The following is a 57,671-nucleotide window of genomic DNA, read 5'->3' on the forward strand; positions in this document are numbered from 1 at the left end:
TTCATGCTGAACCTTATCCCTGATGCCAAGTGGGGCTCATGATCTCACATCAGGGACTTGTTCGCACCTTCCCTAGCAAAAATGCCAGCATGACATATGGCAAATAAATATGGATTGTGTGGGCAATATCCCGAACGGATTCACTGAATGGAATCACATTGGCAGGATCACGGATATCTGGATTCATCGGAATAATAGACCAGCCAAATATCGCAACACCTCGGCCAGCCGCTGCGGAATAACAGAGACCGGACACCGGAATAAGCAGCGTTGAAATCAGCAAACCCCAGTGGATCGCCCTGGCTGCCAATGCCTCGTAAACAGGATATTGACGCACAGGCTCAGGCCACCCTCTAACAAGGCGGAAAATGGCGCGGGGCAGGATCAAGATCAGTGCAATCACCCCCAGAGATTTATGCAGGGCATAGAGATCCCATATTTCAAATTTAACCATCAGATAGCCCACAAGGGTCAGGCCAATCATCAGCAAGGCAACCGACCAGTGCAGCAAACGGGTCGTCAAACTTAAGCGGATTGAGGGATTCATAAGCTACTCCAAACAGGGGGCGAGTAAACGTTGGTCAAGATGGTGGCGCCGTGAACATCAGCAACACCTGAGAGATCAACGGCATCTAGGCAAGCCGCGACTTGGCTAGATGCAGGCAAGCACGAGGGCTTTTATAGGGAGCCATACTGCCTGCCCGAATAAACGGCAGCGTTTCCAATCTTGCTTTTCTGCTGCTGGCGCCTCCTGCTTCACGCCCTCCCCCTGTTTCGGGTTAAGATAGCGGCCATTGTTTTATCCCGGCCCCGCCGGTGCAGACCACAGGTACGCCATTGAACCGATTTACTCCATCCAGTACGGCGAACGGCCGCGAGCAGCAGGTCTTTACCGTCACCCGCCTCAACAGCGCCGTGCGCATGATCCTGGAGCAGGATCTGGGGCTGGTGTGGCTGACCGGCGAGCTCTCCAATCTGGCGATGCCAAGCTCCGGCCACTGGTACTTCTCCCTCAAGGACATGTCGGCGCAGGTGCGCTGCGCCATGTTCAAGGGCAACAACCGGCGGGTGGCGTTTCGCCCGCAGGATGGCATGCAGGTACTGGTGCAGGCGCGGGTCTCCCTCTATGAGCCGCGCGGCGACTACCAGCTGATCATCGAGTCGATGCAGCCCGCAGGCGATGGCGTGCTGGCGCTGCGTTTTGAAGAGCTCAAGCGCCGCCTCGGCGCCGAGGGGCTGTTTGACGAAAGCCGCAAGCGGCCGCTGCCCCGCGAACCGCGGGCGGTGGGTCTTATCACCTCCGCCACCGGCGCCGCCCTGCACGATATGCTGACGGTGCTTAAACGGCGTGCGCCGGATCTGCCGATCTTTATCTACCCGACCCAGGTACAAGGCAGCGCCGCCATCAGCCAGATCGTCGCGGCGATCGCCAAAGCGAACCAGCGCGCCGAGGTGGATGTGCTGATCGTCGGCCGTGGTGGCGGGTCGCTTGAAGATCTCTGGTGCTTTAACGAAGAGGCGGTGGCGCGCGCCATTGCCCACTCCGCCATACCTGTGGTGAGCGCAGTGGGTCACGAGGTGGATGTCACCATCAGCGACTTTGCCGCCGACTTGCGCGCTCCTACCCCGTCGGCCGCCGCCGAGCTGGTGGCGCCGGATCAGAGCGCCCGTGCCCAGCGTCTCGTTCACCTCAAGCAGCGACTGCTGCAGGCGATGAGCCGCCAGCAAACCGCCGCCCGCCACGATTTCATCCTGCTGCAAAAGCGGCTCGACCATCAGGATCCGAAACGGCGACTGGAGCAGCAATCACAGCGCCTCGACGAGCTCTCCACCCGTTTGCAGCAACTGCTGCGCCAGCGGTTGCATCAGGGGGAGCGGCGCCTTACCAACCTTGAGCTGCGCCTGCAGAGCAAGAGCCCGGAACGTTTGCTGGCCGTGGGCAAGCGCCGCCACCAGCTGGCCGAGGAGCGGCTCTATGCCCTGATTGCCAAACGCCAGGATCTGGCGAGCCACCGCCTCGCCATGCTCACCGCCCGCCTCGACGGGGTGAGCCCGCTTGCTACTCTGGGTCGCGGCTACTCCATCACCCGTACTGCGCGTGGCGACGTCATCAGCCGCGCCGATCAGGTCAACAGTGGCGATCAGCTCGTCACCACCTTGGCACAAGGGAGCCTGCAGGTGCGGGTCGAGGAAGTTATCAAAGACTCAGCGCAGTAGATCAGCTGCATCAAACCACCAGCCAATCTGCTATTCAGCCCGGCAATCAGCCAAAAACAAAGGCCACCACCGCAAACAGGGTGGTGGCCTTTTTTATCTCGGGTGCTGTCGCCTGCTCACCCCTTGGCGCGGCGGGCGACCAGGGTGAACTTGTAATCATCGCTCTTGAAGAAGTTGCGACTGAACTCGAACACGGTGCCATCTTGCAAGAAGCCACGGGAAACCTTCTCGATAATGGGCTTGGCAGGATCGATACCGAGCGCCTCCACCACCTGCGCCGAGGGGAGCACCGGAATGATCTCCTGCTCGCTGCGGTCGATCACCAGCTGCTTCACCTCCTCGATGTAGTGGTACTTGGAGCCCTGCATCACCGCATAACTGAGATCGGGGAAGAGGGCGAGCGGCATCCAGGTCTCCTCGAGCGTTACCGCGATCTGGCGAATAAAACGCACCCGCTTGACGTAGTAGACCAGCGCCCCTTCCAGCAGATTGAGCCGCTCGGCCAGCTCGCTGCTTGCCTTGATCACCTCGAAGGCGAGAATGTCGCTGTGGGTCTCGGCCGCCGGATCAGTCACCTTCTCGTAGAGGCTGGTGAGCTGATAGATGTCGTAGTTCACCTTCTCCTGCCGCACATAGCTGCCGCTGCCCTGAATGCTCTCGATGACGTTGAGTTCGGTCAGCTGCTTGAGGGCCTGACGCACCGTCACCCGGCTCACCCCGAACTGCTCGCGTAGCTCGGCTTCGGTGGGCAGGGCATCGCCGGGGGCCAGCTCCCCTTGCGCAATCCACTGCTGGATGGTGTCGGCTATCTGGCGATACATGGGTTTTTTCGACACGAAAGGCCACCTCGTCGGCTCTGCGCCATGATAAATGGAAGAGGCGCCATTCTACCCCAGTTGCATGGCAGACAAAACGGCTCAGCCCCATTTGACCTAACAAATCACCTTGAACAAACAATACAAAAACAATACAAATAACGAATTGTATGATACTACTCACAAAAATCAGTCGGCCGGTTTGTTAGCATCGCTGTCACTTTCACCATGACGGCTTGCTGGCAAGCCAACCTGACAGAGGATCATCATGAATCTGACCAGTCTTACCGGCCCCCATCTCATCACGCTGCAAACCCGGTTTGCCGATCGGGATGCGGCCATTCATGCCCTGGCTGATCGGCTCGATCAGGCCGGCAAGCTGCACGACAAGGCCGCCTTTCTGGCCGCGGTCATGGCCCGCGAGGCGCAGGGCCCCACCGCCCTTGGCGAAGGGCTGGCGGTGCCCCACGGCAAGTGCGATGCGGTGCGCGAAGCGGCCTTTGCCGTCGCAACCTTAAGCGAGGAGCTGGGCTGGGAGGGGATCGACGGCCCCGAGCCGGTCAACCTGATCTTCATGCTGGCGATCCCGACCGATCAGGCGGGCTCGACCCATATGCAGCTGCTCACCACCCTCACCACCGCCCTGGTGGATGACGATACCCGCGAGGCAGTGCTGGCGGCCCAGAGTGCCGAGCAGCTGATGGCGCTGCTCGATGGTGAAGGGGATAGCGGCAAGCAACCAGCAAAAGAAGACAACTTAGATACAAATCAACCCACTGTGGTCTGTGTCACCGCCTGTCCGGCGGGGATCGCCCACACCTATATGGCTGCCGAGTATCTGGAAAAGGCGGGGCGCAAGCTGGGCATTCGGGTACTGGTCGAGAAGCAGGGTGCCAACGGCATCGAGGATCGCCTGCCGCAAGAGGCGCTCGATGCTGCGGTGGCTTGCATCTTCGCCGCCGAAGTGGCCATCAAGGAGCAGGAGCGTTTTGCCGGTATCCCCCGGATCGAGACACCGGTGGCCGAGCCCATTCGCCATGCCGAGCGGATCCTCAATGATGCGCTGGAAGCGGCCAAGGCAGGGCGCACCGCCCCGACGCCCAACCCCAGCCAGAGCGACGTGCCGACCGGCAAGAAGGTGAGCCTCAAGACCGAACTCAAGCAGGCGCTGCTGAGCGGCATCTCCTTTGCCGTGCCGCTGATCGTGGCAGGCGGTACCGTGCTCGCCGTCTCTGTGCTGCTGGCCCAGATCTTCGGCCTGCAACATCTGTTTGATACCGAGAACTCCTGGCTCTGGATGTACCGAAAACTCGGCGGTGGCATGCTGGGCACCCTGATGGTGCCGGTTCTGGCGGCCTATACCGCCTACTCGCTGGCAGACAAACCGGCGCTGGGCCCGGGCTTTGCGGCGGGACTGGCCGCCAATATGATTGGCTCCGGTTTTCTCGGCGGCGTGGTCGGTGGCCTTATCGCCGGTTACCTGATGCGCTGGGTCAAGCAACATGTGCGCCTTAGCCCCAACTTCAACGGCTTTCTCACCTTTTACCTCTATCCGGTGATCGGCACCCTGGTGGCAGGCAGCCTGATGCTGTTTGTCATCGGCCAGCCGGTAGCCTGGCTCAACAACAGCCTCACCGAGTGGCTCAATGGCCTCTCCGGCACCAATGCGCTGGTCCTGGGCGCCCTGCTCGGTTTTATGTGCTCGTTTGACCTGGGTGGCCCGGTCAACAAGGCGGCCTACGCTTTCTGCCTCGGCGCCATGGCCAACGGCGTCTACGGCCCCTACGCCATCTTCGGCGCGGTCAAGATGGTCTCGGCCTTTACCGTCACCTTCTCCACCCTGCTGGCGCCGCGCCTGTTCCAGACCTTCGAGATCGAGACCGGCAAGTCCACCTGGCTGCTGGGGCTGGCAGGGATCACCGAGGGCGCCATTCCGATGGCCATCGAAGATCCAATCCGGGTGATCGGCTCCTTCCTCGCAGGCTCGGTGGTCACCGGCGCCATGGTGGGTGCCATGGGGATTGGTCTCTCCACCCCGGGGGCCGGCATCTTCTCCCTGTTCCTGCTCCATGATGGCGGCCACGGCGCCCTGATGGCTGCCGCCGTCTGGCTCGGTGCGGCGCTGGTGGGCACCCTTATCTCCACTGTGGTGCTGATCGGCTGGCGCCGTCACGCCATGCAGCGCGGCACCTATCAGGTGGTCGCCGCAGAGTAAGGCTCATCTTCACTACCGATTTTTCAACAGACTATTTTTCCGCACGGCAGGCAAGGGCCGCCGTGCGTCAGCAAAGGATCATTGTCATGACAGTTTCACGAGTTCACATCACGCCGCACATGCACTGGGATCGGGAGTGGTACTTCACCACCGAGGAGTCCCGCATCCTGCTGGTCAACAATATGGCGGAGATCCTGGCGCGGCTTGAATCCGACCCCGACTACAAGTTCTATGTGCTGGACGGCCAGACCGCGGTGCTGGAGGATTATTTCGCCATCCAGCCCGAGAACAAGGCCCGGGTGAAGGCGCTGGTGGAAGCGGGCAAGCTCATTATCGGCCCCTGGTACACCCAGACCGACACCATGCAGGTGAGCGGCGAGTCCATCCTGCGCAACCTGCTCTACGGGATGCGCGACTGCCTTAGCCTTGGCGAGCCGATGAAGATCGGTTACCTGCCCGACTCGTTCGGCATGTCCTCCCAGCTGCCCCACATCTTCAACGGCTTCGGGATCGATCGGGCCATGTTTTGGCGCGGCTGCTCCGAGCGCCACGGCACCGACAAGACCGAGTTCCTCTGGCAGAGCAACGATGGCAGCGAGGTGACCGCCCAGGTGCTGCCGCTCGGCTACGCCATCGGCAAGTACCTGCCGGAAGATGAAGCGGGCCTGCGCAAGCGGCTCGAATCCTACTTCGAGGTGCTGGAGAAGGCCTCGGTGACCCAGGATATCCTGCTGCCCAACGGCCACGACCAGATGCCGCTGCAGCAGAACATCTTCGCCATCATCGACAAGCTTCGCGAGATCTACCCCCAACGTGAATTCCACATGAGCCGCTTCGAGCAGGTCTTCGAGCGCATCGAGGCGTGCCGCGACCAACTGGCCACCCTCAAGGGGGAGTTCAACGACGGCAAATACATGCGGGTGCACCGCACCATCTCCTCCACCCGGATGGACATCAAGCTGGCCCACGCCGCCATCGAGAACAAGATCGTCAACATCCTCGAACCGCTGGCGAGCATCGCCTGGGCGCTCGGCTTCGAGTACCACCACGGGCTGCTCGAGAAGATGTGGAAGGAGATCATGAAGAACCACGCCCATGACAGCATCGGTTGCTGCTGCAGCGACAAGGTGCATCAGGAGGTGATGACCCGCTTCATTCTGGCCGACGACATGGCCGAGAACCTGATCCGCTTCTACATGCGCAAGATTGTCGACAACATGCCGGTGGCGCTCTGTGAAGACGGAGTACAGGTGGCTGACAAGCTCTGCCTGTTCAACCTGATGCCTTTCCCCCGTCAGGAGGTGATCAACACCAGCATCCGCATTCGCGCCCAATCCTTTGCCCTGCGCGATGAAGCGGGCCAGCCGGTCCCCTATTTCATCCGCGCCAGACGCGAGATTGACCCGGGTCTGGTGGACAGACAGATCGTGCACTACGGCAACTACGACCCCTTTATGGAGTACGACATCCAGCTCTGCCATCCGCTACCTGCCATGGGCTACTGCACCCTCCATATCGAGGGCAATCAGCCGGGACTGGAGCAGCCGGTGACGACCAGCGGCGAGCTGCTGGAGAACGATTTTTACCGCATCGCCCTCAATGACAACGGCACCCTGCAGATCCTGGATAAGCTGCGCGGCACCACCTTCGATCAGGTGCTCACGCTGGAAGAGGGCTCCGATGATGGCGACGAGTATGACTACTCGCCATCGCGGGACGAGTGGCTGCGCTACTCCACCGAGTTTGCGGTGACCCGCGAGGTCACCCATCAGGCGTGGCAGAGCATCGCCACTCTCACATTGCGTATGGCATTGCCTGCCAACCTCGCCGAGCGAGCCAGCCGCCAGTGCAGCAGTCACCTCGATGTCACCTGCCGCATCACGTTGGCGCATCAGAGTCCGCGCATCGACATCGAGCTGGAGCTCGACAATCAGGCCGATGATCACCGGGTGCGGGTGCTGATCCCCACCCCCTTCCCGAGCGACACAGTTGTTTCCGATAACCAATTTGGCTGCATCACCCGCCCTACCCGCGACAGCGCCATGGCGAACTGGGAGGCAGAAGGGTGGAAAGAGGCACCCATTCCGGTCTGGCAGCTGATGAACTTCGTCGCCCTGCAAGATGGCAAGCAGGGGCTGGCGGTACTGAGCGATGGTCTGCGCGAGTTTGAAGTGATCGGTGAGCAGTGTGACACCCTAGCACTCACCCTGCTGCGCGGGGTCGGCGTACTCGGCAAAGAGGAGCTGCTGCTGCGCCCGGGTCGCCCCTCCGGCATCAAGCTGCCCACCCCGGACTCCCAGGTGCGTGGCAAGCTCAGCTGCCGTTTCAGCCTGCTGGCGTTTGCCGGCGATCACATCAGCGCCAACGTGATGCAGGCGGCGCGCAGCTACCTCACCCCGGTGCGCTGCTACAACAAGATCCCGTTCGATGCCATGAAGCTCAACAAGGCGAGCTTCACCACCCCGCTCCACTTCAGTCTGCTCACCATGGATCCGTCCGGTCCGGTGCTGAGCGCCCTGAAGAAAGCCGAAGATGAAGAGGCGCTGGTGATCCGGGTCTACAACCCGAGCGAGCAGGCGGTACTAAAGGGTGGCAAAGTGAGCAGCGAACACGCCCTGAGCGACTGGCAAGCGGTGCGAATGGACGAGCAGCCCCAGCCCCTTGAACTGGCCGCTGGCGAGTTTGGCGAGCTGGCGCCGTGCCACTCCCGCAGCGTGCGCTTTCGGGTGGCTCGCGGCTAACGGTCGGTAACACCCACAGGTAGCAACAGGCGGGGAAGAGTCATCCCCTCCCCGCCTGTTTATCCCTTCAAGCTGGCCTGCCCCGCTTGATAAAGGCATAAAAAATCCCCGCCGATTGGCGGGGATTTTTATTGGGTTCTTCTTCATCCCGCGAGCGGGAGAGCACGCTTAGCTGGCCTTGCGCAGGATCTGCTCAAGGTAGTCGGCGAAGCGGTGACCGTGATGCTCCAGCAGTTTCGGGAACATGGAGATGGAGGTCATGCCCGGGAAGGTGTTGATTTCATTCAGCAGGATCTCCCCCTCCTCGGTCAGGAAGAAGTCGATGCGCGAGAGATGGGTCAGTTTCAGCTGACGGAACGCCTTGAGGGCATACTCGTGGATCGCATCGGCCTGCGCCTGGGTCAGCCCCTCGGCACGCAGTGCCGTCTCGGTATGGCTGGCGCTGCTGTACTTCTCTTCATAGGTGTAGAACTTGTCCTGCGGCACGCAGATCTCGCCCGGATAAGTCGCCACCAGCTCGTCACCATACTGGTAAACCGCCACTTCCAGCTCACGCGGCTTGACCGCTTTCTCGATCAGAACCTGTTCGGAGTAACCAAAGGCATCGGCAATACCTTTCACCAGGTCCGCTTCGTTGCTGGCAGAGTAGCAACCAACGGAAGAGCCCTGGGAAGCCGCCTTGATAAAGACCTTGCCCCACTTGGCCAGCGCGGCTTTGGCCTCGGCCAGCGCCGCCTCATTTTGCTCGGTCAGGAACAGGTATGGGGTGTTGGGAATGCCGATGGCGGAGAGCCACAGCTTGGTACTGATCTTGTTGAAGCAGATCTTGCTCGCCTCGGCATCGCAACCGAGATAAGGCAATCCAGCCAATTCGAGGAAGGATTGCAGATCGCCGGTCTCACCCGGGTAGCCGTGGATGCAGGGCACCACGTAATCCACCGGACGGGCCACGCTGTCGAACGAAAGCAGCTTGTCGAGCCCCAGCTTGCACTCGCGGCCATCGGCACTGAGCCAGCGATCGGCGAACATCTCGACGCGGGTCACTTCGACACCGGGCAGAAGGCCCAGTTGTTGCTCGAGGAAATTGGCGCTGCGCAGAGAAACTTCGTGCTCTGAGCCACCGCCGCCGCACAGCAGCAAGACATGCATGTTCTTCATTAGATGTGATCCCTTGGGAAAAGCGGCCTCGTCATGACCATTTGATAAGCCAACCACCATAAAAACCGGACGAAGCCAGATACGAACATAAGTGCGCGCCAGTGTAGCAAGGGAGATCAACCCTTGTCAGCTGATGGGAGACCCATGACCCCACTTCTTGCAGTGAAAAGTCTCCCCTGTGTCAAAATCGGGACACATTGCCCCTCAGCGCGGGGGATCGACCCTTCCCATGCCGTTGCCATTGACCCGAAACCAGCCGGCAATACTGTAGCGCTCCTGATTGGCAGGCAGTACCTCGTGGGGAAACTCCTCGGAGAGAAACATGACCAGCCGGCCCCCCTTGGGGCTCACATCCATCAGAAACTGCTCCTTGTCGTCATACATGCGCAGCACTCCACCCGCTTCGGGCAGCCAGTCGTTGTTGAGGTAAAATACGGTGGTAAGACGGCGGTTGGAGCGACCGGCAAAGGCATCCCGATGGGTGGCGTAAAAATCCCCGCTGCGATAGCGGGCGAAGTGGGCCTCGTAGTCGAACAATCCCAGCATCAGCATCCGGTTGGCGGCAAGACGCAGGGACTCCATCCGGGCGAGGTAGTCGGCCACCGGCGCACCGAGGGAGGGCTCCAGCCAGTGGATCTGGTCACGGCGAATGTCGGGATTGCCCTGGTGCAGGGCGTCACGGCCGATCCCGGCCGGTTGCCATTCGCCTGGCAAACAGGCTTTGAGGGCATCCACCTCGGCGGCAGTCAAAAAATCATCCACTATCACCCATCCCCGGGTGTAAATGGCATCCATGGCAGCTTGATAGTCCAAGATTGGCTCACAATGAGTGGAAAGAGGGCGCTTTGTAGCGACTTACCGGCAAAGTCACAAACCGGTTTGCTTCTCTTGAGAAGTCCCAACATCAATACGCGAGTTGCTGCTCGCTTCCCCGCTTTTTATCGCCAGTTGTGATCCCGCTCCGCCAACAGGCGTATTGGCTGTCGAAACTGTGATGGCCCTTGCAATCGGTACGAGGAGGCGCCGCGGCCTCCTTGCGGTTCCAAGAGCCAGCCGATACCGTATCCGCATCGCCATGTTGCTGTTCATCCGGCGCTTGTCTCTGTCCCCGACCGAACCACTCACGGCACAACCCGCGCATCACCCACGAAAGGATCTTCTTATGCCTCTGCCCGATCTCACTTTGCAACGACTGGATGGTACCCCCTACCCGCTGACTCAACTGGCGGGCAAGGTGGTGCTGGTGGTCAACGTGGCCAGTCGCTGCGGCTTTACTCCCCAATATGAAGGGCTGGAAACGCTCTATCGGGAGCTCGGCCCCAAGGGGCTGGTGATTTTGGGCTTCCCCTGCAACCAGTTTGGCAATCAGGAGCCGGGGGATGCGGACGAGATTGCCCGCTTCTGCTCCCTCGACTATCCGGTCACCTTCCCGATCATGGCCAAGTGCGATGTCAACGGTGAGCATGCCCACCCCTTCTACCAGTGGCTCAAGCAGCAGAAACCGGGCTTTCTGGGGCTGGAAAACGTCAAATGGAACTTCACCAAGTTCCTGATCGACCGCGATGGCAATGTGGTAGAGCGCTTTGCCCCCCAGGCCAAACCGGAGAGCCTGGCCGAGCAGATCCGCGAGATGCTCTGATGCTCCCGCACCGTTTTACGCCACTGCGTTGAACGATTCTATGGCGGCCGGTGCGACAGCTACTGCGCAGCGGCCGCTCTTTTGCTATATTACGGCCCCACTATCTTTTCCATATCGTGGCTGGCCCCAACACGCTGGCTGCCCGTTGAGCCAAAGGCTCATCTCAGGAGTTTCTCTCGAACATGTCATTCAACGAACTGGGTCTGTCTCCGCATATTCTGCGGGCCGTCAAGGAGCTGGGTTACGAACAGCCAACCCCCATCCAGCAGCAAGCGATTCCGGCCATTCTGGCCGGTCAGGATGTGCTCGGCGGCGCTCAGACAGGCACAGGCAAAACGGCCGGTTTCACCCTGCCGATGTTGCAGCGTCTGCTGGCCAACCATGGTCGTGGCCGTCGTCAGGTGCGCGCACTGGTACTGACCCCGACCCGCGAACTGGCGGCACAGGTGGGCGAGAGCATCATCAAGTATGCCCACCACCTGCCATTCAAGACTCTGATCGCCTATGGCGGTGTCAGCATCAAGCCCAATCTGGACGCCATCAAGCTGGGGGTGGACATTCTGGTCGCCACCCCGGGCCGTCTGCTGGATCTGCTGACCCAGGGCGCCCTGACCCTGAGCCAGCTGGAAGTGCTGGTGCTGGATGAAGCGGATCGCATGCTCGACATGGGCTTTATCGTCGACATCCGCCGCATCATGAAGGCGCTGCCTGCAGAGCGGCAAACCCTGCTCTTCTCTGCCACCTTCTCAAACGACATCAAGGCGCTGGCGGATGATCTGCTGAACGACCCCACCCTGATCGAGGTTGACCCCAGCAATACTGCTGCCGAGCAGGTAACCCAACGCATCATTCAGGTGGATCGGGAACGCCGCCGCGAGCTGCTCTCCCACATGATTGGCCGTGGCAACTGGCAGCGGGTGCTGGTGTTTGTTCGCACCAAGCAGATCGCCGACCGCCTCGCCCAGCAGATGCAAAAAGATGGCCTCAATACCGTGGCGATCCACGGTGACAAGAGCCAGGGTGCCCGCAACCGGGCGCTGGCCGATTTTCGCAGTGGCGAGGTGCGGGTGCTGGTGGCGACCGATATCGCCGCCCGCGGTCTCGATATCGATCAACTGCCCTACGTGATCAACTTTGAACTGCCCCAGATGGCGGAGGATTACATCCACCGTATCGGCCGTACCGGCCGCGCCGGTCGTGGCGGCGAGGCCATCTCGCTGGTCAGTCAGGACGAGCTGGGTCAGCTCAAGGCGATCGAAGCCCTGATCGGCCAATCCTTGTCCGTGGAGATCCTGGAAGGGTATGAGCCAAGCGGCAAGCCGAGTCGCCAGACTCTGCCGGGCAGCAAGCCGGTGCAGAACCCGCCTCGGTCTCGCGGTCATGCCAACGCCAAGAGCAGCAATGCCAAGGGCAAGCCAGCCGCGGGCAAGGGCAAAGCCAAGGGTGACGCCAGCAAAAAACCTGCACCGGCCCGCAAGCGGGAAGTGGTGGGCGAGGATATCGGCTTTACTCCGATGCGCCGCCTGCCCAAGGCGATGCGCGACAGCTATCAGGAGAGCAGCGACGAGTAAGCTCGCGCGACGCTAACTGCCAAGCCAAAAGAGGGAGCCTGCAAGGCTCCCTCTTTCGTTATGGATCGCTCGGAGCCATGTAAGCGCTCCGTGCAAATGCTCCGCTCGGGCTCAAACCAGCGAATGGCGTACCGCGGCAGTACCATGGCTGGGCGGCGCTGAACCATCGAGCGGATTGAGCTGCAAGAACTCGAACAAGCCAGCCTGCATATTGACGTTCCAGAAGCGTCCGGCGAGGGAGAGTTGCAACCGTGCATTCTCGACCTCGGCCAGCCCGTGCTGCTGCCAGGCGGCAAAAAGCGGCATCAGGTGGGTCAGCAAAGGCGCTGGCAGACGATCCAGCGCCAGCACGCCACTGTCGAGGGCGCCACGCAGCAGACCGTCCATCCTTGCATTGGGATTGCGCCCCATCACCATCCCGGGCGCCCGCTTGCCACTGGCCAGCGCGTCATGCCAGGGGGCCAGATCCCGCCCATACATCAAGCCGTGACCAAGAATACTGCCCCCCGCACCGGCACCAAAGGGGAGGATCTCCGCACCGCGCTTGGCCATCTGGTTATAACGACTCTGCTCGGCCGGGCTGCGCCGCCAGTGACTGCAAGAGAGACGCTCCCAGCCGTGAGCTTCCAGTTGCGCCCCGCCATAGGCATACATGGCCGCCCGCTGCTGGCCATCGGCGAGCCAATCCAGAGTGCCCTTCTCCTGCGCCCGCTCCAGATTGGTGCCCTGCATGGCGATGAGCTGGTAGAGATCGACCCCGTGTACACCACTCGCCATCACATCGCGGATATCCTGCTGCCACACGGCATCATCCTGACCGGGCAGACCAAAGATGAGATCCGCCACGATCACAGCCGCATCATCCCGGGTCAGCTCACCCAGACGGGTCAGCAGCGTCTCCCTGTCATCGAAACGGGCCGCCTGCTGACGCACCCGGGTATCAAAGCTCTGCACCCCGAATGAGAAGCGGTTGAAGCCCCCCGCCAGCGCCACCTGCCATTTCTCTTCATCAAAGCCGTTGAGCCGCCCCTCCAGTGTCACCTCGGCATCCGCCGCCAGCGGAAAACGGCGGATCACGGCGGCCAGCATGGCCAGCTCGTCGGCGCTCATGTCGGTCGGCGTACCGCCCCCTACATAGACGGCTGAAAATGGCATGCTCTGCGCCAGCGGGGTGTCAGCCGCCTGCGCAAGGGAGGCGCACAAGGCGTTGACATAGCGGTTGATCCGCGCCGGATTGGCGCCATTTTCAAAGAAATTGCAGAAGCTGCAGCGCTTTCGGCAAAACGGAATGTGGATGTAGAGGGCGCGCTCTTCAGCTTCACTCTCTCGCTGCCACCAACTCTGCCAGCCAGCCTCATCCAGCGGGAAGGGGCGCATCCCTCCCCGACTGGCGTGAGCCGAGGTCTTGGCGCTAAAAGCAAACTTGAGGGGATCCGGCGTGGCAATACCGGTCATGGAAGGGGTCAGATTCATGATGGTCACTATTATCAGCAAATAATGACAATGATAACGATTATCGTTACTGGAAATTTGTTCTGGATCAACCCGAGGAGCAGCCCCTCTCCCGAAAGGCATTTTGGCAACCTGCATTACCGATCTGCTTAACAGATTATTTACTCAAGAGTGGTTATCGTGTGCCGATAGAGAACCATCTCCCGCCGTTTCTTCGTCTACGATCAAGATGATACGGGATCACATAACAACACCAAGCGCATGGAACTTGCCCAAAATGCATAACCTCTCCTTGAACTGGAAAATATTCCTCCCTCTTGCGCTGGTCATCAGCACCACCTTTGGCCTCTGCTTCGAACTCTCCGCCTGGCTGCAACGGGATCTCGCCATCCGGCTGGCAGAGGAGAAAGTTGAGAGCATGGCCAACACCTATATGGATCAGGTGAACGTGCTGATGATGACAGGTGGCATGGCCAACCGGCAGATAGTGCAGACCAAACTCAAGAGTGAAGCGGGCATCGTTGAGGCCCGTCTGGTGCGCGCACCAGCAGTAAGCAACCTGTTTGGCCCGGGTCATCCGGATCAGAAAGCGCAGGATCTCCTCGATGAGCGTGCCATCAATCAGGGCGAAGCCATCCTGGAGCAGCAGGGCAACCGGCTCATCCTGATCAAACCGTTCAAAGCCTACAAGGAGTATCGCGGCACCCAGTGCCTCACCTGTCACCAGGTCAATGAAGGAACCGTGATGGGGGCAGTGCGGATCAGTTATGACCTCAGCCACACCTTCGGCGAGATCCGCCACAACAACCTGATCCTGAGCGGCAGCCTGGCCGCCGTCTTCAGCATCGGCTTCGGCTTGCTCTGGTGGGTATTGCAACGTTACGTGAAACACCCCCTGCGCCAGCTGCAGCTCACCATGATCCGGATGGCCAAAGAGCGCGACCTCGCCCTCCCCCTGGTCAATCACAGCCGGGATGAACTGGGCCAGATGACCCGCGCCGTCAATGATATGGTGCAGGGCTTCCGCCACAGCCTGCAGGAGGTGGAAGGGGCGACCCACCAGCTCTATCAGGAGTCGAACCAGATCCGTCAAGTCGCCACCCAGACCGAAAACTCGGCCCGCCAGCAAGAGGGGATGACCACCCAGGTCGCCGCCGCCGTGAGCGAACTGGCCGCCAGCTCTCATGAAGTGCGCGAACATGCCCGCCACAGCGCCGAGCTCTCCGCCCTCACCAATCAGGATGCCGCTGACACCAGTCGCCTCGCCCAGCACTCCATCACCGATATGGGCGAGATGTCGGCAGAGATCGATCGGGTGGATCAGGTGATCCAGCAACTCGACAGCCGCTGCCTGGCGGTTGACGGCGTACTCGAGGTGATCAAGGGGATTGCCGATCAGACCAACCTGCTGGCCCTTAACGCTGCAATTGAAGCGGCCCGGGCAGGTGAGCAAGGCCGTGGCTTTGCGGTAGTAGCCGATGAAGTGCGGGCCCTCTCCAACCGCAGCCGCGCCGCCAGCGAAGAGATCTCACAGATGATCGCCGCCCTGCAAAATGAGGCCCAGAGCGCAGTTACGGTGATCGGGGATGCAAAAAGCAAAGCCGATGAGAGCATCAGCAAGACCGAAGCGACCCTGGCAGCCATGCAGAACATCATCGAGCGCATCGCCCGCATCAACGACCTCAACGCCCAGATGGCCCAGTCGGCCGAAGAGCAGGACAGGGTCTGCCATGAGGTAGACAGCTCGGTGAGCGATATTCGCAACACCTCCAACGACACCCTGGGTCAGGCGCACGCCGCCAATCTCGCCAGCATCCAGCTGGTGGAGCAGTGTCAGAAACTGGAGGCTCTGCTGAAAACCTACCGCTGGTAATCCACTTCACCAACGACAAAGCGCGACCCGAGGGTCGCGCTTTTGCTTTATTGATTCGATTTGGCCGAATGGCATCGTTGCTGTTCCAGCGGCGCGCTGACTATTAACAGCGCCGCTAGGATAGCTTTAACGGGCGTTACGGGTTGCGACGGCATCAGCCAGGTTGCGCAGCAGCACTTCGGTATCAGCCCAACCGATGCAGGCATCGGTGATGCTCTGACCAACAGTCAGTTCACACCCTTCCACCAGATCCTGACGGCCTTCTACCAGATGGCTCTCCACCATCACACCAAACACCGCCTTGCTGCCGGCACGCAGCTGACCGGCCACATCCTCGGCCACCACCATCTGGTTCTTGAACTGCTTGCTGCTGTTGGCATGACTAAAGTCGATCATCACCTTCTGGGGCAGACCGGCCTTCTCCAGCCCCTTCACAACTTCGCTGACATGGGCCGCGCTGTAGTTCGGCTCACGACCACCACGCAGAATGATGTGACAGTCCGGGTTGCCGCGGGTCGCCACGATGGCGGAGTGACCGTATTTGGTGACCGACAGGAAGTGGTGCGGCGCACTGGCAGCGCCAATGGCATCGATGGCAACCTTGATGGTGCCGTCAGTGCCATTCTTGAAGCCCACCGGACAGGAGAGACCGGAGGCCAGCTCGCGGTGCACTTGGGATTCGGTGGTACGAGCGCCGATCGCACCCCAGCTCATCAGATCCGCCACATATTGCGGGGTGATCATGTCGAGGAACTCGGAGGCAGTCGGCAGCCCCATGTCATTGAGATCCAGCAACAGCTTGCGACCAATGCGCAGACCGTCGTTGATCTTGCAGCTATTGTCGAGGTACGGATCGTTGATCAGCCCCTTCCAGCCCACTGTGGTGCGCGGTTTTTCGAAGTAGACCCGCATCACGATCTCCAGCTGACCTTTCAGCTCGTCGCGCAACGCCTTGAGGCGCTTGCCGTACTCCAGCGCGGCAACCGGATCATGGATGGAGCAAGGACCAATCACCACCAGCAGACGATCATCTTCGCCAGCCAGGATATTGTGAATGGCCTGACGGGATTCAAAAACGGTGGACGAGGCCACCTCGGTAGCCGGAAACTTCTCAAGCACCGCAACCGGGGGTAATAACTCTTTGATTTCACTGATACGAACGTCGTCGGTTTGATGCTGCATGACAAGGCTTCCTGCTAGATGACTGCGATTAGGAAATCTCAACATAGCCCGCGACAGGGCATGTGTAAATAGGAAATTACAGCAATTACAAAACTATTTTATATGGCAATCTTGCAAGTTATTGAAATGATGCTAAGCGAAATGACGATACTGGTGAGGAAGGCAAAAAGGCCCGCTCAGCGCGGGCCCGAAGCGTCGGTGATGACGGGTTTGTCAGTGATCAGCCACGCTGGCTGATACTGGCCAGCTTGTCGAAGTAATCCGGGAAGGTCTTCGACGTGCACTTGGGATCATTGATGGTGACCGGGGTATCCGACAGCGCCACCAGCGAGAAGCACATGGCGATACGGTGATCGTTGTAGGTATCGATCTCGGCATGCTTGAGCTGGGTCGGCGGGGTCACGGTGATAAAGTCATGCCCCTCCTCCACTTCAACGCCCAGCTTGCGCAGCTCGGTCGCCATGGCGTGCAGACGATCGGTCTCCTTCACCCGCCAGTTGTAGATATTGCGAATGGAGGTCGGCCCCTCGGCAAACAGCGCGGCAACCGCGATGGTCATGGCCGCATCGGGAATATGGTTCATGTCCATATCCACTCCGTGCAGCGGCGCCTGCTCCGCCTCGATGAAATCATCACCCCAGGTGATGCGCGCGCCCATCTTCTCCAGCACGTCGGCGAAGTGGATATCACCCTGAATGCTGTGCTTGCCGATACCGGTGACCCGCACCTTGCCCTTGATGGCGCCCGCCGCGAGGAAGTAGGAGGCGCTCGAGGCATCCCCTTCCACCAGAAAGTCACCCGGGCTGATGTAGGTCTGGTTGCCCTTGATGTAGAACAGCTTGTAGTTGTCGTGCTCGATGACCACCCCGAACTGCTTCATGATGTGCAGGGTGATGTCGATATAAGGCTTGGAGACCAGCTCCCCCTTGATGTGGATCCGGGTATCACCGGCCGCCATCGGCGCCGCCATCAAAAACGCGGTCAGGAACTGGCTGGAGACGGAGCCATCGACGTGCACATCGCCGCCCCACAGCCCCTTGGCATCCACCACCAGCGGCGGATAACCATCGTGTTTCAGGTACTGGATATGGGCACCTGCTTCACGCAGGGCATCCACCAGATGGCCGATGGGACGCTCTTCCATGCGCGGCTCGCCGCCCAGGGTATATTCACCGGAGCCGAGGCACAGGGCGGCGCAGAGCGGGCGCATGGCGGTACCGGCGTTGCCAAGGAACAGATTGACCGGCTCTTTTACCGCAAAGCTGCGGCCCAGGCCCTGCACCGTACACTCGGTCTTGTCGGCGGAGAGCTTGTACTTGACCCCGAGCTGGGTCAGCGCAGCCAGCATATGACGAATGTCATCGCTGTCGAGCAGGTTGGTCAGACGGGTGGTGCCACGAGCCAGCGCCGCCAGCAGCAGCGCACGGTTAGAGACACTCTTGGAGCCGGGCAGATTGACCTCACCGGCCACACGAGAAATGGGTTCCAAACGCAACGAATTCATAGACTTCCTGTGCTATCTCAAAAATAAACGCCTGTCCGGACGTTAACAGCCTGCGTCCCGCTCGGCAAGGGCACTTTCAGGGGAAATCGCACGGTAAACGCCAGCGCGCTGGTTCTGTTGAAAAAAAGACGCCGGGGTATCCCCGGCGTCTTGAATCACTGTAATAGCTGGAAGCGGCTCACGAGTTGTCACGAGAGGCCGCCAGCAGGCATGTAAGTACTCTCTTCTCAGCCGTGGCGTTTGGCAAAGCCATCCATAAAGCTCACCAGTGCCTTCACCCCATCCAGCGGCATGGCGTTGTAGATGCTGGCGCGCATGCCACCGACAATACGGTGCCCCTTGAGGGCCAGCAGGCCAGCAGCTTCCGATTCGGCCAAGAACTGCTTGTCCAGCTCGGCATTTTTCAGCTGGAACGGGATGTTCATGCGCGAACGGCAGCTGACATCCACCTGATTGCCGTAGAAGCTCGACTGATCGAGATAGTCATAGAGGAAGTCTGCCTTCTCCTTGTTGCGCGCTTCCATCGCCTCGAGGCCACCCTGTTCCTTGAGCCACTCGAACACCAGGCCGGCCAGATACCAGGCGTAGGTGGGCGGTGTGTTGAACATGGAGTCGTTCTTGGCAGTGAGCTTGTAGTCGAAAATCGAGGGGACATCGGCTCTGGCCTGCTCCAGCAGATCATCGCGCACGATGGCGATGGCAAGCCCGGACGGCCCGATATTTTTCTGGGCACCGGCATAGATGATACCAAAGCGGCTCACATCGAGAGGACGGGAGAGAATGGTGGAGGAGAGATCCGCCACCAGCGGCACCTCGCCGGTAGCCGGGATGTCAAACATCTCGATGCCGTCAATAGTTTCGTTCGGGCAGTAGTGAACATAGGCCGCATCGGCGCGAAACGCCGGGGTCGGCAACAGGTGAGAGATCCCCTGCTCGTTCTTGGCAACCCCCTGGAAGGTCTGGATATCGCCATACTTTTTGGCTTCATCCACCGCGCTCTGGGACCAGACGCCGGTCAGCAGGAAGTCCGCCTTCTTGTTGGCCCCGCCCAGCAGGTTCATGGGTACGGCAGAGAACTGACCGCGGCCGCCACCGTGCATGAAGAGCACCTTGTAGTTGTCCGGCACCGCCAGCAGTTCGCGCAGATCCGCTTCGGCCTTCTCGGCAACCGCCATGTAGGGCTTGCCGCGATGGGAAAGCTCCATGACCGAGGCTCCCAGCCCCTGAAAATTACAAAATTCGCGCTGGGCGCGCTCCATGACTTCAACCGGCAGCATGGCGGGGCCGGCGCAGAAGTTGTAAATCTGTTTGCTCATGACGCTTTCCGTGAGTGGATGAGAGTAATCGATGACTTGTCAGGTTTTACACAAGAGCAGCCAGCGGATCAAAGGCTTTTTGGGAGCTGGCTCAACCTTTTACCGTCACTCTGCATCCCCCTTGCAGTAGAAAAAGCCCTGAACGGGTCAGGGCTTGCAGGGAACATGCACAGAAATGGCGGGCAGAGCGCATAAACGACCACAGCTCAGCCATTTCTGACAAATTTACAGTTTGGCGGTGAGCTCCGGAAGCAGAGTGAAGAGATCCCCCACCAGCCCGTAGTCCGCCACCTGAAAGATGGGGGCATCGCTGTCCTTGTTGATGGCCACAATCACCTTCGACTCCTTCATCCCCGCCAGATGCTGGATGGCCCCCGAAATGCCGACCGCGATATAGAGCTCGGACGCCACCACCTTGCCGGTCTGCCCCACTTGCAGATCGTTGGCAACATATCCCGCATCAACGGCGGCTCGCGATGCCCCCACCGCCCCACCCAGCTTGTCGGCCAGCGCCTCAATCAGGGCAAATTGCGCCTTGGAGCCCAGAGCCCGGCCACCGGAGACAACTACCCGGGCGGCGGTCAGTTCGGGCCTGGTGGAGCGCACCGCGCGGCGCTCCACCAGCCGGGTACGACCAGCGAATTCAGGCACGGCCAAGTGCTCGATGGGAGCCTGCCCGCCTGTCGCCGCCTTGGCAAACGCGGTGGCCCGCACCGTCATCACCTTGACGGGCGCCGAGCTTGCCACTCTGGCGATGGCATTGCCCGCATAGATGGGGCGCAGGAAGGTGTCGCTGCTCTCGATAGCCGTCACCTCGGAGAGCATCTCCACCCCGAGCCGAGCCGCTACCTGTGGCAGCAGCGCCTTGCCCATGGTACTCGCCGCCATCAGGCAGTGGCTGTAACCTTCGCACCAGCTGGCCAGCAGCTTGTCGACCCCATCCAGCAGCCCGTCGACCAGCAGGGGATGCTCGGCAAGCAGAACCTTGTCGACACCGCTGAGGGCTGCCGCCTGTTCACCCGCCTCGGTCAGCCCCTGACCCAGCAACAGCAGGTCAACTTGACCGCCGATGGATCCGGCGGCGGTCACCAGTTGTGCCACGTTGTCGGCCAGATGGCCCTGATGATGTTCGGCAATGATCAGCACGCTCATGGCAGCACCTTCGCTTCGTGTTTGAGTTTGTCCACCAGCTCGTCCACCGAGCCCACCTTGATCCCGGCGCTGCGGGCTGGCGGCGCCATCACCCCGAGCAAACGGGTCTGGTTGGCCACCTCAACGGCGAGTGTCGAGAACGGAGCGCTATCAAGCGGCTTGCGCTTGGCCTTCATGATGTTCGGCAGCGAGGCAAAACGCGGTTCATTCAAACGCAGATCGGCGCTCACCACCGCAGGCAACGGCATGCCCAGGGTCTCGAGGCCACCGTCGATTTCGCGAGTCACCAGCAGTTCTCCCGCTTCCACCTTGAGGGCTGACGCGCAGGTCGCCAGCGGCCAATCATTTAGGGCAGCCAGCATCTGGGCCACCTGATTGTTGTCTGAATCGATGGACTGCTTGCCAAGCAGCACCAGATCCGGCTGCTCCTGCCCACACACCTTGTGCAAGGCGCGGGCAACCGTCAGCGGGGTGAGCGTCTCATCGGTGACATAATGCAGCGCCCGATCCGCCCCCAGCGCCAGCCCATGGCGCAGTTGCTCGGCGGCAGCGTCAGGGCCGAAGGTCACCACCACCAGTTCGCTGGCAACCCCGGCTTCCCGCAGCCTGACCCCCTCCTCCACCGCAATTTCACAAAAGGGGTTGATCCCCATCTTCACATTGGCGAGCTCCACGTCGGAGCCGTCTCCCTTCACCCGGATCTTGACGTTGTAGTCGACTACCCGTTTGATCGCGACCAGCAGCTTCATGGGGTCATGCCTCGTCTCTTTGGATTGAATTCATTAGTGTGCCTCTGCGTTTGTTGCAGTACTCTCTTCCCTGATTTTTTGCTTTTTCTTGCTCAGCTTTGCTTACAACTGCTTTACGTTTACGTAAACTACCAGCATTACCCTAGGCCAACCAGAGCGCAGAGGCAAGATGGAACGGGAAGCAATGGAATTTGATGTCGTCATCGTCGGCGGCGGTCCGGCGGGGCTCAGTGCAGCCATCGCCCTGAAACAGCAGGATGCCACTCTCTCTGTCTGTCTGCTGGAGAAGGGGACCGAAATTGGCGCCCATCTGCTCTCCGGCGCCCTGTTTGATCCCGTCGCCTTGCAAGAGCTGCTGCCGGATTGCTGGCAGCAAGCGCCGCTCGGCGTACCGGTCAACGACGATCAGGTGCATCTGCTGCAAAGCGAGCAACGCTCCCTGCAACTCCCCGCTTGGGCGGTGCCGCCCCGGATGCACAATGAGGGTTGCCATGTGGTCAGTCTGGGCAATCTCTGCCGCTGGCTTGGCCAACAGGCGGAAAAACTGGGAGTCGAAATATACCCGGGATTTACCGCCAGCGAACTTATCATGGAAGCGGGCCGGGTCAAGGGGGTCATCACCGGCGATCTGGGGCTGGATCGGGCGGGCAATCCAAAAGCTGATCATGTGCCCGGCATGGCACTGCTCGGTCGCTACACCCTCTTTGCCGAAGGGGCCCGCGGTCATCTCGGCAAGCAGCTGATCGCCGACTTCAACCTGGCCAGCCCTGCCCAGCCCCAGCACTATGCCATCGGCTTCAAGGAGCTGTGGCAACTGCCTGCTGGCCAAGGCAAAGCGGGACAGGTGCTACACGGTAGTGGCTGGCCCCTTGGCAAGCAGGGGGGCGGCAATAGCCACGGTGGCTTCTATCTCTATCACATGGAGGGGGATCAGGTGGCAGTAGGGCTGATTGTCGATCTCAACTACCAGAATCCCTGGCTCAGCCCGTTCGACGAATTCCAGCGCCTCAAGCATCACCCGCTTATCGCCGGCGTGTTGCAAGGGGGTGAACGCATCAGCTATGGCGCCCGCGCCATCACCAAGGGGGGCTGGCACGCCCTGCCCCGTATGCACTTCCCGGGCGGCCTGCTGATCGGCTGCGATGCCGGCACCCTCGACTTTTCCCGCATCAAGGGGATCCACACCGCCATGAAATCGGGGATGCTGGCGGCAAAAACCGTCGCGATGGCGCTGCGGGGGGGCGATGAAGGGGGCCGGGATCTGGCCCAGTATGGTGACGAGCTGCACCAGAGCTGGCTGGCCCGCGAACTCAAGGCGGCGCGCAACTTCGGCGCGGCTCTTCATCGCTATGGTCCCTGGTTGGGCGGTGCCTTCAACTGGCTGGAGCAACGGCTGTTTGGCGCAAACTCGCCCTTCAAGCTGCTCGATAAGGCTCACGACTACCGTCAGTTGCGCGTGGCCAGCCGCTGCAAGCCCATCCCTTATCCCAAACCCGATGGCAAGCTGAGCTTTGACAAGCTCTCGTCTGTGTATCTGGCCAACACAAGTCACGACGAGGATCAACCTTGCCACCTCAAGCTGCAGGACGAGCGCATTCCGGTCGAGGTCAATCTGCCCACCTGGGCCGAACCCGCCCAACGCTACTGCCCGGCAGGGGTGTTTGAAGTGCTTGAAATGGAAGGCGCGCCCAAACTGCAGATCAACGCCGCCAACTGCATCCACTGCAAAACCTGCGATATCAAGGACCCCAGTCAAAACATTATCTGGACGCCGCCACAGGGGGGCTCCGGGCCCAATTATCCGAATATGTGATGAAGCGGGGCAGCGGCAACAAGCAGCCCCAGCTAGCCCTCCCCCAGCCAAAGGCTGGGTTCTACCCCGCATAGCCACTCAGGTGATCCGACCTCGCTGTTTTTTTGAACAAACAAGCTGAATCCCTGATGAATAGCCCCTGACAAGCGCGGCCCGCCCCTGTATAGTTCGCCGCATTCAGGTTTTCCATCGGCCCGATCTGCTTATCCACGGGATCGCCTTCTGCAGCGATCTAAGGCCGCATGACCTGTGCAACCATCCCTGATTACCCATGACTTTTTAAGGGGGGACAGATGATCACCGCCTACATTCTCAATAACAAGGTGCTGGACATAGTCACGCTCGGGCCTGACGACATAGTACCTGACAACACGGTCTGGCTGGATGCCTATAAGCCGGACACGGCAGAGCGAGAATGGTTGACGGGCCTGTTCCTGGAAGAGGTCCCCGACAAGGAAGAGCTCGACGACATCGAAGCATCTGCCCGTTTTTACTGGGATACCGATGGTCTGCACATTCACTCCCTGTTTCCCCAGCGGATCGGTCGTGACACCAAGGGTGTCCACGTCTCCTTTACCCTGCGCAACAACCTGCTGATCAGCATTCGTGAAGATGACATCGGGCTGGTGCGCCTGCTGCGCCACTATATGCGCCAGGATCGGCTGGAGGTGGAGGATGCCCTCGACATCCTGCTGGAAGTGCAAAACCTCAAGGTGGAGTACCTCTCCGACCTTATCGAAGATGGTTACAAGACCTTGGAAAACACCGCCGATCAGATCTTCGAGCCGGATCAGATCAACCCCATGCTGAAAGAGTTGATGGCACAGGAAGAGGCCAACGGCCAGATCCGTCTCTCTCTGCACGATACCCGCCGCGCCCTGCGCTTCCTCAAACGCAGCCTGCGCCAGCGCATGAGCCTTGAGCAGAACAAGTGGATCGACGAGATGCTGCACGACGTGGAATCCCTGTTGCCCCACACCCAGTTCCTGTTCGACAAGATCAACTTCCAGCTGGAGGCCTCCATGGGGGTGACCAATCTGGAGCAGAACAAGGTGATCAAGATCTTCTCGGTAGCCGCCGTGATCTTCCTGCCGCCGACCCTGATCGCCAGTATCTACGGCATGAACTTCGGCCGCATGCCGGAGCTCGCTTGGGAGTATGGTTATCCCATGTCACTGGTGCTGATGGTGATGTCATCGCTCGGCACCGGCCTCTTCTTCAAGCGCAAAGGCTGGCTGTAACGCCGCCGACGCGCGCTGCGATATCTGAAGAAACCGATTGGGGGGCATGGCCCCCCGATTAATTTGCGCCACGCCCAACGCCTTGCAAAGGGCGCTTCGTCGCCCCATATCCCCTTCATCACTCAATTCAAGTGGATAACGGGCAACCATGACCCTCTACCCCGAACACCGATATGACGATCACGGCCAGTTGCGCCCGCCCCTCTGGTTCTGGCCCATCGCCCTGTTGCTGACCCGCTCGGTCTGGCTCTTTTTGATGGCAGGGGTCACCCGCGAGCGCGGCAGCGAGATCCTGACCCTCTTCTATCCAGACAAGATCACCCTCTACATCAGCCTGCTGACCGACGTGCCCGCCATCCTGGCGTTGCTCGCCTGCGGCGGCACCTATCAGCAGACCCAGAGCATTCGCGCCAGACTCCGGCGCCACAGCCCGCTGCTGCTGCTCTGCTCTGCCGTCAGCGGCCTGCTGATGCAGTTGCACAGCCTCAATCTGCAGAAGTGGTCATTCAGCTGGCCCACCGCACTGGTGCTGGTCGCCAGCCTCTGGGCGCTCTGGTATCTGCTGCGCAGTCGCCAACTGCGGGAATATGCCGCAGATCAGCCCCACTGACGGGGCTGACACCTATTGACGAGTGACCCGGATCTGCAGAGTCTGGCGCTCGCTCTGGCTGCCTCGCCCCCCCTGTAGCTGGGTACCGAGGCTGCTCCCCTGATCCGCTGAGCTGGTCGAGAGCTCCCCCACCGTCAGCCACTGGCCCGGGGCCCCGCTCACCTCGGTGGCACTCTGCCCACGATTGATGGTGCCCTGATCCAGCCTCGCCTGTTCACTGCTCAGCGCAATCTGCACCCGATCGCCAATCAAGGTGGCCGTGGCATAGAGGCCGTTCACCAGCGGCATCATCCCCACTACGGCGCCCCCGTTCCACTGATAGAAGGTGACCGGCTGATAGGAGCCCATCTGCAGCAGCACGGGACGACCCGACAGCCCCCGCACCTGCCAGCTGTCGTTCTGGCTGCGCTGGTACTGCCGGGCGTTGCCATCGAGCAGCCACTGCCGTTTGGCCTCGTCGCGACTGATTGAGCCCCCCAGTTGCTGACTGCTGGCAGCGCCCTCCACCCGCCACTCGATAAGCAGACTTTGCGGCGGCTGATTGACCTGCGCCAGCGTGGCTTCGGCCTCCTGCAGCTGGGCTGGCGTCCCGCTCAGCACCAACTGGTTACCCATGGCGCTGACCCCAAGCTGGGGATAGATCTCCTTGAGGGTCTGCACCGCCGCCTGCGCCTCGAAGACCGGGATCACTTTCACCTCGGCCCACAGCAACGGGCTCCACAGTCCCATCATGCAGCCAAGCCACAGCAGCGCCCTGCGACCAACCTTGCCCATCCGAACCATTGCGATCTCCTCGTTCTCTGTGCTCTTCTCGCTCTCTGTTCTCTCTCTGCTCAGGCGTAGACCCACACCCGCAGCAAACAGCTCTACCTTATTCCGCTCACTCGTCGATGATGAACCCGGCGGTTGCCAAAAAACAATCGGGAATGCAGCAAGTCCGTGATTTCCCAGGGTATGAGGCTCTCATTCCACGCCCGTTATCGCGTAAGATAGCGCCATCATAGTTGCCCAAGCGGAATCCATCATGTTGAAACAGCTGTTGTTACTCCCCCTCGCCCTGCTGCTGGGGGCCTGCTCCCTGACCCAGTACAACGTCAGCGAGGCCGAAATCAACCAGTACCTCAAAGATCAGGTCTCTTTTGAAAAACAGCTGGGGATCCCCGGCATCATGTCGAGCAAGATCCGTCTGGACGAGATGCATAGCCGTATCGGCCGCAAACAAGCAGATCGCATCGAGCTGGACGCCGCTGGCGACCTGCAGGTGAGCAGCCCCCTTGGCAGCCAGCAGATGAAGATCCGCTTTGCTTTGAGCGCCCGTCCGGACTATGTGGCCGATCAAGGCGCCATCTATCTGCGCGACCTTGAGCTGGTCTCGGTCAAGACTGAGCCGGCCGATATCGGGGCCGCCCTCACCCCGCTGCTGCCCACCTTCAATCAGTCGCTCTCCCTGTTCCTGTCGCAGACCCCGGTCTATCGCCTCGACAACAGCCGCAAGAACGAAGCCAGGATCAAGGAGAAGGTCGAAGCCCTCAAGGTGGAGCCAGGCCGTCTGGTCATCCCGTTCAAGCTGCTCTGACCCCCGCCGCACCGGCACTTTCAGCGCAATAAACAGATAACCGTCCTCTTCGACAGCGCACGTCTGCTTTAACGTGCTACCGATCAGGGCGGTTTTTTACTTCTCAAGTCCCCCTCAACACAGCATAATGCAGACCATTCTCATTTAGATTCGTCATGAGAAGCGTCAATAATAAAACCAATGGTGAGAAGGGACATGAGAAAAACCGTACTGGTTCAGGCGATTGCCTGCGCACTGATCAGCGGCGCCGCACACGCTGCCGTCAAAGTCGAAGACAAGACATTCAATACCGCCGCCAACATGCTGGCCTATACCGAATTCGAGCTCTCCGGTGAGCCGCTGGCCGAAGCGCTGGGGCTGGATCTGGATGTGCTGGATGCCAACCGTGCCGATGAGCCGACCCCGTTCGACTTCGCTGCCGGCATCGAATCCTACGAATACTCCGAAGAGGCGATGTACGCCCTCAACTACCAATCCGGCATGGGCCCGCATCTGGTAAACGGGCCGCAAAACCTGGCTCGTGGTGGCACCATGGCCTCTCTGGGGCAACGGGTGCTGGCCATGGCCGATGCCGTTGGCTTCCCGGCGGATGAAGTGCCGCAGGGCATGTATCCCCTCTCCCTGCCCTACGCCTCCGCCAATCCTGAGTTTGCCCAGGCAGTGAATACCACTCCGGTCAATGGTGACCAGATCACCATCAAGACCGCCAAAGGGACCGAGAAAACCGTCAAGACCCAGGTGCCCGCCTACTTCCGCGACTACAGCACCCTGCGCTGGAGCGGCAGCGACAACCTGCTGGTGCCCGCAGCGGTGGGCGGCATCCTGCTCAAAGAGGTGATGTGGTCGCAAGACTTCCTCGGCGGCATGCACGTGGCCGAGACCGATGAAGAGGTAGAAGCCGCCTCCGCCACCATGGATCAGGATGGCAAGCACAAGCTGGGCGTCTCTGCCGCCGATGGTTTCAACGGCATGATGCTGACCGAGCAGTCCATCGACAAGCTGGCCATCATGCAGAACCAGCTTGGCTTCGATGGCAAGCAACTGGGCGCCAAAATCACCCCGCAGTACGATCCGGCCAAGGGCGTGATTTACTTCCCCCATCAGGTGAAAGTGACCGAAACCAGCAACAACGATGCCGGTGCCATCGGCAAGCTGGAGGTGGTGGATGGCTCCGCCCAGCTGCGCGATGCCTGGATGATGCTGTGGCCGCTCTCCGAGTTCTATGCCTTCAGCGATCAGCGCAGCGCCAACACCAACCAGAACCCGGCCTTCCACGCCGTGTTTGACGGTGCGCCGTTTGCCGCCGCTCCGGCTGCCAACAAGACCAATGACCTGGGCAAAGCGGTCGCGGGCAGCGATGCCTTCTCGCTGGCGATCAATCTCTCAAACCTCACCTTCAAGAACCTGGTAGCCCTGCACTTTGATACCAAGGCTGGCACCCTGGTCGACAGCTGGCAGGCAGGCAAACAGGGCAAGCACGTCACCACCTTTGACGCCGCTTACGCACTGGTCGCCCTGCAGATCTTCCAGCGCGCTCAGGACGCGCTGCCGGTCGGTTACGCCGCCGGTGACAATGGCGAGCTGAACCTCAAGACCAGGCAGGGTCAGCAAGCGCTTGAGCTTATCCGCAAGCAGGCCGATTTCATCCTTGCCAACCTCAAGGGCAAAAATGGTCTGGTGCATGACGGCATCACGCTAGGTGGCAAGCTCGATGCCGGCCACTCCATCGATGCACAGTTCGCCGCCATCCGTGGTCTGACTGCCGCGTTCCTCGCTACCTCCGATGCCAAGTACCGCACTGCTGCCCGCGAGCTGTTTATCGCCACCGACAAGGCCTACTTCAATGCCAAGGCGGGCACCTGGCTGGCGGGTAAACAGGGTGAATACACTCCCTGGACCCAAGCTGCCATCTCCGGCGCCCTGCGCTCAGCCATGCTGAACCTGCGCAACGAAGGGGCCGAGAAGGCGCCCGAGCTGGAGCTGGCCAAGCTGACCGGTCAGTACGTCAGCTGGTTCCGTGGCACCGTCAACGGTGGCATGCAGATGGCCGAGTGGATCGGTGACTCCGGCGAGAACATCATCGAAGGTGCTGGCAGCGACACCGATGAAGATGGCGTACCGCAAGTGACTGCCGCCGGTGGCAAGCACGGCACCGCCATGGTGATGGCCGCTAAAGCAGTGGTTAGCGAATAATCCTCGCCATTCACCAGCATGAAAAAGGGAGCCACTATGGCTCCCTTTGCATTACAACGTCTGACACAGTTTCAGGGGCCTTTCTCAAACCAGCTTGTCCAGCATCTCCTTGGTCACCAGCACAATCCCCTGCTCGGAGCGGTAGAAGCGGCGGCTATCCTCATCGGCATTCTCGCCCACCACCAGCCCATCGGGTAGCACACACCCTTTATCCACCACCACCCGGCGCAGACGGCAACCGGCACCAATCTCTACCCCGGGGAAGATGATGGCCTGATCCAGGGTGCAGAAGGAGTGCACCCGCACATTGGTAAAGAGCACCGAGTTGAGCACAAATGACCCACTGACGATGGTACCGCCCGAGAACATGGAGTTGATGGTCATGCCATGCTGACCATTGCGATCCTGCACAAACTTGGCCGGTGGCGTCAGGGTCTGGCTGGTCCAGATGGGCCAGTTCTGATCGTAGATATCGAGCTCGGGCAGCACGGAGGCGAGATCCATGTTCGCTTCCCAGAAGGAGTCCAGCGTACCCACGTCACGCCAGTAGGGCTTTTGCCCCTCGCGCGCCCCGACACAGGACATGTTGAAGGGGTGAGCAAATGCCATCCCCTCCTCCACGATGCGGGGGATCACATCCATCCCGAAGTCGTGTTTGGAGTCCTGATTATGAATATCCTCCTCCAGCAGTTGATAGAGGTACTCCGCCTCGAAGATATAGATCCCCATGGAGGCCAGCGAGCGATCTTCGCAACCCGGCATGGCGGGCGGATTGGCCGGTTTTTCGACGAAGGCGCGGATCTTGCGCTGCTCGTCGATATCCATGATCCCGAAGGCGGATGCCTCAGCCCGCGGCACCTCGATACAAGCCACAGTCACCTTGGCGCCAAGGCGCACATGGTCGAGCAGCATGGCAGCGTAATCCATCTTGTAGATGTGATCCCCCGCCAGCACCACCAGGTATTTGGGGCCGTAGTCACGGATGATATCGACGTTCTGATAGATGGCATCGGCGGTGCCGCGATACCAGTGCACCTCGTCCACCCGTTGCTGGGCAGGGAGCAGGTCGATGAATTCGTTCATCTGGTAACGCAGGAAGGACCAGCCCGATTGCAGGTGACGCAGCAGACTGTGAGACTTGTATTGGGTGACTACACCAACGCGGCGGATCCCCGAGTTGATACAGTTGGAGAGCACAAAATCAATGATCCGGAATTTGCCACCGAAATGGACGGCAGGCTTGGCGCGGTTGTCAGTCAACTGCTTCAGGCGACTGCCACGTCCACCCGCCAGCACCAGTGCCATACTCTGGTTCAATAATTGTCGTGCTTTGGCACTATTTTCGGGCTCTAACAACATGATTTACCTCTGCCTTGTTTGATCTATTTTCAACTCATCTTCGCCTGTTTCGGCACCTGTGAAAGTGGTTTCACTCACATTTAACCGATCTCAATTGACCCTTTTCACCGAGTTGCGAGGAATAGCATGCTTTGCTCCGCCAGCTTGGTTAAAATTCCCCCACAAAGCAGCCACTTCAAGGATGACAAGATGGTTCACAAGCTCGGACGTACCCTCTTTCTGATCGCCACCATAGTGACCATACCCCTGCTGCTCCTGCAAGCAGTTTGGTTAGCCCTGCAGAGCACACCGCTCACTTTGGCCATTATTCTGGCCACCACACTGCTTTGCATGATCCTGCTGTTGATGCTGGCCATCCGCACCATGGATGGCATGCTCCAGCATCAGGAGCTCACCTGGGTCAAGGCGATCAGGGGGCGGGACCCCTCACAACTCGATGAGCCCGCCTCCCAGGAGGTGCTGCAACAGCTGCTGGAGCAGTTCGAAAGCGCCGAGCAGAGCGCTCATCGCCAGCTGACCGAGCTCAGCAACCTGGCCACCACCGACGAGCTGACTCAGCTACTCAACCGCCACGCGTTTCGCCGCGACATGACCGAGTTGCTGCAGCGGGATCAGGACACCCAGACCGCGACCCTGGTGCTGATCCGTGCCACCGAGCTTGGCAAAATCAACGCCCAGCGCGGCTTCCAGTCTGGTGATGCCTACATCAAGGACATGGCGGCCCTTATCAAGCGGGTGGTAAGCCGCTTCCCGGGCAATCAGGTCTACCGCATTTCGGGGGCCGATTTCGCCGTACTGGTGCAACCGGTGGCCAATATTCCTCCCCATCTGCTGGGGCAGGATTTGAAGGTGGCCTTCGATCACTATCAGGATCAGCACGAGCTGGAGAGCACCGGTTACTCGGGGCTGACCAAGCTCAGCAGCGGCCAGAAAATTGAAGCCGTGCTGGCCAGAGCGGATCTGGCTCTGGCTCGCGCCCAGACCGAAACCATCAACGGCTGGGCCATCCAGCAGGATGACAGCGCCTCCGATCTGCAGGGGCAACACCACTGGCGCGACGTGCTGACCGAAGTGCTGGCGCAGGAGCGCCTCAGCTTTACCTATCAGCCGATCCAGCCCCTGCATCGCAGCATGCTGGCTTACAACGAGATCTACACCCGCTTCAGCGGCAATGACGGCACCGCCCTGCCCACCGACACCCTGTTTGCCATGGCCCAGCGGCTGGATATGGTGATGCGGCTGGAGCAGCTGGTCATTACCCACATCATGCGTCAGTACCGGGCCTTTGGTGCCAACCAGAGTCGCTGGGGGATCAACCTCTCCCCCAACCTGCTGCAAAACAGCGCCTTCCTGATCTGGCTTGACCGCCAGCTGCTCAAAGATCCCAATACCAGCGCCAATCTGGTGTTCGAACTGGATGAAGAGCATCTGGAACGCAACCTGACCGGCGCCAAGAGGGTGTTTGAACTGCTGCGCCGCAACGGCAGCCGCTCGGCCATCGCCAATTTCGGCAAGGGGATCGGCTCATTCACCCTGTTTCGCGAGCTCAAGCCCGACTACATCAAGCTCGATCCTGCCCTTATTACCGGGCTGGAGCAGGATCAGACCAACCAGCAGTTCGTGCGCATGATCGTTGATGTATCACATCGGATGGGATGTCAGGTGATTGCAGAAGGGGTAGAACAGCTTGGCCAGAAACAGCTGCTGCAGGGGATGTACGTGGATGGCTTGCAGGGTTATCTGATCGCCCGGCCGCAACCGCTGCGACCGGATATCAGCCAGCTGGGGCTCTTTACTGAGGATGCTTCAGCTTCAACAGGGTCAGAATGATGTCATTGAGCTGGCGGTAACGCTCCAGCTCCTTCTGATCGTAACGGGTCGCCAGTGTAGTGGGATTGTGGCGGTTTTTGAGGTAACGGTTGATCTGCAATCGGTTGAACCCCGCCACCTGATAAACCTGGCCAAGCAGGCTATTGAGCTCATCGTGCTCCAGACCTGCTCTGGCCAGATAGTCCCCATCGGCGGGACTCTCGGTATGATGGGTCCATTTACCAATGCGGCCACTCTCCTGCAGATAGCTGAGCCACTGTTCGATATAGAGCGGTTTGCACCCCGCCAACAGGTTGAAAAAGCCCACCGCATCGCAACGACAACCGCTCAGGAGTACGACCGCCAGCTGATCGTCATCGCACTGGAAGGTCACTGGTCCGGCTTGCGCCCAATCCAGCGCCTGCACCCGAATGCTGGCCTTCTCACCCGCAGCTCCCGTTACGTCGAATACAAACATGGCGCTCCTCCCTTGGCAAAAGGTTGATGATGGACCATCCCCCTGACAGGTGCAAAGGCAAATCGGCTTTTAACTCATCAATCGGGCCATTCGACCATAAAAAAGACCGGCACCCTCACGGATGCCGGTCTTTGTCCCGATGGCCTGTGCGTTCAGGCCATCAATGGAGGCGCTTTCAGGCGTCCAGTTCAACCAGTGCCTTGGCCAGCTCGATGGGTTCGAGCTCCTGGCCTTCCAGATCGGCGTTCCAGTTCGGGCCGACCAGCACATCATCTTCATCCAGATCGTTGATCCAGATATCGAGAAACTCTTCCAGATCGATCACTTCCGGCTCGTAATCGGCCCACTCGTCGACGCAGTGCAGACGGGCGTCCTCTTCGGCAGACCAGAGCGGCATCACGTCGGCATCTTCAAATTCGGCGGAGCGGCAGACGACCCAGTCTTCCCCATAGCGCAGACCCCACACCTGACCCGACTCGCGGACTTGTTCGATAAACAGTTGGAAATTGGCGTCAAGGTTGTCGTTAAGCATGCTCATGGGATTCTCTCTTTCTTTCGGGTGCTGCGGCATTGTCGGGCGACAATACGATGGCCAAATGGTGTCGTAAAAGTGACATGGACTCAAGCATATTGGGGTTATTCCGGGAAAAAAGCCGGGATAACTCCCATTTGCCTGCAAAAACGCCTCCCGATGGAGGCGTCTTGCAGATTCAGGAGATCAACGCTCCCAGTAAACCTCTTCCAGGCTGTCCTCTTTCTCCGGCAAACCGCGGGAGAGACGTGGGCTGCTCTGGGCCAACACCTCGTAGCTGACGCGGTTGGCATATTTGCACACCTGGGCCAGTGAGGAGTAAGTCAGGAACTCGGAGATGTGCTTGGCGGAGTTGGGCACATTCATCCGGTGATAGGAGTTCGCCACCATGTCGTGCAGCACGGCGGAAAGGGCGCCATCCCCTGCCCCGTTGGTGTTCTTGATCTTCTCCGGGCCACCCATATACGGGGAGATGTGGGAGTAGATGCGGGCCGGTTTACGGCACTTGGCACGGGCCATCGGGCGGCTGAACTCATACATGTTGAACTCGGGGATAACGCCGGGCAGCAGGGTATGAGTGGTCTCGCGCTTGTAGTCCTCATCGGTGTAGCTCGCCATGTAAAGGCCGATGGGGCCAGCAGTACAGAGCACCATGTCGGCCCAGTCGAGTGCCTTGTCGGCAGCACCGAGCGGATCAGCGATACCGGTCAGGGCTTCACCTTCGTCTTCGTTCATCGCCAGCACAGTCACGTTCTCGGCAATGAAGTCACGCCACCACTGGGGGTTTTCGTCGATGACGAAACGGGTGCCCAAGGTCAGCACCACGGGAATACCGGCCTCTCGGGCATAACGCACCGCGGTCATGGCCGCCTCTTTCATCGGATCACCATCGTCACCACGCACCAGATAGGCGGTGATCACCAGGGCTGACGCCCCTTTGATCACATCCTCCGGAATGTGCTGCACATCCAGCTGGTTCATCTTGCCGGCGTTGATGCCGAAGCTGCGCTCGCCGCACTCGGTGATGAAGGTGAAGCAACGGCCGATGGGGCCATCAACCGGCTGCAGATAGTCCAGATTGACGCGGGAAGAGGTGTTGCACAGATAACGGTAGGCGTAACAGCCGATGCGAATATCCTGACTCATCACACCCAGCAAAATGGAGTGGGAATCGGCCAGTACCGAGTAGTTGTGTACCGTGTTGCCGATGGTGCCACCGGCAAACTCGCTCACTACCATGTTGTTGGCCTTGAGCTCGTCATAAATCCGTTCGGCTACATCGTCATTGATAACGACGGAGTGCCCCTTGCTCAGACCATAACGGGTCAGAAAGTCTTCATCCACATGGGCTTCAATATCAACCAGGGTCTGATCAATCCCGACCACGTAGGCTTTGCCCAGCTCGGTTAACAGGGGATTTTGCGGAACCAGGGGATCGCGTCTGTCGACAGGGAAGTAGTGTTTGGACTTGCGCTGACCGGGAAATTTCATGGCAATGTTCTGTGCTCTGGGGGAAAGAGGGGCGGGATTTTAACACAATCCGCCGCCCCGAAAAGTCGCCCTGTTTAAATAATGGAGTCAGTATAGACAAGGCTTGCAAGGAAAAACGTTTGCCTTTTCACCATAAAAAAACCACCCCGCCCGGGGTGGCTCTATAGCATAAAAAAGCGTCGGTTTTCAGGCGGCCGCCATGCCCTGCAACAGGGCCAGCAGCGAGAAGAGGCCGAGGGCGAGCCAGAACAGCAAGGTGCCCAGAAAACGGGGCACATTGGGGGCTTTGGGGATCTGGATGCCGATGGCATGCAGGATGCGGCCGACCAGCAGCATGGCGCCACCGGCATGCAGCCAGAACGCACCGGCACCGGAGAGCTCGCACAGCGCCATCAGCAGCAGGGTCAACGGCACATACTCGGCAAAGTTGCCGTGGGCCCGGATCGCCGCCAGCAGCTCGGGGGCCTCCCCCTGCCCTATCATCACCCCGAACTGGGCGCGGCGTTTGACCACCCAGAAGGAGAGCCCCAAAAACAGCAGCCCCAGCAAGCCTGCGTAAATCAGCGTGATATGCACCATAAGACGGCTCCTTGTTTGACTGGCTGCAGGTCACTCATGCCAATTCGCGGCAGATGAGTGAGACCATCATCCTGATGTGGGCCTGATCGCTGTTGAGGGCCGGAATATATTCAAACCGCTCGCCACCGGCCTCCATGAAGATCTCCCGGTTTTGTACCTGAATTTCCTCAAGGGTTTCGAGGCAATCGGCGGCAAAGGCGGGGCAAATCACATCGAGCCGCTTGATGCCCGCAGCAGGCATACCGGCGATGGTCACGTCTGTGTAGGGCTTGAGCCACTCCTCCTTGCCGAAGCGGGACTGGAAGCTGGCCGTCCACTGCCCGGACTCCAGCCCGAGCGCCTCGGCCAGCAAGCTGGCGGTATGGCGACACTGGTGACCATAGGGGTCCCCTTCGTTCTCATAGCGCTCGGGAATACCGTGGAACGACATCAGCAGGTGATCACCCTGGCCGTGCTGCTCCCAGTGACGGCGCACGCTCATGGCCAGCGCCTGTATGTATTCGGGATGGGCGTGATAATCACGAATGAGCCGTACCACCGGCAGATTGCGCTCTCTCTTCATCGCCTTGCTCCAGGCATCGAAGACCGAGGCGGTGGTACTGACCGAATATTGCGGATAGAGCGGCAACAGGATCACCCGGTTGACCCCTTTGGCCTTGAGCGCCTGCCAGCCATCATTCACTGACGGGGAACCATAGGTCATCGCCAGCTCCACCGGCACATCGACGCCCTCCCGCTTGAGCTCATGCTCCAGCGCAGCACGCTGCTGCTTGCTTATCACCATCAGCGGCGAGCCCTGCTCGGTCCACACCTGCTGATAGAGCTTGGCCACTTTGGGCGAGCGCGTCGGCAAGATGATGAAGTGGAGCAGCGGACACCAGAGGTAACGGGGCAGGTCCACCACACGGGGATCGTGCAAGAACTGGCTGAGGAACGCTTTGACGGCAGCGGTGGTCGGTGCGGCTGGGGTACCCAGATTGACCAGCAATATTCCGGTTTTCGTGGTCACGTTGGCTTCCTGTCTATCTGTCATTATGCAAAAAGGGCCCGACAGGGCCCTTCTCTTTATTTATCTGATGGCACGGGAAACAGTGCCGGCAGCAAAGATCAGCCCAGAATGGTGGCAAGCTGCTTGCTGACCAGATCAACCGGCTGGGTGCCGTCGATCTTGACGTAACGGGTGTGGCCCGCTTCCGCCTCTTTGCCGTAGAAACCGATCAGCGGCGCGGTCTGCTGATGATATACATCCAGACGCTTGCGTACTGTGGTCTCTTCGTCGTCGGCGCGGATCACCAGATCTTCACCGGTCACGTCATCCTTGCCTTCCACTTTCGGCGGGTTGAACACCACGTGGTAGGTACGGCCGGAGCCGGAGTGAACGCGACGGCCGCTCATGCGCTTGACGATCTCTTCGTCCGGCACATCGAACTCCAGCACGAAATCAACCACGACACCGGCGTCCTTCATGGCTTGCGCCTGGGGAATGGTGCGCGGGAAACCGTCCAACAGGAAGCCTTTGGCGCAGTCCGGCTGAGCGATGCGCTCTTTGACCAGACCGATGATGATGTCGTCAGAGACCAGCTGACCTGCGTCCATCACAGCTTTGGCTTTCAGACCGAGCTCGGTGCCCGCTTTGATCGCCGCACGCAGCATGTCGCCGGTGGAGATCTGGGGAATACCGTGTTTTTCCATGATGAACTGAGCCTGGGTACCTTTGCCGGCGCCCGGAGCCCCCAACAGAACAATGCGCATACACGCTCCTATTGATTGGTTATTCAAATCTTGCGAAGGCAAAAAAGTACACGGTTTCGCCCGTTTCTACAAGGGTGAGCCACCTGAATGAGCACTTTATCACCACAATAACCGGCTGATCGAACAGGATTTCATCGCAAGGGGAAGACGCAAAAATAGCCAAGGATTCAGCATAGAGCGCCAAAAGCAGGAAGGAGGTACGACAGAAAAAAAGATCCCGGCTCAGGGCCGGGAATTGCGCTCAAAAGTAACTACTTGTCGCTCGTAGTAGGAACAGGGCAATAGTAGTTTGCCCCCTGTGCGTCAACAACTGTCAGATGTGACAGGCAGGCCGCTATGAAACCGGAACTGGGGATCCGGCGAGCAGATTAGCTCGGCTTCCAGCTTGCCAAAGAAGGCTATCCGTTCGCTGATATCCTCCCCTGCGTACTGTTCGGCCAGGCTCAGGTAATCCTGATAGTGGCGCGCTTCGGAGCGCAGCAAAGAGACATAGAAGCGGCTCAGCTCCTCGTCCAGATGGGGCGCCAACTTGGCAAACCGCTCGCAGGAGCGGGCCTCGATATAGGCGCCGATGATCATCTTGTCGACTATGGTGGCAGGCTCATGGGTGCGCACATGCTGCATCAACTGGCGGGCATAGCGGGAGGCCGTCACCGGCCCGTATTCGATGCCGCGGGCCTGCATGATCTCCAGCACCTGCTCGAAGTGGTGCAGTTCTTCCTGAATGAGCCGCACCATGGGAAACAGCAGTGGATTGCGTTCCAGCTCGGCAAAGACGGTGCGATCAGACTCCCCCATGCTGCGTTTGCCCAGGATCTCGGCCTTCTCCGGAATGGCATCCAGCTCGCGATAGAACTCCAGCTTAGGCAGCAGATGGCGCTTGCCCTTGGGCAGGCAGTAGCGGCGCACCAGACTGTGGGCGGTGAGTGCGGCCTTGGTCTCGCAGTTGGCGTGATCAATAAGCAGGGTCGGTAAACGGGCCGGATCCCGCGCCATCTCTACCCACTCATCCGGGGTCTCGCACTGCAAAAACTGGCGCACTGGGGCTAGCAGATCATCCATCTGAACTCTCGTCTCTTAAAAGCGTATCGATCATATATGTTGCCGCCTATGCTAGCGGATCCCGCTGGCCATGCCCATATCCGGCAAGATAAATGGATGTTTTTCAAACAGATATCCCCTCCCCTTCTGCCCGTGCGAGGTAGAAACGACAATGGGGGCCACTGGCCCCCATCTCGCTATCCCATCCGGCAAAACCGCAAACGTTTAACTGCCTTCGTTAAAAATTTCCAGATTGCTGGTGCCTTCCTGCCATTCACGCACCGCTTTGGTGTCATCGTTGCGCAGGGCGTTGAGGTGATCCAGATAGGACTGGTCCACGTCGGAGGTGACGTAATGGCCATTGAAGACCGAGGTCTCGAAGTGACGCAGATCCGGGTTGATCTCCCGCACGGCGGCTTCCAGATCTTCCAGATCCTGGAAAATCAGGCCGTCAGCGCCAATCAGCTTGCACACCTCTTCCACTTCGCGGCCATGGGCGATCAGCTCGTTGGCGGTGGGCATATCGATGCCATAGACGTTAGGGAAGCGAATTTCTGGAGCCGCCGAGGCGAAGTAGACCTTGGCTGCCCCCGCTTCACGGGCCATCTGGATGATCTGCTCGGACGTGGTACCACGCACAATGGAATCGTCCACCAGCAACACCTTCTTGCCCTTGAATTCGGAGCTGATGGCGTTGAGCTTGCGACGCACCGACTTCTTGCGCTGGGTCTGGCCCGGCATGATGAAGGTACGGCCGATGTAGCGGTTCTTCACGAAGCCCTGACGGTATGGCAGGTCGAGGGTGTGAGCGATCTCCAGCGCCACGTCGCAGGAGGTCTCGGGGATGGGGATAACCACATCGACGTCGAGATCTTCCCACTCGCGGGCAATCTTCTGACCCAGCTTGCGACCCATGTTGAGGCGGGCGGCGTAGACCGAGACCTTGTCGATGCACGAATCGGGACGCGCGAAGTAGACGTATTCGAAGATGCAGGAGCTCATCTGCGGGTTCTCCGCACACTGCTCGGAGAAGAGCTGGCCCTGCTCGGTGATGTAGATGGCTTCACCCGGCGCAATATCCCGCACCGTCTCGAAACCGATGGCGTCGAGTGCCACGCTCTCGGAGGCAAGCATGTACTCCACCTGACCTTGCTCGTCCTGACGACGACCGAGGATCAGTGGGCGAATGCCGTTGGGATCGCGAAAGCCGATAAGACCATGGCCAATCACCAGCGAGACCACCGCATAAGCGCCGCGGATCTGCTGATGGGTTCTGCGCACCGCGGCGAAGATATCTTCGGGGCGCAGCGCCATCTTGTCACAACGATCCAGCTCGTGGGCCAGCACGTTCAGCAACACTTCCGAGTCGGAGGTGGTGTTGATGTGGCGACGGGCGACCTTGAACTGCTGCTCCTTGAGCTCCTTGGCGTTGGTGAGATTGCCGTTATGGGCCAGCACCATGCCGTAGGGCGAGTTCACATAAAAAGGTTGGGCTTCAGCGGCACTTGAGCTGCCTGCGGTGGGGTATCTGACATGACCTATGCCGATGTTCCCTTGCAGACGCTGCATGTGGCGCACTTCAAACACGTCCTTCACCAAGCCATTGGCCTTGCGTTGCCGGAAGTTTCCACTATCAATGGTCACGATCCCGGCGGCATCCTGTCCCCTGTGCTGCAACACCGTCAAGGCGTCGTAGAGGGCCTGATTGACGGGGGTGGTGCCAACTATACCGACAATACCACACATGTCTTTGCTACCTCGAAGTCACTATACCTGTTTAAGAAAACTGGATGAGTTCAACATGAACCCGAAAAACCACTGGATCACCGGCTTGAACTCCGGCACCAGCTTGGACGCCACCCACCAGTCGCTCTGGGAGAGGCTGGTGAAGGTATCCATGAAAAAAAGCAGGGCACTGACGATCAGCACCCCGCGAATTGCACCGAAGCAGACCCCCAGCACCCGATCGGTACCGGAGAGACCCGTCTTGTCCACCAACAGGCCCACTACATAGTTGACCACGCTGCCGAGGATCAGGGTCGCCACAAACAGCGCCGCGATGGCCAGACCGTTGCGAACCAGCGCGTCGGAGAAGGAGGTGAAATAGACGGCGAGATCGGGATAGAAATGGCTGGCAATAAAGAAGGCGACGAACCAAGTGACAAGAGACATGGCCTCCTTGACGAAGCCGCGCACCAGGCTGATGAGAGCAGAGAAACCGACGATGCCGATGATGGCGTAATCAATCCAGACCATAGAAAAAGATGTCCTGCGAAATTGCGGCGCAGTCTAACAAAAACGATTGCGCATTGCTTGATAAAAATGTGTTAACTGTTCAAAGCGACGCCGAATAGCCGCATTTTTTCAGCACTAAAACGGTTGATCGGCGCCAGAATGCACAACGCCATGGCAATGCCATGGCGTTGTGGTCTGCGGTGTGAGCTTACCCGATGTGGGTCAGGCCACCCATGTAGGATTGCAGCGCAGCCGGGATGGCGACGCGGCCATCTTCCTGCTGGTAGTTCTCCATCACGGCAACCAGGGTACGACCCACAGCCAGACCGGAGCCGTTCAGGGTGTGCAGCAGCTGCGGCTTGCCGTCGATACGCACGCGAGCCTGCATGCGGCGCGCCTGGAAGTCGGTGCAGTTGGAGACAGAGGAGATCTCGCGGTAAGTGTTCTGGGCCGGCAGCCACACTTCCAGATCATAGGTCTTGGAAGCGCAGAAACCCATGTCACCGGTAGAGAGCGCCATCACGCGATACGGCAGCTCCAGCAGTTGCAGCACCTTCTCGGCGTGACCCACCATCTCCTCCAGCGCATCCCAGGATTTCTCCGGGTGAACCAGCTGAACCATTTCGACTTTGTCGAACTGGTGCATACGGATGAGGCCACGGGTATCACGACCGTAGGAACCCGCTTCAGAGCGGAAGCAGGGGCTGTGGGCGGTCATCTTGATCGGCAGCTCTTGCGCGTCAAAGATCTCGTCACGGGCCATGTTGGTGAGCGGCACTTCAGAGGTCGGGATCAGGGAGAACTTGCGCAGCTTGCCCTCTTCTTCCCCTTCGCCTTCGATACCGGTATTGAACAGGTCCTGGGCAAATTTCGGCAACTGACCGGTGCCATAGAGGCTGTCCGGGTTCACCAGATAGGGCACGTAGCACTCGGTGTAACCGTGCTGCTGGGTGTGCAGATCCAGCATGAACTGAGCCAGGGCTCGGTGCAGACGGGCAATCTGACCCTTCATCACCACGAAACGGGTACCGGAGAGTTTGACGCCATTCTTGAAGTCAACGCCCTTGGCCGCTTCGCCCAGATCGATGTGATCGCGTACCGGGAAGCTGAACTCGCGCGGGGTACCCCAGCGGCGCACTTCCACGTTGTCGTTCTCGTCACGGCCCACCGGAGTGGTCTCGCTCGGCAGGTTGGGGATGGCGTCGGCAATGGCTTTCAGCTGGGCCAGCAGGGCATCCAGCTCGACCTTGCTGGTTTCCAGCTCGTCGTTGATCTTGGTCACTTCGGCCTTGAGCGGGGCAACATCTTCACCACGACGGGCAGCTTCACCGATGGATTTGGAGCGGGCGTTGCGCTCGGCCTGCAGCTCCTGGGTACGGGACTGCAGATCCTTGCGTTTCTCTTCCAGAGCGTTGACAGCCGCTACGTCCAGAACGTAGCCACGTGTCGCCAGACGAGCGGCAGCCTCTTCGATATCGCTGCGCAGATATTTGGGATCCAGCATGGTTTACCTACTTTTTTAAAATGGGATCTGGGCCTGAGTCGTCATGACGGGCTGGGAAACAGATCCGGAAGTTAACATCGGTTGGCGCACCCCAATCGTCTTCAGAATCGGGCCTCAACAATCAGGCCTTCGAGATCAAGAAGATGGCGCAAGGCCAAGACAAGCGGGGTCAGACGGGCAGTGTAGCAGACCGCCCCCCCGCCCGAACAGGGACTATTTGTGTCGTTTTTACCGACTTTGGCACGCAAACCGTCCTGCATATTCAAACGCCTGACCAATTTTCAGCCATGCGAGGTAACAAAGGGGCTATTTGCCCCGTTGCTGCGGACTTTGCCTGTCCAGTTCATGGAGGTAATCGAGCTTCTGGCCAATCTGCTTTTCAAGGCCGCGATCGGTGGGCTGGTAGTACTGCTTGCCCGCCAGCTCGGGCGGAAAATACTGCTCGCCAGCGGCATAGGCGCCCGGCTCGTCATGGGCATAGCGATACTCGGCGCCATAGCCCAGATCGCTCATCAGCTTGGTCGGCGCATTGCGCAGGTGTACCGGCACCTCGAAGTCAGGGAGGTTTTTGGCATCATGAAGCGCCGCCTTCCAGGCGGTATAGACCGCATTGCTTTTCGGGGCGCAGGCGAGATAGACGATCGCCTGGGCGATAGCCCGCTCCCCTTCCGCCGGCCCAATCCGATGGAAACAATCCCAGGCCGACAGGGCGACCTGCATGGCACGGGGATCGGCATTGCCCACATCTTCCGAGGCAATCGCCAGCAAGCGGCGGGCAATATAGAGGGGATCGCAACCGGCGCTCACCATACGGGCGTACCAATAGAGCGCCGCATCCGGCGCCGAGCCGCGAATGGATTTGTGCACCGCCGAGATGAGGTCGTAGAAGTGATCGCCCCCCTTGTCGAAGCGGGCCACATGCTCCCCCACCACGGCGGCGAGCAGGGCACTGTCGATCACCCGCGCCCCTGTACTGTCGGTTTCGGCCATGTCGGCCAACAGCTCCAGATAGTTGAGGGATTTACGCCCGTCCCCATCCACCGCCTTGGCCAGCGCCTCTTTGACGCCGGGGGCGAAGGTGAGTGCCGGATCATTGAGACCACGGGGATCGGTCATCGCCTGATCGAGCATGGCGAGAATATCGCTCTCCTCCAGTCGCTTGAGCAGATAGACCCGGGCTCGTGAGAGCAGTGCGTTGTTGAGTTCGAACGAGGGGTTTTCAGTGGTGGCACCGATAAAGGTGATGGTGCCATCTTCGATGTGAGGCAGGAACACATCCTGCTGGCTCTTGTTGAAGCGGTGCACCTCATCCACGAACAGAATGGTGCGCACTCCGCGCCAGCTGTTCTCTTTGGCCTTGTCGATGGCGGCGCGGATCTCCTTGATGCCGGAGGTGACCGCAGAGAGTCGCTCCACTTCCGCCTGACAGTAGTGAGCCATCAACTCCGCCAGCGTAGTCTTGCCGGTACCGGGCGGTCCCCACAGGATCATCGAGTGGCAGTGACCAGCCAGAATGGCTTTGCGCAGGGGCTTGTCAGCCCCCAGGATATGTTGCTGACCGATATACTGGTCGAGGTTTTGCGGCCGCATCCGGGCCGCCAGCGGACGAAAGTCCGACGAGAAATCCAGCGACAAGTTACTCATCTGTATTGACCACCCAGCGTCACGCCACTCGCCTTTGACTGGCGCGGTGGCGAGCAATCCAACGACCGCTTGCTCATTAGCGCTGGTCGTCCAGCTCTACCCCCTTCGGGATCTTGAAAACAAATTCGTTGCCCTTGAGCACCGGCTTGCGGTTGAAGCTGCTCAGGGTGAATTCACTCCACTGCCCTTGCGCCTCTTTCACATCGAAACGACTGATGTTGTCTTGTCTGTCGAAGGTGACACGGAAGGAGGCGATCAGCTCATCCTTGTTGCGGCTGGTGACGGTGTAGACATCGCCCTGCTGGGTCACGTCATAGTTCTTCCAGAACTTGTCGTCATTACCGGCGATCAAGATAAAGGGGGTGTTGAGCACCGCATCTTTCAGCTTGAGGGCAGTGACCTGCTCGACGAAGGGATCATAGACCCAGACATCCTGACCATCTGCCACGATCAGGCTCTCGTCCGGCGAGGTAGTGTGCCAGTTGAAACGGTTTGGCCGCTGCACCAGCAGGTCGCCGCTGGCCTTTTGCAGCTCCTTGCCCTTGCTGTCATAGACGGTCTGGGCAAATTTGGCGGAGAAGAGGCTCACCCCCGCCAGCTTCTGTTTGAGATCGCTGGCCGCATCGGCCCACACCTGGCTGCTGGCCATCAGCAGCACGGTACCCATCAACAGTTGTTTTTTCATCACGCTCTTCATAAAGACGCTCTCGATAAAAGGCCACGCCCACGGAGGGCATGGCCAGGGATAGTATGAAACGGTGAGGCTTAGTCCCGCACCGGCGGCGGTGCCAACACGTCGCGCTGACCATTGCCACCCGGTGAGCTAACGATGCCCTGATTCTCCATCTGCTCGATGAGACGGGCTGCCCGGTTGTAACCAATCTTGAACTTGCGCTGGACGCTGGAGGTCGAGCCACGGCGGGACTCCACCACAAAAGCGACCGCTTCGTCGAACAGGGGGTCGAGCTCTTCATCGCCACCACCGCCATATTCGCCGCTGCCACCTTCGCCACCCGACTCACCGGAGAGGATCTCCTCGATGTAGTTCGGCTCGCCGCGCAGTTTCCAGTCCGCCACCACCTTGTGCACTTCGTGATCATCGACGAACGCACCGTGTACCCGGGTCGGGTTGGAGGTGCCAGCCGGCATGTAGAGCATGTCACCCATACCGAGCAGGGATTCGGCGCCGCCCTGATCGATGATGGTGCGCGAGTCGATCTTGCTCGACACCTGGAACGAGATCCGGGTCGGGATGTTGGCCTTGATAAGACCGGTAATGACATCCACCGACGGACGCTGGGTCGCCAGAATGAGGTGAATACCGGCGGCCCGCGCCTTCTGGGCGATACGGGCGATCAGCTCTTCCACCTTCTTGCCGACGATCATCATCATGTCGGCAAATTCGTCCACCACCACCACGATGTGAGGCAGTTTCTCCAACTCTGGCGGCATCTGATCCATGGAGTCACCCGGGCGCCACAACGGATCCAGCAGGGGTTCCCCCTCCTCGATGGCAGCCAGTACCTTGTCGTTGTAGCCCTTGAGGTTGCGCACCCCGACTGCCGACATCAGCTTGTAACGGCGCTCCATCTCGCCCACACACCAGCGCAGGGCGTTGGCGGCATCCTTCATGTCGGTCACCACCTCGGTCAGCAGATGCGGGATCCCTTCGTAGACCGAGAGTTCCAGCATCTTGGGGTCGATCATGATGAAGCGCAGATCATCGGGGGATGACTTGTAGAGCATCGAGATGATCATGGTGTTCACCCCTACCGACTTACCGGAACCTGTGGTACCGGCCACCAGCAGGTGCGGCATCTTGGCCAGGTTCACCACCACCGGCTCGCCGGCGATGTCCTGACCCAGGCCCATGGTGAGCGGGTTGCGGCTATCGCGGAAAGCATCGCAGTCAAGGGTTTCGCGCAGATAAACGGTCTGACGCACCCGGTTGGGCAGCTCGATCCCCACATAAGTCTTGCCCGGGATCACCTCAACCACCCGCACGCTGCTTGCAGACAAGGAGCGGGCCAGATCGCGCGAGAGGTTGGTGATCTTGCTCGCCTTCATGCCCGGCGCCAGATCCAGCTCGAAACGAGTAATGACCGGGCCCGGATAGACACCGACCACCTTGGCCTGCACGTTGTAGTCGGCAAGCTTGGCCTCCACCAGACGCCCCATGCGATCCAGCTCATCCTTGCTCATCATCTGGGTCTTGGCTGGCGGTCTGTCCAGCAGTTCGATACTCGGCAACGGCGGCATTGTTGACTGCGGACGACGCTTGGGCTTGGTTGGTGCGACGACTACCGGCGCGGCGACCTCGTCGTCCCCTTCGGCCCACGGCAGATCCAGATCGTCCTCATCATCGTCGTCGGCCACAGCCAGTACCGGCTGGCGGCGACCATTGGCGGCCGCCACCGCACGTTTCGGCTTGGCAGCCGGAGTCGGCTCGTCCTCTTCATCATCAAACTGTGGGTCGAACTCGAAGGTATCGTCGTCGAGTTCCGGCAGCCACTCTTCGGCGGCAGCCTTCTGATTCTTGGCCTTGGGCTTGCGAGTCCAGCTGGTGTGCGGCTCATCTTCCTCATCATCAAACGCGATGGCCCCTACCCCGCCTTCCAACAAGGGATCCGGCCCCTCGTTGCGAGGTTGACGCCAGCCACCGGTCAGCCAGCGGCCGAGGGTGGTCGGGAAGTGGTAAACAGCGCTGACCGAACCGGTACAGGCCGCGCCGATCTGCTCGACGATGGTGAGCCAGGACCAGCCGGTAAACAGGGTGATGCCGGTTGCCACGAAGCAGAGCAGCATCAGGTTGGCCCCGACGCCGCCAAACAGCGGCACCACTGCAGAAGCGATCACATCCCCCACCAGACCACCGGCGGAGAAGTTTTGCATATCGTTGAAGTTCATGCTGGCAATTGCCGACATGCCGAGCACGGTCAGGATAAAGCCGATGATCCGCACCCCCAGGGTGAGGTAATCCACATCGAGCAGACGGCTCGGGCGCCAGAACAGACTCCAGCCCAGCAGCACCACCAGCGGCGGCACCAGATAGGAGAAGGCACCAAAGGTAAACATGGTGATATCGGCGAGCCAGGCACCGGCACTACCGGCGAGGTTCTTCACCTCCCCTTGCCAGGAGGTCTGGGACCAGCCGGGATCAGCGGGATGATAGGACAACAGGGCAAGCAGAAGATAAGCAGCCATCAGGGTGATGGCGATCAAGACGGCTTCGAAGATCCGTTGTATACCTGATAAAGGAGTAAACAGCTTTTTATCGGCCAAACTCCGGCTCCTTTCTGAAAACATGTAATGCAGGAAATAAGGGGGCCTAGTATCCCCGAAAAGCCCATCGATTGTCAGCCAGAGCCTGATGGGACGGGGCCATATTTGCAATTATCTTTACAAGAAGAAACGAGCGGACCGGCCGCTCGTTTCTGACTGTCATGGTGTCTCATATGGAAAAGACACCACGGCATAACCTGCTTTATCGGGTGCTGATCACCAGACGACTGCTCTGCTTGACCTCTTCCATCACCACATAGGTGCGGGTGTCATTGACACCGGGCAGACGCAGCAGGGTTTCCCCCAACAGACGGCGGTAAGCCGACATGTCGCTGACTCGGGTCTTGAGCAGATAGTCGAAGTCACCGGAAACCAGATGACACTCCTGGATCTCTTCGAGTACCTGAACAGCCTTGTTGAACTGTTCAAACACATCAGGCGCCCCGCGATTGAGGGTTATCTCTACAAACACCAGCAGAGATGCGTCCAGATAATGAGGGTTCAGAATAGCGGCATATCCTTCGATATAACCTTGTCGCTCGAGGCGACGAACCCGTTCCAGACACGGTGTAGGACTCAGGCCAACTCGCTTGGACAACTCAACATTCGAAATCCTGCCATCCTTTTGCAGTTCATTAAGAATGTTGCGGTCAATCCTGTCCAAATCCTTTAGCCGACTCTTAGCTTCCATCATTTTATTCCATCCTTTGGCTATTTTTTGGTAAGAATCACCAGTCATTTTATAATTATGGTCACAAATCCTGTCAATACCTGAATATACTAGGCGCAAATGTTGGTTAACATTTTGGCAACATGAAACACCAATCTATAGACGAGGGATAGCATGATTATCGGTGTACCTAAAGAGATAAAAAACCATGAATACCGCGTAGGCATGGTTCCGGCCAGTGTACGTGAACTGACAGCACGAAACCATACTGTTTTCGTCCAAAGCGGTGCCGGAAACGGCATTGGCTTCAGCGATGCAGATTATATCGCTGTTGGCGCCGAAATTTTGGCCTCTGCAGCAGAGGTTTTCGCCAAAGCCGAGATGATCGTCAAGGTCAAGGAACCTCAGCCTGTCGAATGTGCCATGCTGCGTCCGGGTCAAACCCTGTTCACCTATCTGCATCTGGCGCCAGACTTGCCCCAGACCGAAGCCCTGCTGAAAAGCGGCGCCATCTGTATCGCCTATGAAACCGTCACCGACGGCCGTGGCGGCCTGCCCCTGCTGGCCCCCATGTCGGAAGTCGCAGGTCGCATGTCTATTCAGGCGGGTGCCCAAGCGCTGGAAAAATCGCGCGGTGGTAGCGGTGTGCTGCTCGGCGGCGTACCCGGTGTCGAACCGGCCAAGGTGGTGATCATCGGTGGCGGCGTGGTCGGCTCCAATGCGGCCCGCATGGCCATTGGCCTGCGCGCGGATGTCACCATCCTCGATAACAACGTCGATACCCTGCGCCGTCTCGATAACGAGTTCCAGGGAGCGGCCAAGGTGGTCTACTCCAACAGCGAGACGCTGGAACGCCATCTGCTGGCGGCCGATCTGGTCATCGGTGGCGTGCTGGTACCGGGTGCCACTGCGCCAAAACTTGTCCGCCGTGACCACATTGCGCGCATGAAGCCGGGTTCTGCCATCGTCGATGTGGCCATCGATCAGGGCGGCTGTGTGGAAACCTCCCACGCCACCACCCACCAGGATCCGACCTATATTGTCGATGAAGTGGTGCACTACTGTGTCGCCAACATGCCGGGGGCGGTGGCCCGCACCTCGACCGTGGCGCTCAACAATGCCACCCTCCCCTTTATCATCAAGCTGGCCCAGCAAGGGTATCGTCAGGCACTGCTGAGCGACCCCAACCTGTTGCACGGGCTCAACGTGATGGAGGGCAAGCTCACCTGCAAGGAAGTGGCCGTGGCACATGGCCTTGCCTACACGGATCCCCTGACCCTGCTGAACTGATCTGCGCTGGCCTGCGCCAGTTGGAGATGAGTGAAAATCCGCCCGCGATGGGCGGTTTTTTTATTCCTTTATTTTGCATGTCACCCCTTGTGAACACGATTAGTGCAATCGACTCACCAGCCTTTGACCCCGGATCACGAATTACCTACAATCGCGCAAACTCATCACATCCCGGAAATGACATCATGAGCCAAGTCACTCACAGCAAATTGCTGATCTTAGGGTCAGGCCCGGCCGGTTACACCGCGGCCGTCTACGCCGCCCGCGCCAACCTCAATCCACTGCTCATCACCGGCATGCAGCAAGGGGGTCAGCTGACCACCACCACCGAAGTGGAGAACTGGCCAGGTGATCCGGAAGGGCTGACCGGCCCTGCCCTGATGGAGCGCATGAAAGAGCATGCAGAGAAGTTCGACACCCGCATCCTGTTTGATCACATCAACAGTGTCGAACTGACTCAGCGCCCGTTCCGCCTCAAAGGGGACAACGGCGAATACACCTGCGATGCCCTGATCATTGCGACCGGCGCCTCCGCCAAGTATCTGGGCCTGCCCTCCGAAGAGGCCTTCAAGGGGCGCGGCGTCTCCGCCTGTGCCACCTGTGACGGTTTCTTCTACCGCAATCAGGAAGTGGCGGTGATCGGCGGCGGCAACACCGCTGTTGAAGAGGCCTTGTATCTGGCCAACATCGCCAAAAAGGTGCACCTGATCCACCGCCGCGACGAGTTCCGTGCCGAGAAGATCCTGATCAAGCGTCTGCACGACAAAGTCGCGAGCGGCAACATCGTGCTGCACACCCACCAGACCCTGGACGAAGTGCTGGGCGATCAGATGGGGGTCACCGGTGTGCGCCTGCGCAACACTCAGGACAACAGCACCAGCGAGCTGCCGCTGATGGGCGTCTTCATCGCCATCGGCCATCAGCCCAATACCCAGATCTTCGATGGCCAGCTGGAGATGCAAAACGGTTATCTGAAGGTACGTGGCGGCCTCGACGGTTTTGCCACCCAGACCAGCATTGAAGGTGTCTTCGCTGCCGGCGACGTGGCCGACCACAACTACCGTCAGGCGATCACCTCTGCCGGTACCGGCTGCATGGCAGCCCTCGATGCCGAACGCTACCTCGACGCGCAATAAACAAGCGCAGATGTGATATAAGGCATACCAGTCGGTATGCCTTTTTTATTTAAAGGAGTCTAATGAAACAGAAGATATTGATTGTCGAAGATAGCCTGACCATCCGCCGTATGCTGACTCAGGCCATTGCCCAGCAGACAGGCCTCGAGATTGACGCCTTCGATACCCTCGAAGGTGCCCGTCACTGCCGGGGCGAGGAGTATGTGGTCGCGCTGGTGGACCTGACCTTGCCGGATGCGCCCCGTGGCGAAGCGGTCAACGAGCTGCTGGCTCGAGGTTTGCCGGTGGTGATCCTCACTGCCGACATCAGCGAGGATAAACGTGCCGCCTGGCTGGAAACCGGCGTGCTGGACTATGTGATGAAGGATTCGCGCCACTCGCTGCAATATGCCGTCAGTCTGGTGCACCGCCTCTATCTCAACCAGTCGATCGAAGTGCTGGTAGTCGACGACTCACGCACCTCCCGTCACCGCACCATGGCCCAGTTGCGCAAGCAGTTGTTGCAGGTGCATGAGGCCAGTCATGCCCGTGAAGCGATGGCGATGCTGGAGCAACACCCGGACATCCGGCTGGCACTGGTCGACTACTATATGCCGGATATCGATGGCATCAGTCTGGTGCGGATGCTGAGAGAGCGTTACAGCAAGCAGCAGCTCGCGATTATCGGGATCTCGGTCTCGGACAAGCGCGGTCTCTCTGCTCGCTATCTCAAGCAGGGCGCCAACGACTTTCTCAACCAGCCGTTCGAGCCGGAAGAACTGCAGTGTCGGGTCAGCCACAATCTGGAAGCGCTCGAGCAGTTCAACAGCATTCAGGAGTCAGCCAATCGTGACTACCTGACCGGTCTCTACAATCGGCGCTACTGGTTCAACGAAGGGCAAAAATGGTTTGAAGAATATCAGCGCCAGCAGACGCCTCTTGCACTCTGTGTGCTCGATGTGGATCACTTCAAGCAGGTCAACGATCACTGGGGCCATGCCATCGGCGATCAACTGCTCTGCCATCTGACCCGGCTACTGACCCAGTTCTTCCCCGATGCCATGATCGCCCGGTTTGGCGGAGAGGAGTTTGCCATGATGGTGCCTCACTGTACCGTCCCCGTGTTGATCAAGCGTCTTGAAGGGCTGCGTCAGCAGCTGCGCCAGCAACCCTTGTCACCGGAAACCCCGCTCTTTGTTCGCGCCAGTTACGGCGTGATCAGCGTCGGGCGGATATCCATGGACGAGGCGCTGAGCGTAGCGGATCGGCTGCTCTATCAGGCAAAGAACACCGGTCGCGATAAGATAGTCTCTCAAGAGACAGCTATCTGAATCCTCAGGGCATCAGTCCCGTGTATTACCGCCCGACAGACTTTCCGACAGGAGAGTCTGCGGGTTCCTTCCCTGCCACAGTCTCCCCATCACCATGACTATCGAAAGTCAGTAAGTCTTGTCGACCCGCACCCCATCATCGAAGTAGAGAATGCGCACCTTGTCCCCATTGGCAAAGACCATGGCGGGATCATAATCCTGGATCACGTTGATAAGGGCATTTTGCTCGTTGCGGATCAGCAGCTCCACCAACTTGTTTTCCACCACGGTTCCCTCGGACTGGTATTGCTGCGCAGCTGCAGCCCCCGCAAGCGCGCCGACGGCGGTGGCGATTTCACGGCCATGACCGCCGCCAAACTGGTTGCCCAGCAGACCGCCCAACACGGCACCACCAAGCGTCTTCCAGCCAGAGTGCTCGGACTCCAGGATCTGGCGCTGGGTAATATTGCGCACCGTTTCGACCTGACCAAACACCACCTGATTGACCGGCCGCGCGGTATTGCGCTGGTAGACCTCCGCCCCGGCGGGCGCCGTGACAAAGCAGAGCAAGCTGGATACTATCAGGATAATGGCCTTCATCTATGAACCTCGTTGCCTTATGTCTCGCTATCTTACCCAACTGGATGATGAGCTTTGCTGGTTTCCCGACCCCAGCCATGCGCTGGAAGAGCCCAACGGCTTGCTGGCGATCGGCGGGGATCTCTCCCCGGCCAGATTGCTGGCAGCTTATCACAAGGGGATCTTTCCGTGGAATGAACCCCACCAACCGACCCTGTGGTGGTCACCGGATCCCCGCGGGGTGATCCGTCCCGACCAACTCCATGTGGGGCGGACACTGCAGAAGATTATCCGCCGAACCCCATTCGATATTTCCGTCAATCGCGCCTTTAATGAAGTCATTACTGCCTGCGCCGCCCCTCGTCGCACTGCCGATGGCACCTGGATCAGCCAACCCATGATCGATGCCTACCAGCAGTTGCACCGGCTGGGTCATGCCCACTCTATCGAGATCTGGCAGGAGGGAGAGCTGCAAGCGGGACTGTATGGCCTCTCTATCGGCCGACTGTTTTGCGGTGAATCCATGTTCAGCCGGATTGATAACGGTGCCAAACTTGCCATGGTGGCACTCTGTCGCCACTTCGCCCGCCATCACGGCGCCCTCATCGATTGCCAGATGCAAAACCCGTTTCTGGCGACCCTGGGTATCGAGGAGTGGCCACGGGCCCGTTTTCTGGCTGAGCTCGCGCGCCTTGGCCATCAACCACTATTGGCTTCCTGCTGGCAAGAGGGGGAGATCAGCTTATGACTGAAGAAGTGATCCTCAAAGTAGGGCTGACCCCCAAGCATCCCTGCAGTTATCTGGACCATGAACAGGAGCAGTTGCTGGTGCTGATGGATCACAATCTGCTCAACGCCAACGGTTACGAACGATTGTTGACTGCCGGTTTTCGCCGCAGTGGCAACGACATCTATCGTCCCCACTGCCCGGCGTGCCATGCCTGCCAATCCCTTCGTATTCACAGTGAACACTTTCGTCCCAGCCGCGGCCAGAAGCGGATCCGCCAGCTCAACAGGGATATCGAGATCGTCCTGAGCTACGATGACAAACCCGAGTATTACCTGCTCTACGAACGCTATATCCGCGAACGCCACCACGATGGCAGCATGTATCCCCCCAACCGCAGCCAGTATCGCGGTTTTCTCCATTGTGACTGGATGCCGCCACTCTATCTGGAGATGCGCAAGGAGGGCCGTCTTATCGGCGTGGCCACCACAGACCTGCTACCCCACTCCTTGAGCGCCATGTACACCTTCTTCGATCCGGATTATGCCGATCGCTCCCTGGGCACCTTTGCCATCCTTTGCCAGCTCGATCTGGCCAGGCGAACCGGGCGAAGCTGGCTCTATCTTGGCTATCTGGTAGAGGCGTGTCGCAAGATGAATTACAAACGCAATTACCTCCCTCATGAGCTGTTAATTCAGGGGGAATGGAAAAATATCGACACCAAGCCCGAGTAAACTTTACACATAGCCTTAAATCCGGCATGATCCAGCGGTTTTTTGTTGTGGCTTATCAAGAGGATTCAATGGCTAAAGAAGACAGTATTGAGATGCAGGGCACTATTCTCGAAACCCTGCCCAATACCATGTTCCGTGTGGAACTGGAGAATGGTCACGTGGTTATCGCTCATATTTCAGGCAAGATGCGCAAAAACTACATTCGTATCCTGACTGGAGACAAAGTAACGGTAGCACTGACTCCCTACGATCTCTCCAAGGGACGTATTGTTTTCCGCTCTCGCTAAGCCAGGAATTCAGCAAAAAACCCCAACCTTTCGGTTGGGGTTTTTTGTCGTTTTCTGATCACTGACGCTTAGTGGGAAACAGCTTCAACATTGACCTGAAAATCAAAGCTGAGGCTGTCATTTACCAACTCAACCTTCACTATTCCCCCGTCAACCAGTGAACCGAACAGGATCTCGTTGGCCAGGGGTTTCTTGAGGTGCTCCTGGATTACCCGACCCATCGGTCTGGCGCCCATGGCTCTGTCATACCCCTTCTCCGCCAACCAGTGGCGAGCACGCTCGGACACCTCGAGAGAAACTCCCTTCGCATCCAGTTGAACCTGCAATTCGACAATGAACTTGTCGACCACCTGATGGATCACCGTCATATCCAGATGGTTGAACCAGATGGTGTGATCAAGCCGGTTGCGAAACTCCGGACTGAAGGTCTTGTTGATCACCGCCATGGCATCGTGGCTCAAATCCTGTTGCTGGAAGCCAATCGATTTACGCTGAGTCTCCTGCACACCTGCGTTGGTAGTCATGACCAAAATCACGTTACGGAAATCCGCCTTGCGCCCGTTGTTGTCGGTCAGGGTGCCGTTGTCCATCACCTGCAACAGCAGATTGAATACGTCCGGGTGAGCTTTCTCAATTTCGTCAAGCAACACGACGGAATGAGGATGCTTGATCACCGCATCAGTCAGCAGACCACCCTGCTCAAAACCGACATAGCCGGGAGGCGCACCAATCAGACGAGAGACGGTGTGACGCTCCATGTACTCGGACATATCAAAGCGCAGCATCTCGACACCCAGCGCCTTACCAAGCTGCTGGGTGACCTCGGTCTTGCCCACCCCGGTCGGACCAGCGAAGAGGAAGCACCCTACCGGGCGACGCTCGTTACCCAAACCTGAACGAGAGAGGCGAATCGCATCGGTCAGCACCTCGATGGCTTTATCCTGACCAAAAACCACCATCTTGAGATTGCGCTCCAGGTTCTTTAGCACCTCTTTATCCGAGGAAGAAACTGATTTCTCAGGAATGCGGGCGATCTTGGCTACGATGGACTCAATTTCTTGCACATTGATCACTTTCTTGCGCTTGCTCGCCGGCAGCAACCGCTGACCGGCACCCGCTTCGTCGATCACGTCGATCGCCTTGTCGGGTAAATGACGATCATTGATGTACTTGGCAGAGAGCTCGGCAGCTGCACGGATCGCCTTGGCGGTATAGCGCACGCCGTGGTGGGCTTCGTAGCGACTCTTGAGCCCCATCAGGATGCGCGTGGTGTCATCGATAGTCGGCTCAACAATATCGATCTTCTGGAAGCGACGGGCCAACGCACGGTCTTTCTCGAAGATCTGGGCGTACTCCTGATAAGTGGTGGATCCCACACAGCGGAGCAAACCATTGGAGAGCAGCGGCTTGATCAGGTTGGCCGCATCCAGCTGACCACCGGATGCCGCACCGGCACCAATGATGGTATGTATCTCGTCGATAAAGAGAATGGCCCCTTCCTGACGCTCAATCTGCTTGAGCAGTACCTTGAGGCGCTTCTCGAAATCACCACGGTATTTGGTGCCCGCCAGCAGAGACCCCATATCCAGCGAATAGATGGTACTGCCCGCAATCACCTCGGGGACATCCCCCTTGACGATTCGATAGGCCAGACCTTCGGCAATGGCGGTTTTACCCACGCCTGCTTCACCCACCAGCAGCGGGTTGTTCTTGCGACGGCGGCAGAGCACCTGAATGGTACGATTGAGCTCCTGATCACGGCCAATCAGCGGATCGATGCGCCCTTCCAGCACCAGCTGATTCAGGTTGGTGGCAAAGCTCTCTATCTGGGCGGCCGAAACATCATCATCAGACTCGGGATTGTTATTGCTGCCGAGATCCGGCTTGCTGTCCTTGCGAACCCCGTGGGAGAGGAAATTGACGACGTCGAGACGGCTGATCTCGGCTTTTTTCAGGAAATAGGCAGCTTGTGACTCCTGCTCACTGAAGATAGCGACCAGCACGTTGGCGCCGCTGACTTCGGTATTGCCGGAGGATTGCACATGGAAGACGGCACGCTGCAACACACGCTGGAAGCCCAGTGTCGGCTGGGTTTCACGATCTTCATCATCGCGCGGTATGAGCGGAGTAGTTTGGGTGATGAATGCGCGGATCTCCTTGCGCATCTGCTCAACATCGGCACCACAAGAGCTCAGCGCCTCATGGGCTGAACTGTTATCCAGAAGGGCTAACAACAGGTGCTCGACGGTCATGAATTCGTGGCGCTCGTCACGGGCCAGTTTGAAAGCCTCGTTCAGCGTCTTTTCTAGATCTTTATTCAACATAGGCACCTCCCCTAGTACAGCTACAATGTGGTGTCACACTCGCCATCAAGTCATCAGATTCAAGCCTTTTCCATAGTACAGAGCAGTGGATGTTCGTTGTTACGTGCATAGGTGTTGACCTGGACAACCTTGGTTTCGGCGATCTCTGCGGTAAACATGCCGCAGACACCCTTACCACTATAATGCACACTCAGCATGACCTGAGTCGCCTTGTCCAAATCCATACCAAAGAACTTTTGCAGCACCTCCACCACAAACTCCATGGGCGTGTAGTCATCGTTGTTCAACACAACCTTATACATGGGTGGCGGCTGCAGCTTTGTTTTCTCTGCTTCTGCAATCTCTTCATTAGCAAAGAGTTCTTTCTGCTTGCTCATAATCGCGCTTTGGTACCTCTAGATTACTACCGTCTAACACAAGGTTGTCAATAGACTTGTTAACCAGATCACATCAGCTGTTAACAACTTCTTGACTCGCTCAAAAGTTAGACTAGATTGGTTACTTGCTAATCTGTGCCCGTCTGCTATGGGCCCATGTCCCTAGTTATAAAGGGCTGGCGCAGGTTACTCAACGACTTCTGGGTAATCAATAAAAGGATGTAGAAGTATGGCAACCGGCACAGTTAAGTGGTTTAACAACGCAAAAGGATTTGGGTTTATCTGTCCGGAAGGGGGCGGTGAGGATATCTTCGCTCACTACTCCACGATTCAAATGGAGGGCTACAAGACCCTGAAAGCGGGTCAGGCTGTCAATTTTGAACTGCAACAGGGGCCGAAAGGAAATCACGCCTCTGTGATTGTGCCAAACGAAGCACAAAATATGTAAATAACGCCCGTTGGATAAATAAAAAACCGGTTCCTCTCTGAGCAACCGGTTTTTTATTGTCAGATTTCTGGCGAATCCTGCCTCCTCACGGGATCACAGGGTTATCACCAGCCATGATCAGTCGTGATATTCACTACAGGCGATCAGGGTATTTTCCATCAGGCTGGCGACCGTCATTGGGCCGACGCCACCGGGTACCGGGGTAATGAAGGCGGCATGGCTGCGCGCCGTCTCAAACTCCACATCCCCGACCAACGAGCCATCAGCCAAGCGATTGATGCCCACATCGATTACCAGTGCCCCCGGTTTGATCCACTCGCCAGGAATGAAGTTGGGCTTGCCGACAGCAACAACCAGCAGATCGGCACGGCGAACCTGCTCTTCCAGATCCCGCGTAAAACGGTGACAGGTCGTGGTTGTGCAGCCCGCCAGCAACAATTCGAGGGTCATGGGACGCCCCACTATGTTGGACGCTCCCACCACGACCGCATGCAGACCGTGCGTCTTCACGCCGGTGGTCTCGATCAGCGTCATGATCCCTTTCGGAGTGCAGGGGCGCAGCGCCGGAATACGTTGTGCCAGACGGCCGACGTTATACGGGTGGAATCCATCTACATCCTTGTCAGGCTGGATCCGCTCCAGCACCTGAGTGGTATCAAAGTGATCCGGCAACGGCAACTGAACCAAAATGCCATCTACGTGGCTATCCGCATTCAGCTGATCAATCAGCGCCAGCAGCTCTTCCTGACTGGCAGTGGCACTCAGGTCATAGGAGCGGGAGAGAAAACCCACCTCCTCACATGCCCGGCGTTTGCTGCCGACATAGACCTGAGAGGCGGGATCCGCCCCCACCAGAATGACTGCCAGCCCTGGAGCCCGTTTCCCTGCCGCCAACCGCTGTTGGACTTGCGCCGCGACCTGGCTGCGAATCGTTTGCGCAACCTGTTTTCCATCTATGATTTTGGCAGACATCGTTCTCCACTCACCATGTGTTCAACTGCCGCGCATTGTCGCATTTTTTTAGCCGGGATGTTAGCGGCAGACGCACACCAGACCTGTAGCGGGCAATAAGTAGGCACTTGAATTT

49 protein-coding genes are annotated in these 57,671 nt (G+C 59.0%); 19 read left to right on the forward strand and 30 right to left on the reverse strand.

The window, feature by feature from the left end:
- Positions 1–49: 49 nt before the first annotated feature.
- The gene (locus tag OKB77_RS21705) at positions 50–547 is read right to left on the reverse strand and encodes a cytochrome b (protein ID WP_270818470.1); all 498 of its coding nucleotides are present in this window, start codon (positions 545–547) and stop codon (positions 50–52) included.
- A gap of 290 nt (positions 548–837) precedes the next feature.
- Here OKB77_RS21705 and xseA point away from each other — a divergent pair, with 290 nt between their 5' ends.
- A complete protein-coding gene (gene xseA, locus OKB77_RS21710; RefSeq protein WP_199428065.1) occupies positions 838–2,217 on the forward strand; it encodes an exodeoxyribonuclease VII large subunit in 1,380 nt (459 codons plus the stop codon).
- Positions 2,218–2,333: 116 nt separating this feature from the next.
- Here the strand turns inward: xseA and OKB77_RS21715 are convergent, their stop codons facing one another.
- Positions 2,334–3,053, reverse strand: coding sequence for a GntR family transcriptional regulator (locus OKB77_RS21715; RefSeq protein ID WP_005337027.1), 720 nt, complete (start codon positions 3,051–3,053; stop codon positions 2,334–2,336).
- A 247-nt stretch (positions 3,054–3,300) separates the two neighbouring features.
- Here OKB77_RS21715 and mngA point away from each other — a divergent pair, with 247 nt between their 5' ends.
- Together mngA and mngB are read left to right on the forward strand one after the other, a co-directional pair.
- The gene (gene mngA / locus OKB77_RS21720) at positions 3,301–5,247 is read left to right on the forward strand and encodes a PTS 2-O-a-mannosyl-D-glycerate transporter subunit IIABC (RefSeq protein WP_199428066.1); all 1,947 of its coding nucleotides are present in this window, start codon (positions 3,301–3,303) and stop codon (positions 5,245–5,247) included.
- An 86-nt stretch (positions 5,248–5,333) separates the two neighbouring features.
- Complete coding sequence (gene mngB / locus OKB77_RS21725; RefSeq protein WP_199428067.1) at positions 5,334–7,988, forward strand: mannosylglycerate hydrolase; 2,655 nt, start codon at positions 5,334–5,336, stop codon at positions 7,986–7,988.
- Positions 7,989–8,156: 168 nt separating this feature from the next.
- Here mngB and OKB77_RS21730 read toward each other — a convergent pair whose 3' ends face one another.
- Both OKB77_RS21730 and OKB77_RS21735 read right to left on the reverse strand, forming a co-directional pair.
- Complete coding sequence (locus OKB77_RS21730) at positions 8,157–9,146, reverse strand: D-alanine--D-alanine ligase (RefSeq protein ID WP_058057457.1); 990 nt, start codon at positions 9,144–9,146, stop codon at positions 8,157–8,159.
- A gap of 204 nt (positions 9,147–9,350) precedes the next feature.
- Complete coding sequence (locus tag OKB77_RS21735) at positions 9,351–9,959, reverse strand: 2OG-Fe(II) oxygenase (RefSeq protein ID WP_019445550.1); 609 nt, start codon at positions 9,957–9,959, stop codon at positions 9,351–9,353.
- A 349-nt stretch (positions 9,960–10,308) separates the two neighbouring features.
- On the opposite strand from OKB77_RS21735, the gene OKB77_RS21740 reads away from it, so the two are divergent.
- Together OKB77_RS21740 and OKB77_RS21745 are read left to right on the forward strand one after the other, a co-directional pair.
- Positions 10,309–10,785 (forward strand): glutathione peroxidase, encoded by a 477-nt coding sequence (locus OKB77_RS21740; RefSeq protein ID WP_042080383.1) that lies wholly within the window; start codon positions 10,309–10,311, stop codon positions 10,783–10,785.
- A 182-nt stretch (positions 10,786–10,967) separates the two neighbouring features.
- Complete coding sequence (locus OKB77_RS21745) at positions 10,968–12,356, forward strand: DEAD/DEAH box helicase (RefSeq protein WP_265776250.1); 1,389 nt, start codon at positions 10,968–10,970, stop codon at positions 12,354–12,356.
- Between the two features lie 111 nt (positions 12,357–12,467).
- Here the strand turns inward: OKB77_RS21745 and hutW are convergent, their stop codons facing one another.
- The gene (gene hutW, locus OKB77_RS21750; RefSeq protein ID WP_265776249.1) at positions 12,468–13,829 is read right to left on the reverse strand and encodes a heme anaerobic degradation radical SAM methyltransferase ChuW/HutW; all 1,362 of its coding nucleotides are present in this window, start codon (positions 13,827–13,829) and stop codon (positions 12,468–12,470) included.
- Positions 13,830–14,085: 256 nt separating this feature from the next.
- Here hutW and OKB77_RS21755 point away from each other — a divergent pair, with 256 nt between their 5' ends.
- A complete protein-coding gene (locus OKB77_RS21755; RefSeq protein WP_150388967.1) occupies positions 14,086–15,681 on the forward strand; it encodes a methyl-accepting chemotaxis protein in 1,596 nt (531 codons plus the stop codon).
- Between the two features lie 126 nt (positions 15,682–15,807).
- Here the strand turns inward: OKB77_RS21755 and aroG are convergent, their stop codons facing one another.
- From aroG to OKB77_RS21780, 5 genes are all read right to left on the reverse strand, one after another.
- Positions 15,808–16,863: a 3-deoxy-7-phosphoheptulonate synthase AroG gene (gene aroG, locus OKB77_RS21760; RefSeq protein WP_005351268.1), complete on the reverse strand. Its 1,056-nt coding sequence runs from the start codon at positions 16,861–16,863 to the stop codon at positions 15,808–15,810.
- A gap of 220 nt (positions 16,864–17,083) precedes the next feature.
- Positions 17,084–18,367 (reverse strand): 3-phosphoshikimate 1-carboxyvinyltransferase, encoded by a 1,284-nt coding sequence (gene aroA / locus OKB77_RS21765; protein WP_005351267.1) that lies wholly within the window; start codon positions 18,365–18,367, stop codon positions 17,084–17,086.
- A gap of 227 nt (positions 18,368–18,594) precedes the next feature.
- Positions 18,595–19,683 carry a 3-phosphoserine/phosphohydroxythreonine transaminase gene (serC, locus tag OKB77_RS21770; protein WP_270818471.1) on the reverse strand — a complete coding sequence of 363 codons (1,089 nt, stop codon included), beginning with the start codon at positions 19,681–19,683 and terminating at the stop codon, positions 18,595–18,597.
- Positions 19,684–19,908: 225 nt separating this feature from the next.
- Positions 19,909–20,835, reverse strand: a complete 927-nt coding sequence (locus OKB77_RS21775) for an electron transfer flavoprotein subunit alpha/FixB family protein (protein WP_270818472.1) — start codon at positions 20,833–20,835, stop codon at positions 19,909–19,911.
- Positions 20,832–21,584 carry an electron transfer flavoprotein subunit beta/FixA family protein gene (locus OKB77_RS21780; RefSeq protein ID WP_150388964.1) on the reverse strand — a complete coding sequence of 251 codons (753 nt, stop codon included), beginning with the start codon at positions 21,582–21,584 and terminating at the stop codon, positions 20,832–20,834. Before OKB77_RS21780 ends, OKB77_RS21775 begins: the two co-directional genes overlap by 4 nt.
- A 169-nt stretch (positions 21,585–21,753) precedes the next feature.
- Between OKB77_RS21780 and OKB77_RS21785 the strand changes: the two genes are divergently transcribed.
- From OKB77_RS21785 to OKB77_RS21795, 3 genes are all read left to right on the forward strand, one after another.
- Complete coding sequence (locus OKB77_RS21785) at positions 21,754–23,397, forward strand: electron transfer flavoprotein-ubiquinone oxidoreductase (RefSeq protein ID WP_199428070.1); 1,644 nt, start codon at positions 21,754–21,756, stop codon at positions 23,395–23,397.
- 293 nt (positions 23,398–23,690) lie between these two features.
- The gene (gene corA, locus OKB77_RS21790; RefSeq protein WP_005337059.1) at positions 23,691–24,638 is read left to right on the forward strand and encodes a magnesium/cobalt transporter CorA; all 948 of its coding nucleotides are present in this window, start codon (positions 23,691–23,693) and stop codon (positions 24,636–24,638) included.
- A 148-nt stretch (positions 24,639–24,786) separates the two neighbouring features.
- Positions 24,787–25,248, forward strand: a complete 462-nt coding sequence (locus tag OKB77_RS21795; RefSeq protein ID WP_047438295.1) for a DUF2919 domain-containing protein — start codon at positions 24,787–24,789, stop codon at positions 25,246–25,248.
- A gap of 12 nt (positions 25,249–25,260) precedes the next feature.
- Here the strand turns inward: OKB77_RS21795 and OKB77_RS21800 are convergent, their stop codons facing one another.
- Positions 25,261–25,980, reverse strand: coding sequence for a hypothetical protein (locus tag OKB77_RS21800; protein ID WP_404974333.1), 720 nt, complete (start codon positions 25,978–25,980; stop codon positions 25,261–25,263).
- Positions 25,981–26,272: 292 nt separating this feature from the next.
- Here OKB77_RS21800 and OKB77_RS21805 point away from each other — a divergent pair, with 292 nt between their 5' ends.
- Both OKB77_RS21805 and OKB77_RS21810 read left to right on the forward strand, forming a co-directional pair.
- Positions 26,273–26,824: a lipoprotein gene (locus tag OKB77_RS21805; RefSeq protein WP_265776245.1), complete on the forward strand. Its 552-nt coding sequence runs from the start codon at positions 26,273–26,275 to the stop codon at positions 26,822–26,824.
- Positions 26,825–27,019: 195 nt separating this feature from the next.
- Complete coding sequence (locus tag OKB77_RS21810; protein ID WP_265776244.1) at positions 27,020–29,017, forward strand: hypothetical protein; 1,998 nt, start codon at positions 27,020–27,022, stop codon at positions 29,015–29,017.
- An 84-nt stretch (positions 29,018–29,101) separates the two neighbouring features.
- On the opposite strand, the gene glgC is transcribed toward OKB77_RS21810, so the two are convergent.
- Entirely contained in the window at positions 29,102–30,376 is a 1,275-nt protein-coding gene (glgC, locus tag OKB77_RS21815) for a glucose-1-phosphate adenylyltransferase (RefSeq protein WP_005337070.1), read from the reverse strand.
- 189 nt (positions 30,377–30,565) lie between these two features.
- Here glgC and OKB77_RS21820 point away from each other — a divergent pair, with 189 nt between their 5' ends.
- Positions 30,566–32,206 carry an EAL domain-containing protein gene (locus tag OKB77_RS21820; RefSeq protein ID WP_270818487.1) on the forward strand — a complete coding sequence of 547 codons (1,641 nt, stop codon included), beginning with the start codon at positions 30,566–30,568 and terminating at the stop codon, positions 32,204–32,206.
- Here the strand turns inward: OKB77_RS21820 and OKB77_RS21825 are convergent.
- The 14 genes from OKB77_RS21825 to lrp all read right to left on the reverse strand — a co-directional run bounded on the left by OKB77_RS21825 (position 32,169) and on the right by lrp (position 47,417).
- Positions 32,169–32,663: a hypothetical protein gene (locus tag OKB77_RS21825; RefSeq protein WP_265776243.1), complete on the reverse strand. Its 495-nt coding sequence runs from the start codon at positions 32,661–32,663 to the stop codon at positions 32,169–32,171. The genes OKB77_RS21820 and OKB77_RS21825 overlap by 38 nt on opposite strands.
- A gap of 175 nt (positions 32,664–32,838) precedes the next feature.
- Positions 32,839–33,201, reverse strand: coding sequence for a DUF2750 domain-containing protein (locus OKB77_RS21830; protein WP_005337077.1), 363 nt, complete (start codon positions 33,199–33,201; stop codon positions 32,839–32,841).
- Between the two features lie 180 nt (positions 33,202–33,381).
- The gene (locus OKB77_RS21835; protein ID WP_005337079.1) at positions 33,382–34,686 is read right to left on the reverse strand and encodes an inosine/guanosine kinase; all 1,305 of its coding nucleotides are present in this window, start codon (positions 34,684–34,686) and stop codon (positions 33,382–33,384) included.
- Positions 34,687–34,872: 186 nt separating this feature from the next.
- A complete protein-coding gene (locus tag OKB77_RS21840) occupies positions 34,873–35,265 on the reverse strand; it encodes an MAPEG family protein (protein ID WP_058057442.1) in 393 nt (130 codons plus the stop codon).
- A 34-nt stretch (positions 35,266–35,299) separates the two neighbouring features.
- Positions 35,300–36,274, reverse strand: a complete 975-nt coding sequence (gene hemH / locus OKB77_RS21845; protein ID WP_265776242.1) for a ferrochelatase — start codon at positions 36,272–36,274, stop codon at positions 35,300–35,302.
- Between the two features lie 98 nt (positions 36,275–36,372).
- Positions 36,373–37,017, reverse strand: coding sequence for an adenylate kinase (gene adk / locus OKB77_RS21850; RefSeq protein ID WP_005337083.1), 645 nt, complete (start codon positions 37,015–37,017; stop codon positions 36,373–36,375).
- A 303-nt stretch (positions 37,018–37,320) separates the two neighbouring features.
- Entirely contained in the window at positions 37,321–38,079 is a 759-nt protein-coding gene (gene miaE, locus OKB77_RS21855; protein ID WP_265776241.1) for a tRNA isopentenyl-2-thiomethyl-A-37 hydroxylase MiaE, read from the reverse strand.
- A gap of 204 nt (positions 38,080–38,283) precedes the next feature.
- A complete protein-coding gene (purF, locus tag OKB77_RS21860) occupies positions 38,284–39,804 on the reverse strand; it encodes an amidophosphoribosyltransferase (RefSeq protein WP_005351229.1) in 1,521 nt (506 codons plus the stop codon).
- Positions 39,805–39,825: 21 nt separating this feature from the next.
- The gene (locus tag OKB77_RS21865) at positions 39,826–40,314 is read right to left on the reverse strand and encodes a CvpA family protein (protein WP_005337086.1); all 489 of its coding nucleotides are present in this window, start codon (positions 40,312–40,314) and stop codon (positions 39,826–39,828) included.
- A 187-nt stretch (positions 40,315–40,501) separates the two neighbouring features.
- Positions 40,502–41,797, reverse strand: coding sequence for a serine--tRNA ligase (gene serS / locus OKB77_RS21870; protein WP_265776240.1), 1,296 nt, complete (start codon positions 41,795–41,797; stop codon positions 40,502–40,504).
- A 306-nt stretch (positions 41,798–42,103) separates the two neighbouring features.
- Complete coding sequence (locus OKB77_RS21875; RefSeq protein ID WP_021230553.1) at positions 42,104–43,441, reverse strand: replication-associated recombination protein A; 1,338 nt, start codon at positions 43,439–43,441, stop codon at positions 42,104–42,106.
- A 76-nt stretch (positions 43,442–43,517) separates the two neighbouring features.
- Entirely contained in the window at positions 43,518–44,126 is a 609-nt protein-coding gene (lolA, locus tag OKB77_RS21880; RefSeq protein ID WP_041202312.1) for an outer membrane lipoprotein chaperone LolA, read from the reverse strand.
- An 80-nt stretch (positions 44,127–44,206) separates the two neighbouring features.
- Positions 44,207–46,723 carry a DNA translocase FtsK gene (locus OKB77_RS21885; RefSeq protein ID WP_064338139.1) on the reverse strand — a complete coding sequence of 839 codons (2,517 nt, stop codon included), beginning with the start codon at positions 46,721–46,723 and terminating at the stop codon, positions 44,207–44,209.
- A gap of 202 nt (positions 46,724–46,925) precedes the next feature.
- A complete protein-coding gene (lrp, locus tag OKB77_RS21890) occupies positions 46,926–47,417 on the reverse strand; it encodes a leucine-responsive transcriptional regulator Lrp (RefSeq protein ID WP_005300047.1) in 492 nt (163 codons plus the stop codon).
- A 150-nt stretch (positions 47,418–47,567) separates the two neighbouring features.
- Here lrp and ald point away from each other — a divergent pair, with 150 nt between their 5' ends.
- The 3 genes from ald to OKB77_RS21905 all read left to right on the forward strand — a co-directional run bounded on the left by ald (position 47,568) and on the right by OKB77_RS21905 (position 51,129).
- A complete protein-coding gene (gene ald / locus OKB77_RS21895) occupies positions 47,568–48,683 on the forward strand; it encodes an alanine dehydrogenase (protein WP_005337098.1) in 1,116 nt (371 codons plus the stop codon).
- 185 nt (positions 48,684–48,868) lie between these two features.
- Positions 48,869–49,819 (forward strand): thioredoxin-disulfide reductase, encoded by a 951-nt coding sequence (trxB, locus tag OKB77_RS21900; protein ID WP_019445530.1) that lies wholly within the window; start codon positions 48,869–48,871, stop codon positions 49,817–49,819.
- Between the two features lie 62 nt (positions 49,820–49,881).
- Positions 49,882–51,129: a diguanylate cyclase gene (locus tag OKB77_RS21905; protein ID WP_064338140.1), complete on the forward strand. Its 1,248-nt coding sequence runs from the start codon at positions 49,882–49,884 to the stop codon at positions 51,127–51,129.
- A 108-nt stretch (positions 51,130–51,237) separates the two neighbouring features.
- Here the strand turns inward: OKB77_RS21905 and OKB77_RS21910 are convergent, their stop codons facing one another.
- Positions 51,238–51,708: a glycine zipper 2TM domain-containing protein gene (locus tag OKB77_RS21910; protein WP_064338141.1), complete on the reverse strand. Its 471-nt coding sequence runs from the start codon at positions 51,706–51,708 to the stop codon at positions 51,238–51,240.
- A 19-nt stretch (positions 51,709–51,727) separates the two neighbouring features.
- Here OKB77_RS21910 and aat point away from each other — a divergent pair, with 19 nt between their 5' ends.
- The 3 genes from aat (at position 51,728) to infA (ending at position 53,435) form a co-directional block, all read left to right on the forward strand.
- The gene (gene aat / locus OKB77_RS21915) at positions 51,728–52,435 is read left to right on the forward strand and encodes a leucyl/phenylalanyl-tRNA--protein transferase (protein WP_064338142.1); all 708 of its coding nucleotides are present in this window, start codon (positions 51,728–51,730) and stop codon (positions 52,433–52,435) included.
- A complete protein-coding gene (locus OKB77_RS21920) occupies positions 52,432–53,148 on the forward strand; it encodes an arginyltransferase (RefSeq protein ID WP_005351203.1) in 717 nt (238 codons plus the stop codon). The genes aat and OKB77_RS21920 overlap by 4 nt, the downstream gene beginning before the upstream one ends.
- Positions 53,149–53,216: 68 nt before the next feature.
- Positions 53,217–53,435, forward strand: coding sequence for a translation initiation factor IF-1 (gene infA / locus OKB77_RS21925; protein ID WP_005300033.1), 219 nt, complete (start codon positions 53,217–53,219; stop codon positions 53,433–53,435).
- A 68-nt stretch (positions 53,436–53,503) separates the two neighbouring features.
- Here infA and clpA read toward each other — a convergent pair whose 3' ends face one another.
- Together clpA and clpS are read right to left on the reverse strand one after the other, a co-directional pair.
- The gene (gene clpA, locus OKB77_RS21930; protein ID WP_005337110.1) at positions 53,504–55,759 is read right to left on the reverse strand and encodes an ATP-dependent Clp protease ATP-binding subunit ClpA; all 2,256 of its coding nucleotides are present in this window, start codon (positions 55,757–55,759) and stop codon (positions 53,504–53,506) included.
- A gap of 59 nt (positions 55,760–55,818) precedes the next feature.
- The gene (gene clpS / locus OKB77_RS21935; RefSeq protein WP_005337111.1) at positions 55,819–56,136 is read right to left on the reverse strand and encodes an ATP-dependent Clp protease adapter ClpS; all 318 of its coding nucleotides are present in this window, start codon (positions 56,134–56,136) and stop codon (positions 55,819–55,821) included.
- Between the two features lie 229 nt (positions 56,137–56,365).
- Between clpS and cspD the strand changes: the two genes are divergently transcribed.
- Complete coding sequence (gene cspD, locus OKB77_RS21940) at positions 56,366–56,584, forward strand: cold shock-like protein CspD (RefSeq protein ID WP_005300025.1); 219 nt, start codon at positions 56,366–56,368, stop codon at positions 56,582–56,584.
- Positions 56,585–56,701: 117 nt separating this feature from the next.
- Here cspD and folD read toward each other — a convergent pair whose 3' ends face one another.
- Positions 56,702–57,556 (reverse strand): bifunctional methylenetetrahydrofolate dehydrogenase/methenyltetrahydrofolate cyclohydrolase FolD, encoded by an 855-nt coding sequence (gene folD / locus OKB77_RS21945; protein WP_064338144.1) that lies wholly within the window; start codon positions 57,554–57,556, stop codon positions 56,702–56,704.
- Positions 57,557–57,671 lie beyond the last annotated feature (115 nt).

The organism is Aeromonas sp. Y318-3, from assembly GCF_027706185.1.
In the GTDB taxonomy this organism is placed as follows: Bacteria; Pseudomonadota; Gammaproteobacteria; order Enterobacterales; family Aeromonadaceae; genus Aeromonas; species Aeromonas veronii.

Coding starts and splice junctions, on each gene's coding strand:
- OKB77_RS21740 (WP_042080383.1), top strand. CDS start 10,309: ATGCCTCTGCCCGATCTCACTTTGCAACGACTGGATGGTACCCCCTAC.
- miaE (WP_265776241.1), bottom strand. CDS start 38,079: ATGGATGATCTGCTAGCCCCAGTGCGCCAGTTTTTGCAGTGCGAGACC.
- clpS (WP_005337111.1), bottom strand. CDS start 56,136: ATGAGCAAGCAGAAAGAACTCTTTGCTAATGAAGAGATTGCAGAAGCA.
- clpA (WP_005337110.1), bottom strand. CDS start 55,759: ATGTTGAATAAAGATCTAGAAAAGACGCTGAACGAGGCTTTCAAACTG.
- aat (WP_064338142.1), top strand. CDS start 51,728: ATGTCTCGCTATCTTACCCAACTGGATGATGAGCTTTGCTGGTTTCCC.
- mngB (WP_199428067.1), top strand. CDS start 5,334: ATGACAGTTTCACGAGTTCACATCACGCCGCACATGCACTGGGATCGG.
- OKB77_RS21840 (WP_058057442.1), bottom strand. CDS start 35,265: ATGGTGCATATCACGCTGATTTACGCAGGCTTGCTGGGGCTGCTGTTT.
- OKB77_RS21705 (WP_270818470.1), bottom strand. CDS start 547: ATGAATCCCTCAATCCGCTTAAGTTTGACGACCCGTTTGCTGCACTGG.
- OKB77_RS21920 (WP_005351203.1), top strand. CDS start 52,432: ATGACTGAAGAAGTGATCCTCAAAGTAGGGCTGACCCCCAAGCATCCC.
- cspD (WP_005300025.1), top strand. CDS start 56,366: ATGGCAACCGGCACAGTTAAGTGGTTTAACAACGCAAAAGGATTTGGG.
- hutW (WP_265776249.1), bottom strand. CDS start 13,829: ATGAATCTGACCCCTTCCATGACCGGTATTGCCACGCCGGATCCCCTC.
- lolA (WP_041202312.1), bottom strand. CDS start 44,126: ATGAAAAAACAACTGTTGATGGGTACCGTGCTGCTGATGGCCAGCAGC.
- OKB77_RS21730 (WP_058057457.1), bottom strand. CDS start 9,146: ATGAAGAACATGCATGTCTTGCTGCTGTGCGGCGGCGGTGGCTCAGAG.
- purF (WP_005351229.1), bottom strand. CDS start 39,804: ATGTGTGGTATTGTCGGTATAGTTGGCACCACCCCCGTCAATCAGGCC.
- OKB77_RS21755 (WP_150388967.1), top strand. CDS start 14,086: ATGCATAACCTCTCCTTGAACTGGAAAATATTCCTCCCTCTTGCGCTG.
- serC (WP_270818471.1), bottom strand. CDS start 19,683: ATGAGCAAACAGATTTACAACTTCTGCGCCGGCCCCGCCATGCTGCCG.
- lrp (WP_005300047.1), bottom strand. CDS start 47,417: ATGATGGAAGCTAAGAGTCGGCTAAAGGATTTGGACAGGATTGACCGC.
- glgC (WP_005337070.1), bottom strand. CDS start 30,376: ATGTTGTTAGAGCCCGAAAATAGTGCCAAAGCACGACAATTATTGAAC.
- aroA (WP_005351267.1), bottom strand. CDS start 18,367: ATGAATTCGTTGCGTTTGGAACCCATTTCTCGTGTGGCCGGTGAGGTC.
- infA (WP_005300033.1), top strand. CDS start 53,217: ATGGCTAAAGAAGACAGTATTGAGATGCAGGGCACTATTCTCGAAACC.
- serS (WP_265776240.1), bottom strand. CDS start 41,797: ATGCTGGATCCCAAATATCTGCGCAGCGATATCGAAGAGGCTGCCGCT.
- OKB77_RS21800 (WP_404974333.1), bottom strand. CDS start 25,980: ATGATGGGACTGTGGAGCCCGTTGCTGTGGGCCGAGGTGAAAGTGATC.
- ald (WP_005337098.1), top strand. CDS start 47,568: ATGATTATCGGTGTACCTAAAGAGATAAAAAACCATGAATACCGCGTA.
- adk (WP_005337083.1), bottom strand. CDS start 37,017: ATGCGCATTGTTCTGTTGGGGGCTCCGGGCGCCGGCAAAGGTACCCAG.
- OKB77_RS21785 (WP_199428070.1), top strand. CDS start 21,754: ATGGAACGGGAAGCAATGGAATTTGATGTCGTCATCGTCGGCGGCGGT.
- trxB (WP_019445530.1), top strand. CDS start 48,869: ATGAGCCAAGTCACTCACAGCAAATTGCTGATCTTAGGGTCAGGCCCG.
- OKB77_RS21835 (WP_005337079.1), bottom strand. CDS start 34,686: ATGAAATTTCCCGGTCAGCGCAAGTCCAAACACTACTTCCCTGTCGAC.
- folD (WP_064338144.1), bottom strand. CDS start 57,556: ATGTCTGCCAAAATCATAGATGGAAAACAGGTTGCGCAAACGATTCGC.
- OKB77_RS21805 (WP_265776245.1), top strand. CDS start 26,273: ATGTTGAAACAGCTGTTGTTACTCCCCCTCGCCCTGCTGCTGGGGGCC.
- OKB77_RS21810 (WP_265776244.1), top strand. CDS start 27,020: ATGAGAAAAACCGTACTGGTTCAGGCGATTGCCTGCGCACTGATCAGC.
- OKB77_RS21795 (WP_047438295.1), top strand. CDS start 24,787: ATGACCCTCTACCCCGAACACCGATATGACGATCACGGCCAGTTGCGC.
- OKB77_RS21905 (WP_064338140.1), top strand. CDS start 49,882: ATGAAACAGAAGATATTGATTGTCGAAGATAGCCTGACCATCCGCCGT.
- aroG (WP_005351268.1), bottom strand. CDS start 16,863: ATGCAGCATCAAACCGACGACGTTCGTATCAGTGAAATCAAAGAGTTA.
- OKB77_RS21745 (WP_265776250.1), top strand. CDS start 10,968: ATGTCATTCAACGAACTGGGTCTGTCTCCGCATATTCTGCGGGCCGTC.
- mngA (WP_199428066.1), top strand. CDS start 3,301: ATGAATCTGACCAGTCTTACCGGCCCCCATCTCATCACGCTGCAAACC.
- corA (WP_005337059.1), top strand. CDS start 23,691: ATGATCACCGCCTACATTCTCAATAACAAGGTGCTGGACATAGTCACG.
- OKB77_RS21775 (WP_270818472.1), bottom strand. CDS start 20,835: ATGAGCGTGCTGATCATTGCCGAACATCATCAGGGCCATCTGGCCGAC.
- OKB77_RS21865 (WP_005337086.1), bottom strand. CDS start 40,314: ATGGTCTGGATTGATTACGCCATCATCGGCATCGTCGGTTTCTCTGCT.
- OKB77_RS21910 (WP_064338141.1), bottom strand. CDS start 51,708: ATGAAGGCCATTATCCTGATAGTATCCAGCTTGCTCTGCTTTGTCACG.
- OKB77_RS21780 (WP_150388964.1), bottom strand. CDS start 21,584: ATGAAGCTGCTGGTCGCGATCAAACGGGTAGTCGACTACAACGTCAAG.
- OKB77_RS21820 (WP_270818487.1), top strand. CDS start 30,566: ATGGTTCACAAGCTCGGACGTACCCTCTTTCTGATCGCCACCATAGTG.
- OKB77_RS21825 (WP_265776243.1), bottom strand. CDS start 32,663: ATGTTTGTATTCGACGTAACGGGAGCTGCGGGTGAGAAGGCCAGCATT.
- OKB77_RS21830 (WP_005337077.1), bottom strand. CDS start 33,201: ATGAGCATGCTTAACGACAACCTTGACGCCAATTTCCAACTGTTTATC.
- OKB77_RS21875 (WP_021230553.1), bottom strand. CDS start 43,441: ATGAGTAACTTGTCGCTGGATTTCTCGTCGGACTTTCGTCCGCTGGCG.